45 protein-coding genes (2 of these 45 running past the window's edge) are annotated in these 50,920 nt (G+C 44.5%); 9 read left to right on the top strand and 36 right to left on the bottom strand.

The window, feature by feature from the left end; all coding sequences use genetic code 11:
* Together M0C34_RS02560 and M0C34_RS02555 are read right to left on the bottom strand one after the other, a co-directional pair.
* On the bottom strand, positions 1-555 hold the 5' portion of the coding sequence (locus M0C34_RS02560; protein WP_248714097.1) for a flavin reductase family protein. The gene continues 60 nt to the left of window position 1, outside the view; 555 of the gene's 615 nt are visible here — the first part of the coding sequence; it begins with the start codon at positions 553-555; the stop codon falls past the left edge of the window.
* 74 nt (positions 556-629) lie between these two features.
* Positions 630-1,754: a pyridoxal-phosphate-dependent aminotransferase family protein gene (locus tag M0C34_RS02555; protein ID WP_248714096.1), complete on the bottom strand. Its 1,125-nt coding sequence runs from the start codon at positions 1,752-1,754 to the stop codon at positions 630-632.
* Between the two features lie 783 nt (positions 1,755-2,537).
* On the opposite strand from M0C34_RS02555, the gene M0C34_RS02550 reads away from it, so the two are divergent.
* Both M0C34_RS02550 and miaA read left to right on the top strand, forming a co-directional pair.
* Entirely contained in the window at positions 2,538-2,747 is a 210-nt protein-coding gene (locus M0C34_RS02550; RefSeq protein WP_248714095.1) for a DUF1127 domain-containing protein, read from the top strand.
* Between the two features lie 120 nt (positions 2,748-2,867).
* Complete coding sequence (gene miaA / locus M0C34_RS02545; protein ID WP_248714094.1) at positions 2,868-3,800, top strand: tRNA (adenosine(37)-N6)-dimethylallyltransferase MiaA; 933 nt, start codon at positions 2,868-2,870, stop codon at positions 3,798-3,800.
* On the opposite strand, the gene M0C34_RS02540 is transcribed toward miaA, so the two are convergent.
* Positions 3,797-4,042: a DUF3624 family protein gene (locus M0C34_RS02540; RefSeq protein WP_248714093.1), complete on the bottom strand. Its 246-nt coding sequence runs from the start codon at positions 4,040-4,042 to the stop codon at positions 3,797-3,799. The genes miaA and M0C34_RS02540 overlap by 4 nt on opposite strands.
* Positions 4,043-4,074: 32 nt before the next feature.
* Entirely contained in the window at positions 4,075-5,466 is a 1,392-nt protein-coding gene (locus tag M0C34_RS02535) for a coniferyl aldehyde dehydrogenase (RefSeq protein WP_248714092.1), read from the bottom strand.
* A gap of 138 nt (positions 5,467-5,604) precedes the next feature.
* Between M0C34_RS02535 and M0C34_RS02530 the strand changes: the two genes are divergently transcribed.
* Genes M0C34_RS02530 through M0C34_RS02520 form a run of 3 tightly spaced genes read left to right on the top strand, consistent with a single transcriptional unit; the run spans position 5,605 to position 7,740 of the window.
* Positions 5,605-6,588 (top strand): hydrolase, encoded by a 984-nt coding sequence (locus M0C34_RS02530; protein WP_256469379.1) that lies wholly within the window; start codon positions 5,605-5,607, stop codon positions 6,586-6,588.
* Positions 6,585-6,833: a YheU family protein gene (locus M0C34_RS02525; RefSeq protein ID WP_248714090.1), complete on the top strand. Its 249-nt coding sequence runs from the start codon at positions 6,585-6,587 to the stop codon at positions 6,831-6,833. The genes M0C34_RS02530 and M0C34_RS02525 overlap by 4 nt, the downstream gene beginning before the upstream one ends.
* A gap of 37 nt (positions 6,834-6,870) precedes the next feature.
* Complete coding sequence (locus M0C34_RS02520) at positions 6,871-7,740, top strand: phosphoribulokinase (protein WP_248714089.1); 870 nt, start codon at positions 6,871-6,873, stop codon at positions 7,738-7,740.
* Here M0C34_RS02520 and M0C34_RS02515 read toward each other — a convergent pair.
* Complete coding sequence (locus M0C34_RS02515) at positions 7,737-8,144, bottom strand: OsmC family protein (protein ID WP_248714088.1); 408 nt, start codon at positions 8,142-8,144, stop codon at positions 7,737-7,739. The genes M0C34_RS02520 and M0C34_RS02515 overlap by 4 nt on opposite strands.
* Before the next feature lie 212 nt (positions 8,145-8,356).
* On the opposite strand from M0C34_RS02515, the gene crp reads away from it, so the two are divergent.
* A complete protein-coding gene (gene crp, locus M0C34_RS02510) occupies positions 8,357-8,995 on the top strand; it encodes a cAMP-activated global transcriptional regulator CRP (RefSeq protein WP_016403770.1) in 639 nt (212 codons plus the stop codon).
* A 60-nt stretch (positions 8,996-9,055) separates the two neighbouring features.
* On the opposite strand, the gene M0C34_RS02505 is transcribed toward crp, so the two are convergent.
* The 10 genes from M0C34_RS02505 to rpe all read right to left on the bottom strand — a co-directional run bounded on the left by M0C34_RS02505 (position 9,056) and on the right by rpe (position 19,743).
* Positions 9,056-9,850 carry a DUF1338 domain-containing protein gene (locus tag M0C34_RS02505; RefSeq protein ID WP_248714087.1) on the bottom strand — a complete coding sequence of 265 codons (795 nt, stop codon included), beginning with the start codon at positions 9,848-9,850 and terminating at the stop codon, positions 9,056-9,058.
* Positions 9,851-9,860: 10 nt separating this feature from the next.
* Positions 9,861-11,330, bottom strand: a complete 1,470-nt coding sequence (astD, locus tag M0C34_RS02500) for a succinylglutamate-semialdehyde dehydrogenase (protein ID WP_248714086.1) — start codon at positions 11,328-11,330, stop codon at positions 9,861-9,863.
* Between the two features lie 41 nt (positions 11,331-11,371).
* Positions 11,372-12,403 carry an arginine N-succinyltransferase gene (gene astA / locus M0C34_RS02495; protein WP_248714085.1) on the bottom strand — a complete coding sequence of 344 codons (1,032 nt, stop codon included), beginning with the start codon at positions 12,401-12,403 and terminating at the stop codon, positions 11,372-11,374.
* A gap of 114 nt (positions 12,404-12,517) precedes the next feature.
* A complete protein-coding gene (locus M0C34_RS02490) occupies positions 12,518-13,729 on the bottom strand; it encodes an aspartate aminotransferase family protein (protein WP_248714084.1) in 1,212 nt (403 codons plus the stop codon).
* Between the two features lie 290 nt (positions 13,730-14,019).
* The gene (locus M0C34_RS02485) at positions 14,020-14,604 is read right to left on the bottom strand and encodes an anthranilate synthase component II (RefSeq protein WP_248714083.1); all 585 of its coding nucleotides are present in this window, start codon (positions 14,602-14,604) and stop codon (positions 14,020-14,022) included.
* 107 nt (positions 14,605-14,711) lie between these two features.
* The gene (locus M0C34_RS02480; RefSeq protein WP_248714082.1) at positions 14,712-15,614 is read right to left on the bottom strand and encodes a cation efflux transmembrane domain-containing protein; all 903 of its coding nucleotides are present in this window, start codon (positions 15,612-15,614) and stop codon (positions 14,712-14,714) included.
* Between the two features lie 245 nt (positions 15,615-15,859).
* The gene (locus M0C34_RS02475; protein WP_248714081.1) at positions 15,860-17,080 is read right to left on the bottom strand and encodes a glycoside hydrolase family 88 protein; all 1,221 of its coding nucleotides are present in this window, start codon (positions 17,078-17,080) and stop codon (positions 15,860-15,862) included.
* Between the two features lie 245 nt (positions 17,081-17,325).
* A complete protein-coding gene (gene trpS / locus M0C34_RS02470; RefSeq protein WP_248714080.1) occupies positions 17,326-18,330 on the bottom strand; it encodes a tryptophan--tRNA ligase in 1,005 nt (334 codons plus the stop codon).
* A 28-nt stretch (positions 18,331-18,358) separates the two neighbouring features.
* Positions 18,359-19,054, bottom strand: coding sequence for a phosphoglycolate phosphatase (locus tag M0C34_RS02465; protein ID WP_248714079.1), 696 nt, complete (start codon positions 19,052-19,054; stop codon positions 18,359-18,361).
* 11 nt (positions 19,055-19,065) lie between these two features.
* Complete coding sequence (rpe, locus tag M0C34_RS02460; protein ID WP_248714078.1) at positions 19,066-19,743, bottom strand: ribulose-phosphate 3-epimerase; 678 nt, start codon at positions 19,741-19,743, stop codon at positions 19,066-19,068.
* A 119-nt stretch (positions 19,744-19,862) separates the two neighbouring features.
* Between rpe and M0C34_RS02455 the strand changes: the two genes are divergently transcribed.
* Positions 19,863-20,045 (top strand): DUF2970 domain-containing protein, encoded by a 183-nt coding sequence (locus tag M0C34_RS02455; RefSeq protein ID WP_248714077.1) that lies wholly within the window; start codon positions 19,863-19,865, stop codon positions 20,043-20,045.
* A 202-nt stretch (positions 20,046-20,247) separates the two neighbouring features.
* Here M0C34_RS02455 and M0C34_RS02450 read toward each other — a convergent pair whose 3' ends face one another.
* The 9 genes from M0C34_RS02450 to pilM all read right to left on the bottom strand — a co-directional run bounded on the left by M0C34_RS02450 (position 20,248) and on the right by pilM (position 29,192).
* Complete coding sequence (locus M0C34_RS02450; RefSeq protein ID WP_248714076.1) at positions 20,248-21,063, bottom strand: Dam family site-specific DNA-(adenine-N6)-methyltransferase; 816 nt, start codon at positions 21,061-21,063, stop codon at positions 20,248-20,250.
* A gap of 1 nt (position 21,064) precedes the next feature.
* The gene (locus M0C34_RS02445; RefSeq protein ID WP_248714075.1) at positions 21,065-22,552 is read right to left on the bottom strand and encodes an AAA family ATPase; all 1,488 of its coding nucleotides are present in this window, start codon (positions 22,550-22,552) and stop codon (positions 21,065-21,067) included.
* A 10-nt stretch (positions 22,553-22,562) separates the two neighbouring features.
* A complete protein-coding gene (gene aroB, locus M0C34_RS02440) occupies positions 22,563-23,639 on the bottom strand; it encodes a 3-dehydroquinate synthase (protein WP_248714074.1) in 1,077 nt (358 codons plus the stop codon).
* A gap of 7 nt (positions 23,640-23,646) precedes the next feature.
* Complete coding sequence (gene aroK / locus M0C34_RS02435; RefSeq protein WP_248714073.1) at positions 23,647-24,162, bottom strand: shikimate kinase AroK; 516 nt, start codon at positions 24,160-24,162, stop codon at positions 23,647-23,649.
* A gap of 176 nt (positions 24,163-24,338) precedes the next feature.
* Entirely contained in the window at positions 24,339-26,411 is a 2,073-nt protein-coding gene (locus tag M0C34_RS02430) for a type IV pilus secretin PilQ (RefSeq protein ID WP_248714072.1), read from the bottom strand.
* Positions 26,412-26,421: 10 nt separating this feature from the next.
* Positions 26,422-26,949 carry a pilus assembly protein PilP gene (locus tag M0C34_RS02425; protein WP_248714071.1) on the bottom strand — a complete coding sequence of 176 codons (528 nt, stop codon included), beginning with the start codon at positions 26,947-26,949 and terminating at the stop codon, positions 26,422-26,424.
* Positions 26,946-27,548 carry a type IV pilus inner membrane component PilO gene (locus tag M0C34_RS02420; RefSeq protein WP_248714070.1) on the bottom strand — a complete coding sequence of 201 codons (603 nt, stop codon included), beginning with the start codon at positions 27,546-27,548 and terminating at the stop codon, positions 26,946-26,948. The genes M0C34_RS02425 and M0C34_RS02420 overlap by 4 nt, the downstream gene beginning before the upstream one ends.
* Complete coding sequence (locus tag M0C34_RS02415; RefSeq protein WP_248714069.1) at positions 27,548-28,123, bottom strand: PilN domain-containing protein; 576 nt, start codon at positions 28,121-28,123, stop codon at positions 27,548-27,550. The genes M0C34_RS02420 and M0C34_RS02415 overlap by 1 nt, the downstream gene beginning before the upstream one ends.
* Positions 28,116-29,192: a type IV pilus assembly protein PilM gene (gene pilM / locus M0C34_RS02410; protein ID WP_248714068.1), complete on the bottom strand. Its 1,077-nt coding sequence runs from the start codon at positions 29,190-29,192 to the stop codon at positions 28,116-28,118. Before pilM ends, M0C34_RS02415 begins: the two co-directional genes overlap by 8 nt.
* Before the next feature lie 158 nt (positions 29,193-29,350).
* Between pilM and M0C34_RS02405 the strand changes: the two genes are divergently transcribed.
* Positions 29,351-31,978, top strand: coding sequence for a penicillin-binding protein 1A (locus M0C34_RS02405; RefSeq protein ID WP_248714067.1), 2,628 nt, complete (start codon positions 29,351-29,353; stop codon positions 31,976-31,978).
* Here the strand turns inward: M0C34_RS02405 and oxyR are convergent.
* The gene (gene oxyR / locus M0C34_RS02400; protein ID WP_248714066.1) at positions 31,975-32,865 is read right to left on the bottom strand and encodes a DNA-binding transcriptional regulator OxyR; all 891 of its coding nucleotides are present in this window, start codon (positions 32,863-32,865) and stop codon (positions 31,975-31,977) included. The genes M0C34_RS02405 and oxyR overlap by 4 nt on opposite strands.
* Before the next feature lie 215 nt (positions 32,866-33,080).
* Here oxyR and M0C34_RS02395 point away from each other — a divergent pair, with 215 nt between their 5' ends.
* A complete protein-coding gene (locus M0C34_RS02395; RefSeq protein ID WP_248714065.1) occupies positions 33,081-35,618 on the top strand; it encodes an Ig-like domain-containing protein in 2,538 nt (845 codons plus the stop codon).
* A 517-nt stretch (positions 35,619-36,135) separates the two neighbouring features.
* On the opposite strand, the gene tuf is transcribed toward M0C34_RS02395, so the two are convergent.
* The 11 genes from tuf to rplL all read right to left on the bottom strand — a co-directional run.
* On the bottom strand, positions 36,136-37,320 hold the full coding sequence (gene tuf / locus M0C34_RS02390) for an elongation factor Tu (RefSeq protein WP_248714050.1): 1,185 nt from the start codon (positions 37,318-37,320) through the stop codon (positions 36,136-36,138).
* 67 nt (positions 37,321-37,387) lie between these two features.
* On the bottom strand, positions 37,388-39,481 hold the full coding sequence (gene fusA, locus M0C34_RS02385) for an elongation factor G (RefSeq protein WP_248714064.1): 2,094 nt from the start codon (positions 39,479-39,481) through the stop codon (positions 37,388-37,390).
* Positions 39,482-39,559: 78 nt separating this feature from the next.
* On the bottom strand, positions 39,560-40,030 hold the full coding sequence (gene rpsG / locus M0C34_RS02380; RefSeq protein WP_163135253.1) for a 30S ribosomal protein S7: 471 nt from the start codon (positions 40,028-40,030) through the stop codon (positions 39,560-39,562).
* A 95-nt stretch (positions 40,031-40,125) separates the two neighbouring features.
* Complete coding sequence (rpsL, locus tag M0C34_RS02375; protein ID WP_248714063.1) at positions 40,126-40,500, bottom strand: 30S ribosomal protein S12; 375 nt, start codon at positions 40,498-40,500, stop codon at positions 40,126-40,128.
* 143 nt (positions 40,501-40,643) lie between these two features.
* Entirely contained in the window at positions 40,644-40,919 is a 276-nt protein-coding gene (tusB, locus tag M0C34_RS02370) for a sulfurtransferase complex subunit TusB (protein ID WP_248714062.1), read from the bottom strand.
* 1 nt (position 40,920) lies between these two features.
* Positions 40,921-41,280, bottom strand: a complete 360-nt coding sequence (tusC, locus tag M0C34_RS02365; RefSeq protein ID WP_248714061.1) for a sulfurtransferase complex subunit TusC — start codon at positions 41,278-41,280, stop codon at positions 40,921-40,923.
* Positions 41,277-41,669, bottom strand: coding sequence for a sulfurtransferase complex subunit TusD (gene tusD / locus M0C34_RS02360; RefSeq protein WP_248714060.1), 393 nt, complete (start codon positions 41,667-41,669; stop codon positions 41,277-41,279). The genes tusC and tusD overlap by 4 nt, the downstream gene beginning before the upstream one ends.
* A 5-nt stretch (positions 41,670-41,674) precedes the next feature.
* Entirely contained in the window at positions 41,675-42,058 is a 384-nt protein-coding gene (locus M0C34_RS02355) for a RidA family protein (protein ID WP_248714059.1), read from the bottom strand.
* Between the two features lie 141 nt (positions 42,059-42,199).
* A complete protein-coding gene (gene rpoC, locus M0C34_RS02350) occupies positions 42,200-46,405 on the bottom strand; it encodes a DNA-directed RNA polymerase subunit beta' (protein WP_248714058.1) in 4,206 nt (1,401 codons plus the stop codon).
* A gap of 82 nt (positions 46,406-46,487) precedes the next feature.
* A complete protein-coding gene (gene rpoB / locus M0C34_RS02345) occupies positions 46,488-50,522 on the bottom strand; it encodes a DNA-directed RNA polymerase subunit beta (RefSeq protein WP_248714057.1) in 4,035 nt (1,344 codons plus the stop codon).
* 226 nt (positions 50,523-50,748) lie between these two features.
* Positions 50,749-50,920 carry the end of a 50S ribosomal protein L7/L12 gene (gene rplL / locus M0C34_RS02340; RefSeq protein ID WP_248714056.1) on the bottom strand. Its footprint extends 194 nt past the window's final position, so 172 of the gene's 366 nt are visible here — the last part of the coding sequence; the start codon falls outside the window, past its right edge; the stop codon is at positions 50,749-50,751.

Below are 50,920 nucleotides of genomic sequence, written 5' to 3'. Positions count from 1 at the left end.
TCGGCCTAGTGGATTTAGGCCATTAGTATCAACACTTATACGCCCCTCAGACATCGCCACAAATTGTTCTTCTATATATAGGTGCAATACTTTAAGAATGATCATCGCCTGTGGGGTATTACCAATCGACTGAATGTCGAATAATTCACACGCCATAGCAATAGGCGCATCACTTAAGCGAGGCAAAGCAAAATCAGCAAATGGAGTTAAGCCTAATTGTTGAGCGAGAACTTCAGACTCTCCATGCGGCAGTGTTTTGGCTGACTCGGTCACTTGCTTAGCTTGCAAGGCACTCGCAATATGTACCACACAATGTTTGTGCCGCTGAATATTTACCTTAGTATCTTTATCGCTACCGTCTGGCTTTTTGCCTAGCGATAACATGATTAAGGGTGGATCTGAACTTAGCGCAGTGAAATAAGAGAAAGGCGCTAAGTTATAGGAATCAACAAACCCGTTATCACTGAGCACCCACGCTATAGGCCGAGGCACAATAGTTTGAGTCATACAGTGATAAATCTGGTTACTGCTTAAATCTGCAAAATTGATCTGCACTAAAGTCTCCCTAATGAGGATAAAACAATTAACCCGCTAACGCGGGTTTCTTCCATCAATATAGCGAGGTTCGGCTAGCCTTGCTCCAATACCTCACTAAGGGCCGCTAAACACAAACTGACATTTTCTTGCTTGGCTGCATAGCCCATTAACCCAATACGCCAAGCCTTACCGGCAAACTGACCAAGGCCAGCACCAATTTCAAGGTTGTAGTCATTGAGTAAACGACTGCGAATGGCTTGCTCATCGATACCCTCAGGAATAGCCACTAAATTTAGTTGCGGTAAACGACAACTTTCATCGACCATCAGCTCCAGACCAATTTTCTTTAAACCTGCCGCTAACGCAGCATGTTGTTTAGCATGGCGCTGCCAAGCTTGCTCCAAGCCCTCTTTATATAGCATTAGCAATGATTCGTGTAGCGCGTATAAAGCCGTCACTGGAGCAGTATGATGATATGAGCGTTTTTGTTCGCCAGACCAATAGCCCATGACTAAGGTTTGGTCGAGAAACCAGCTTTGAACTTTGGTTTTGCGGCTTGTTAACTTATCAATGGCAGCTTGGCTAAAACTCACTGGCGATAAACCGGGTACACATGACAAACACTTTTGGCTACCTGAATAGATAGCATCAATTCCCCATTCATCAACCTTAAGCGGAATACCGCCTAAGGACGTAACCGCATCAACGATGCTTAAGCTCCCATATTGTTTAGCCAGAGCACATAGCGCTTTAGCGTCGGAAGCGACACCGGTTGAGGTTTCAGCATGCACAAAGGCTAGCACTTTAGTGTCAGGGTTAAGCTCAAGAGCTTGGGCCACTTTGGAAACAGAAACGGGCTCTCCCCAGTTATCTTCGACAACCACCGCAATTGCACCACAACGCTCTACATTTTCCAGCATGCGTTGGCCAAATACACCGTTAATGCACACGATCACCTTGTCGCCAGGCTCAAGCAAATTAACAAAGCACGTTTCCATGCCTGCAGAACCCGGAGCAGAAACGGCAAAGGTATGTGGATTGCTTGTTTGAAATGCGTATTGCAGTAAAGCTTTAATCTCATCCATCATGTTTACGAACAGTGGATCTAAGTGGCCGATAATAGGGCGACTTTGCGCTTGCAACACTTGTGGCGAGATATCAGAAGGGCCGGGACCCATTAAGATCCGCCGCGGGGGATTAAAAGAACTCACGTTCATCCTAATGTCCTTATATTGTTATTTATTGTAATTATAGATGTTACGTAATTACTCTAACATCGCCTCAACAAAAGTTGAACATAAAGCATACAAACAGTACTTTAGTTTCTGGCCTATCTTAACGATGGCCTTTACAAATGGACATTGAGTTCAAGAAAAAAACTAAACCTCTAAATGCTACACACCGACCCAAAACCACCTCAATCAAAATAAATATAGCTAACCCAAAAAAAGAGGGATTAAGTTTTAAAAAACGGAGTCGTTCAGCCATGTGATTCAAAATAAATGAATAAGATCAAAACTCACCCTAAAAACACACTTAAAAACAACAAATTTAACAATTAACTCACCTCCATTCGTCTTCTACATAGTGAAATATCGGCAGTGAAAATTGATCTAAGTCAGGAAAAGCACCGACTTTAAATATCGCAAGAAAGCCTTTAAAATAAAGGAATAAACCCAAACATCGCCTAAGAAAAAGAGGCAGGAATAATTAGTCAAAAGTTAAATAACGAATAGTAACAAATGCCCGAACAACAAACTGGCTAAAAATCAGGCTTACAGACTCATTTTTCAGTAACATGAACTTATAGTTTGTTATACAACATACTAAAAATGCAATTATAAGAATAATTATTCACGGAATATTTGGCATTTAAATTTCATCGACAACAAACACTAACGCATTAGTTTTTCTAATTATAAATAGGTGTTTTATTTTGTTTGAGAAAGTCGATTAGAGGATCTAGTATGGCGCCATCAACTGAGATGAGGTCCTACATTATGAGCACTAACGTAAATACTATTAGCAACACCAAAAACACTTCTTTGTTCCAACACATCACTGAAGTTTACCAACTTTGTAATGTTTGGCTCTTACGTCAAAAAAGCCGCCGTCAATTAGCGCAGCTACCTGCTTACTTACTACGTGACATTGGTTTAAGCGAAGCTGATCGCTACCAAGAATCACGTAAGCATTTCTGGGAAAACTAGTCAGACAGATTGCTTTCAGCCAAGGATCTCAGGCTTTTTTAAACGGCATGCTGCTTTGCACATGCCGTTTTTGTTTTTTCTTGTTACCATTCCCTCCTTTCTATCGTTATGAATACCACCATGCAAACACACTCAGCTAATCTAATTGTTGTACTTGGACCTACTGCTTCTGGGAAAACCCAACTAGGCGTTGAGTTAGCACGGCATTATGCTGGTGAAGTGCTATCGGCTGATTCTCGTCAGGTATATCGAGGCCTCGATATTGGCTCGGGTAAAGATTTGGCCGAGTATCAAGAAGTCCCCTATCACCTCATTGATATCGTGGACCCCGATACGGAATACAGCGTGTTTCACTTCCAGCGAGATTTTTTCGCTGCTTTTACAGCAATCAAACAAGCGGGAAAGCTACCTATTATGGTGGGTGGAACAGGCCTCTATATTGATGCGGTGACCCAAAATTATCAGCTAAACGAAGCACCGGTAAATAAAGCCTTACGAGACGAGCTTGCTCTACTTGACCTAGAGCAGTTGCAACAACGACTACTGACATTAAAACCAGAGCAGCATAATAGTACTGACCTAACGGTTCGTCCGCGCTTAGTCCGAGCCATAGAGATTGCTGAAACAGACTGCAACATAGAGCCAACAAAAATTGTCGAGCATCCCCATATAAGCCCCCTATATATGGGCATTCGTTGGCCTCGTTCGGTACTGCGAGAGCGAATTACCCTAAGGCTTAAACAACGCTTAGAAGAGGGTTTAATAGAAGAGGTTCAAGGCCTACATGCCAAGGGTGTTAGCTATCAAAAGCTTGAATTTTATGGTTTAGAGTACCGTTTAGTTGCGCAGTACCTGCAAGATCAGCTTAGCTACAATGACATGTTCCAGAAACTCAATTCGCAAATTCATCAATTTGCCAAACGCCAAGACACTTGGTTTAGAAAAATGGAACGGCGTGGGGACACCATTCACTGGTTAGATCCCGAGCAAAACATACTACAGCAGGCTATCAGTATTATTGAGCCTAGTTTAGTTGAGCTGAAAACAAACTAGGTTTTCGGTGGCTTAGCGGTAAACCAGCGGTAATAAAAGAACATTAACCAATGAGCAAGGCTAAGCAAAAAAAAAGCTGTAAAGGCCAACCATAAGCTCAGCTGGTATACCGCTACATCGCCGCTGTTTAACACACTTAGCCCTAACATAATTAGCCAGCCGAGATTAGCCAGCCACATACACTGCTGGCAACGTCCCAACTTTTCAACAAACCAAGCTTTCTGGCAAAACTGACAATTCAAGATAATGACCTTATAAAACCCGAGCTCATGAATTATCCACGCGTCATTAGTTTGATCAATAGATCAGTCAACTTTGTGTAGGGTGGCCGCATCAAACTAATAGCCGCAAACCGGCTTTGCCTAAATATAGGCAGCATTTTGGAAAACTGTACAAACCCATCATAGCCATGGTAGTGGCCCATTCCGCTAGCGCCTACACCGCCAAACGGTAATTCGTGCTGCGCCACATGCAACAACACATCGTTAATACATACACCGCCCGCTTGAGTTTGCTGCACCACTTGTTGCTGAGTTTGTCGCTTATCGCTAAAAATATACAACGCAAGCGGGTGCTCTCGCTGGGTGACATAGTCTATTGCTTGTGACAGTTCATCGTACTCAATCACAGGCAACAATGGGCCAAATATTTCTTCTTGCATTAGCGCCATATCAGCTTTGGCGTTAAATACTAAAGTAGGCGCAATTTTGGCTGGGCTTTCTCCAGGGATCAGCGTGATGGCCTTGCCACCCAGCTCAATGGCTTCGGCCAACAGCTTATTGATGCGTGCTGCAAAGTCGCTAGAAATAATGGTAGAAATAGAACTGTCAGCCAAGGTTTCATAATGTTTTTTGCAGTAGTTTAAGCATGCATCAATAAAAGCTTGTCGCTGCGCTTTTGGTAGCAACACGTAATCGGGGGCGACACACGTTTGGCCAGCATTAAACAGTTTGCCCATCATGATCCGCTCAGCGGCTAGTTTTATCGAATAATCGTCCGCGATAATTACCGGAGATTTACCGCCCAACTCCAAAGTAACAGGCGTGAGGTTTTCAGCTGCCGCTTGCATCACTTTACGCCCCGTATTGGTTGAACCGGTAAACACCAAATGATCAAAGGCTAACGCAGAGAACACCGGCCCTAACTCGCCATCATCGGCATAAATGGAAATCAGATCCTCCGGTAAATATTGCGGTAATAAACGAATCAGCAGCTCAGCTAAACGAGGACTTAACTCTGACATTTTCACCATTGCTTTATTACCAGCAGCTAAAGCATCCGTTAGCGGGCCTATAGCAAGGTATAAAGGATAGTTCCAAGGCACGATTACACCAACCACACCAAGTGGCTGAGGCTCCACATGGTTACGGGCCCCTAAATGCCAAATGGCTGTACCTTTGCGTTGCGGCTTAAGCCACTTTTTAAGGTGCTTTAGCGTATAACGAATACCTTCAATCGAGGGAAATAATTCGATTAATTGGGTTTCATGAGAACTTCGATGACCAAAGTCTTGACTAATAGCCTGAATAATCGCGTTTTGGTTCTCCTGCAGCAGCTTTAGTAATTGCTTAAGGTTGTATTGGCGCTGTTGCAAGCTCGGGTAAGTTTGCAACTTAAATGCGCTTTGCATAGTTAACAATTGGTTTGATAAATGCTGCTGGGCCAAGGGATCACCTATTTGTGTATGATTACCAACTCAGGATATGTTACCCATGGTAACTTGTAAATATAAAAATCACAAAGCTTGAACATTTTGACGGCTAACCGCATAGTTTACTGGTAAGTTCGATCTAGGAGATAGCATATTACTTCAACACATTTTACCGCTCCTTGGTGGGCTAAAAATAGGCATGTGCAAACCTTACTGCCGACTTTTTTATTACGCAATAAGACGCAAAAACTTGAATGGCAAAAGTTAGATCTCGCCGATGGTGACTTTGTCGATTTAGCCTGGGTAGGTAGCGCTACCGCTGATTATGCACAGCAGCCTATAGTGGTGGTATTTCACGGTTTAGAAGGCAGTGTACACTCACCTTATGCCAAAGGCATTTTACACGCCTGTAATCAGCAAGGTTGGCGTGCGGTAGTGATGCATTTTCGCGGCTGCAGCGGCAAGCCGAATAAGTTATGGAGAGGTTATCACAGCGGGGAAATTGGCGATGCAACGGCCTGCCTAACATACCTGCAGCAGCAATACCCTGAAGCCCCTCTGCTTGCCTTAGGCTATTCATTAGGCGGTAATATGCTAGTGAACTATTTAGCTAAAACGCCAAGTTCCCCCTTAAAAGCCGCAGTGATAGTTTCGCCACCACTTAACTTAGCCGCATGTTCAGAGCAACTTCAACGTGGTTTCTCTAAGGTATATCAGCACCATTTGTTGTCTCGCATGAAAAACAATTTGTGTCAAAAAATCAGTCATACATCGCAAGCACCATTACAGGAAAAACAAGTGCAAACCTGGCGCAACTTCGTTGAATTTGATGATCATTACACCGCTAAAGCGCATGGTTTTAGCAGTGCAGCTGATTACTACCAACGCTGCAGCGGTTTACCCTTATTAAAAGATATACAATTGCCTACGCTAGTAATCCATGCTGCAGACGACCCCTTTATGGATCATCGTGTCATTCCCAACAAAGAGCAGCTTGGTCAGGCTGTTGAGTACCGTTTAAGTCGCACTGGTGGACATGTTGGCTTTGTAGGTGGTAGCCTGCTGCGCCCCAAATTTTGGTTGGAATCAACAATTCCACAATGGTTTAAACTGCAACTCGAGCAAACAACAAAATGATAATTCCTTGGCAACAACTTGAAGCTGACACTTTTAATGCTTTATTGGAAAGCTACGTGCTTCGAGAGGGTACCGATTATGGCGAGCAAGAACTTAGCCTAGCGGATAAACTCGAACAAATTAAACAACAAGTTATTAATGGTTCGGTTTTAATCGTATACTCAGAGCTTCATGAAACAGTAAACTTAATTGCCAAAGAGCAGTTTGATGCCTCTGCCATGGAAGGGCAGCAGGATGATGGGTAAACCATGTTTATAGTCATCACCAACGGAAAAGGCCACTATGTCAGCTAAGCATCCAGTTATTGCCGTTACCGGTTCTTCAGGCGCAGGTACATCAACCACCAGCGAAGTGTTCGCTCACTTATTTCGACAACACAAGCTAAACGCAGCATTTATTGAAGGAGACAGTTTCCACCGTTACACACGCCCCGAAATGGATGTTGCCATTCGTAAAGCTCGCGAGCATGGTAAGCACATTAGCTATTTTGGCCCGGAAGCTAACGACTTCAATCTGTTATATGATTTTTTCAAACAATACGGGGAGGACGGTACCGGTCAATATCGCCGCTATTTACATACTTTCGATGAAGCCGTTCCTTACAATCAAATGCCAGGAACCTTTACACCGTGGCAAGATTTACCCGAAGAAACCGAGGTACTGTTCTACGAAGGTTTACATGGTGGCGTGGTTTACGATGAAAAAAATGTAGCCTCAAAGGTCGACTTATTGATCGGCATGGTACCGATTGTTAACTTGGAGTGGATTCAAAAGTTAGTCAGAGATACCACAGAACGAGGCCACTCTAGAGAAGCAGTACAAGAATCGATTGTTCGTTCTATGGATGATTATATTAACTATATTACTCCGCAATTTTCGCGCACCCATATTAACTTCCAACGAGTCCCCACTGTTGATACCTCGAACCCATTTAGCGCAAAGAGCATTCCTTCGCTCGACGAGAGTATGTTAGTGATCCGCTTTAGAGGTTTAAAAAATGTCGACTTTCCCTATCTGTTACAAATGATAGATGGCGCCTACATGTCTAGACAAAACACCATTGTGGTACCTGGCGGTAAAATGGGTTTTGCTATGGAACTGATTTTGTCACCAATGATTCAGCAGTTATTAGAGACCGGTAAAATCCGTTAACTGGCATTTTCTATGCGGTAGCTGTGGCTTATGTCACAGCTTTTACCTAACATTAAAGACACTGAACAGTACTTTTCCATACTCAATTGCACAGCACGAGCGACGTGCTTTTCACTTAAGTCTACACCACTTACTACAAACTCTAGGTGAATTTTAGTAAATACGCGCGGTGTACCTTCAGCCCGTTCAGCATCAAGATTAACTTTACAATCAGTAACTTGCTGCCTAGCCTTGCTTAAAATAGAAATGATATCCACAGAACTACAGCCACCAGCTGCCATTAAAACATATTCCATTGGGCTTGCAGCAGCCTTGCCGCCGTCTCCATCCATCAAAATTTGGTGGCCTGAGCTACTATTACCGACAAACTGCAGTTCTTTGGACCAGTTTACTGTTGCTTTCATATTAGATTCCCCTGATAAACATTTCGTCGGCCAGCTTAATCTAGGTCAAGGTTCAACACCAGTATTTACCTCATACTAAAGGCGTATAAATGCCTTGCAGCAAAGTCCGAAGCCTTTTATGCTAGAGGCGGAATGGACGACTATTACAATAAAATACAATTTGTTAGTTATAAAGCTAATAAATAATTATAAAGACAGAGGATTTCTTTAATATGGTAATTGGCAAACCTCAAGCTGATCCGGTGATGGAGTGGTTTCTTTCTCACTGTCACATACATAAGTACCCATCAAAAAGTACTTTGATTCATGCTGGCGAAAAAGCAGAAACTCTTTACTACATCGTAAAAGGCTCGGTCGCAGTATTGATTAAAGATGAAGAAGGCAAGGAAATGATCTTGTCTTACTTGAATCAAGGCGACTTCATGGGTGAATTGGGTCTTTTCGAAGACACTGAGAATCCAATTCGTACCGCTTGGATCAGGGCTAAAAGTCCTTGTGAGGTAGCGGAAATTTCTTATAAGAAATTCCGTCAGCTAATCCAAGTTAACCCTGAAATTTTGATGCGCCTTTCAGGCCAAATGGCTAATCGTTTGCAAATCACCAGCCAAAAAGTCGGTGACTTAGCATTCTTAGACGTTACAGGTCGAATTGCACAAACTTTATTGAATCTAGCTAAGCAACCAGATGCGATGACTCATCCAGATGGTATGCAAATTAAGATTACCCGCCAAGAGATCGGCCAGATTGTTGGTTGTTCTCGTGAAACGGTAGGCCGTATTCTTAAGATGTTAGAAGAGCAAGAACTGATTACTGCACACGGTAAAACTATAGTGGTTTACGGAACGCGCTAGTATCAGCTGGTAAAAAAAGCCGCTTAAGCGGCTTTTTTTGTGCCTAAAGAAATGCTACAGCTATGATGTTCTGTCTGTGCTGCTAAAGATTTTATCCGCAGACGCCTCAACAAATCCCGAGTACAGCTCGCCATCCGGTTTGGGATAGCGCTGCGCAAACTCATAGAAACAACTGGGTATGTTTTGCTTACCATCGTCAAACACCACCTCTGCTTCGTCTGCCATGGTAGATGACTGCTCTAGCAATACCTCTGCTGACCCCTTAATCTCGCCGCCCACAGTATTTAATCTAAAGCCGGCATCTAACAAACATCGATTCACCTGCTGTAGGCTGTCAAACCCCGCTAATTGATTGACCGAAATAGTAAAATGATTAGCACGGTAACCATAGGCGGCTAACCACGCTGCGTACTCACTCTCTTTAAGCAAGGTTTGATAATCAGCATAAGTTAATTGCCAAGGCCTTCCAGAAAAGAATACCTCTGGGCGCTGGTATAACGCTAAACTCACTTGAGCCGCTAAGCGCTGAATAATGGCTTGCGACGCTGTAGACAAACTCTCAACTTGTAGTTCACTAATGAACACTTTGGGCACACTAGGGTCATCATGTTCATAATGGGCGGCATCTAAATGTTTATTAGCAAAATGGTAACTTCCGCCTTTACGGTAACCCATCGCTAACAGGTGCTTAGCAAAGGCTTCAAGCCCAGTTCCGGCCAAGTTAAAGGTTCGCACCGCTATGTGGTCATTAACGATGTGTGCGCCCTCACCCAGTAACTGACGAATAGAATCGGCACTGGGGGTAACGGCTACGTATTGCTGCCATAAACGGTCAAAAAATAAGTCTAGCGTCATTACCCTCTCCTTAGAAATGTAAGCCAGGGCTAAGAACCGTCGGCATTACACTGGCTTTCCCTTCCATTGATGCCACTGGATAAGCACAGTAATCGGCGGCATACTTAGCACTAGCTCGATGGTTACCTGAAGCCCCTACGCCACCAAATGGCGCTGCGCTGGATGCCCCAGTGATTGAACGATTCCAGTTAACAATGCCAGCACGAATGCGATGGCGAAAATTTTCCCACTTGGCTTCATCACAACTTAACAATCCAGCAGACAAGCCATAGCGCGTATTGTTGGCCTGAGCGATAGCCTCATCCCAGTCTGAGTAACGAAGCACTTGCAACAATGGACCGAAATATTCTTCGTCTGGTAAATCCGTAACGCCACTAATATCGATGATACCGGGTGTAACAAAACCTTTATGCTCTTCTAATTGGCTTAATACCACCAGAGATGTTGCGCCTAGGTCTTGAAGTTTTTGCTGTGCACTCACCATACCGGCCGCAGCTTTAGCGCTAATCATTGCCCCCATAAACGGCTGATGTTCTGCATCATAATCTCCGACTTCGATGGCTTTAGTCACGGCGATCAAGCGGGTCAAAATTTGCTCACCTTGCTCAGTATTTGGGATGAACAATCGGCGGGCACAGGTACAGCGTTGTCCGGCAGAGATAAAGGCCGACTGCACAATATCGTGCACCGCTGCATCAACATCCGCGACTTGGTCAATCACTAAAGGATTATTCCCCCCCATTTCAAGCGCCAATATTTTATCTGGCTGACTGGCAAACTGCTGGTGTAACACATGCCCGGTACTCGAACTTCCGGTGAAGAACAATCCATCGATACCAGCGTGAGAAGCCAGTGCTTTACCGGTATCGACCTCGCCTTGCACTAAATTGAGCACGCCCTCTGGCAAACCCGCTTGCTGCCACAATTTAACAATACTTTCAGAAGTATAAGGGGTTAATTCCGAAGGTTTTAACACTACCGTATTGCCAGCAATCAATGCCGGTACAATATGGCCATTAGGCAGATGCCCAGGAAAGTTATATGGGCCAAATACAGCGACAACGCCATGCGGCTTGTGCCGTAATACAGCGGTGGCAATGGGTAGCTCAGCAGACGACTCACCAGTCCGCTCAAAATAAGCTTTCTCTGAAATAGCCACTTTACCAATCATAGCTGCGATTTCGGTGCGCGTTTCCCACAGTGGCTTACCCGTTTCTTGAGCGATAACTAAGGCTAAAGACTCTTTATTTTCCTCGAGTAAGCCCGCGAATTGCTTAATAATGGTGACTCGGGCTTCCACTCCACTCATGTACCACGCAAACTGGCTCGCTCTAGCAGCACTGACTGCAGCGTCAACCTGACTCTCCACCGCCGCATGCCCCTGCCAAACACAATGGTTTTTAGCGGGATCGATAGACTTAAAAGAAGTACCTTTACCCGCTAACCATTGACCATTAATAAACTGATTTAAATGTTCCATTTACCACCTCACATCCATTATTGCTGCCCTAGGGCAAGGCATTATTGTTCGAAACGCAAGGCGCCTACTCGAATACTTGCGCCATTGGTCACTTCCAAAGCAGAAGCGGTCTCTTTCGATACCACTGCGGTATGTTGCTGAAGATCAATATCGATCACTGAAGCACAGGCGCGAAAATCTTTTAGGCGTGCATTTGTCAGCAACATTTGCTGTGCTGAAGCGCTAGGCTCACCGATAGCGACTGTTAATTTGAAAGAATGTTTAACACTCTCTATCAACTTTAGAGGGCACTCTACGGTTGGACCCGCATCAAAAATATCCACGTATCCGTGTTTACAAAAACCTTCATCCTCAAGCAAGCGCAAAGCCGGACGGGTTTTCTCATGTACTTCACCGATTACCGCTTGAGCGTCTTTACTGAGTAGGTTTACGTAGATAGGGTATTTAGGCATCAGCTCTGCGATAAATTCCTTTTTGCCCACCCCGGTCAAATAATCCGCGGTAGGAAAATCAACACTAAAGAAGTTGTCTTGTAGCCATTGCCAAAAAGGCGAACGCCCCTGCTCATCAGACACCCCGCGCATTTCGGCGATGACGGACTCATCAAAGCGCTCGGGATTCTCAGCCATCAACAAGAAACGACACTTAGACAACAAACGGCCATTTTGACCTTCACGATGCGATTCGTTTAAAAACAAGGTGCATAATTCAGTCACGCCAGTGTAGTCATTCGTGAGGGTTAGTGTCTCGACCACGTTGTATACATTAAGGCTGCGTGAAGCATGAACCACCTTTCCTAGGTGATAAGTATAAAAAGGGCTACTCATACCAACCGCGGCATCGATAGCACAAGTACCGACAACCTCTCCGCTTTCGGTATCCTCAGCCACCATTAAATAATGTTGGTCACCGGGTTTATCTGCTTCAGCAGCAAAAGAACGAATCGAATGTGCTAACTTTTCTCGCAACAAGGGCTCATCAACGGGTAAGGAGGTAAAGCCTATCCCAGACGCAACGGCCATTTGTAACAAAGCAGGGTAGTCCGCTTCCTTAATAGGACGGATAACTAACATGCCACATCTCCCTTTCATCAAGTAGCACCATACCGTAGCTAATAGTAGCCACTCAGTGTCATCGTAAAAAAAGTATTACTTGGCAGGTATTACAGCGAACACCTGCCGACGAAACTAAGCCTTAACGACGCTTGCTACGGCTTGCTCAAAACGTTGCATGCCTAACTCAACATCAGCTTGTGGGACAATTAAAGAAGGAGTAAAGCGAATCACGTTAGTCCCCGCTACTAATACCATTAGGCCTTCGGTCGCAGCCGCCACTAAAAAATCTCGTGCTCGCCCTTGGTATTGCTCGTTAAGCACAGCGCCTAACAACAAGCCCTTACCACGAACTTCTGAAAATATCTGATACTTGTCGTTAATCGCATTCAGCGCGTCTCTAAACCACTGTTCACGCTGTTTTACGCCACTGAGCACTTCTGCAGTATTAACAATATCAAAAGCGGTTTCTGCCACCGCACAAGCCAAGGGATTACCACCGTAAGTGCTACCATGAGTGCCTACCTTCATTGATGCAGCTATCTCAGTTGTGGTTAGCATTGCGCCAATCGGAAAACCGCCGCCAAGCGCCTTAGCAGAGGTGACAATGTCTGGTGTAATGCCTAAACCCATATAAGCGTATAACTCGCCGGTACGGCCCACTCCGGTTTGCACTTCATCAAAAATAAGTAAGGCATTGTGTTTATCACATAACTCACGCACTTTTTGAGCAAAGGCCAAGTCTGGGCTAATCACCCCGCCCTCACCTTGCAACGGCTCCATCATTACCGCACAGGTTTTATCATCAATGATCGCTTCTAGAGCAGCCAAATCGTTATAAGGTATGTGCTCTATATCGCCAGGCTTAGGACCAAAACCATCAGAGTAAGTTGATTGGCCGCCAACCGTCACGGTGAAGAAGGTGCGACCATGGAAACCTTGCTCGAAGGCTACAATTTTGGTTTTATCGCTTGCGCTATGTTCTATGGCAAAGCGACGCGCTAACTTGAGTGCGGCTTCGTTGGCTTCAGCGCCTGAGTTACAGAAGAACACTTTCTCAGCAAAGGTGTTATCAACTAGTTTTTTGGCTAAGCGTAAAGCAGGCTCGTTGGTAAGAACGTTACTTAAGTGCCACAAGGTTTGGCCCTGCTCGGTCAGGCTTCTGACAAGGGCAGGATGACAATGTCCTAAACAACTTACGGCAATACCACCCGCGAAGTCGATATACTCTTTGCCTTCTTGATCCCACAGGCGTGAGCCGTCTCCCTTCACCGGAATAATTGCGGAAGGAGCATAGTTAGGTACCATAACTTCATCAAATAGCGCTCGAGTAACAGCGTGTGACATGTAGCGTTCTCCTTTTAGCTTCTAGCCATTCCTTTAATCAAGGCCAGAAAAGTTAATAGTTTGTAAACAGTTCGGCGATTATGGCAAATATCGAGAGTGATGTCTGAGCATAAGGCCAATACGCCATATAAAATATGGTCATTTTTACGCAGATTCAGTGCATAGTTCTAACGCAAAAAACCAAGCAAATAACCTGAAGGGCTAATAGTTGATTTACATAAGCATAAGTATGCACATCTTATTCATTCAATATAATCATTAGATAATGACTATATATACTGGAAATAATTCTAAATTTTAGAATCAACAAAGTTAGCTAATAGCTGTAAACCTTGCTGAGTTAAGATGCTTTCAGGGTGGAATTGTACCGCATGAATGGGTAAAGACTTATGTTTTAAACCCATTATTTCGTGATTATCCCCCTTGTTATCATGACTCCAAGCCGTGACCTCTAAACAATCTGGTAAGCTATCAGTTTGTACCACCAAAGAGTGGTAACGCGTCACCATCATTGGGTTATTCAAGCCTATGAATACCGATTGTTGTTGATGATACACAGGACGCACCTTGCCATGCATTGGCTGTGCTGCCCGCACCACCTGCGCACCAAAGTGCTGCGCAATACACTGATGCCCCAGACATACACCTAAAATAGGCAACTTACCAGCAAACTCAGCAATCACTTCTAAAGAGATGCCCGCTTCATTCGGTGAGCATGGGCCAGGAGATATCACTAAATGACTAGGGGCCATTTGCTTGATTTGTTGAAGAGTAATGTGATCGTTACGACGAACTTCAACCTCTATATTTAGCTCAGAAAAGTACTGATAAAGGTTATAAGTAAATGAGTCGTAATTATCGATTATGAGTAACATATAGCCCTAATGTCTAGCAAAAGTGCGGCGCTGAGAAAGTCGCTATCTTAGCTGATTTTTAAGCGCCGACACAGCGACATTTATCCGACCGTTTAACTTTATTCAGGTTAGCTGGTGTGCCCTGTTCTGCAGGCTTCAATAAATACAATTTCGCTGTAATTGTTGTCGTAGTATTGGTTAGCTATAGCTCGTAGCTGCTTACGCTGCGCCACCATATCAGCCACGGCCAATTGCGGTTGTTGGCAAACCAGCTCTATTGTGACCCAAAAACGCCGGCCGGTTTTCATAACCAAGACTTCCCCTAAGCTAAATCCTGCGAGCAGAGGTTGCTGGCTTAAGGCTTTCTTAAAGGGCACTGTGTGTTCAGCATCAGGAGCACTAAGTAATAGTTCCTTGAAACCATTTCTCACCAGTAAGTAAGGGTCCTTTAAGAAAATGATGGAGAAAACTATTACCAGTATTTGGTCAACATAACGAGCCACCCAGCCAAAACTACTGTCTTGTATCAGCATAACTATCAGCAACGCGACGCCAATTGCGCCAGAAATCACTGAGTTAATTAACCAACCTTGCTGCTCGGCCAACAACAAATTTGAAGGCTGCCGCTGATTACTCAGAAAGCACAAGTACCAAGCCAGTAAACACCCCGCCACCGCTGGCACGACATATATCAACATCATACCAATCTGTGGTTCTCGACCTCCAGCTAATAGTGTTTGCAAATTGGCCGATAAAGCAAAAGCCACTAACACCAATATCGAGATCCCCTTGACCATGACCATTAAAGGTTCAAAAGCAAAATAGCCCAGCGGGAAACGGTCATTATAGTTTTGGCTAGTAAGGTAAGCGATACGGATCCCTATAAACGCCATAACAGCAGATAGCAGGTTGAATACACCATCGAGCATAATCGCCCCCGATTCCGTATAGACCCCCATACTTATTCCCCACATAGACAATACCAAGGCAATGATGGCTGAATACACCAAGGTTTTGCTTTCTAGTTCCATTTATATGCTCCTAGCAATGGCGAAGTACTTTAATCTTGTAATAAGTAGATAGATATTAGCAGCCCTGTGCTCTTCTCTCGAGGCTTAGAAAGATAGCAGGTTCTAACACACTTGAATCGCTTTCTTATTCTAAACCTGCCTCAAGGGCTTTCATAAAAAATTGCCATTCATCTATGATGAATGGCAATTCCCGCATGGTTTAATTTTAGCTGCGTAATATCAAGCACACATTTAAAAGCGTTACACTATAAACCAAAATGACTTGGCAACTTACGCGGCGACCATTGCTGCCAGCGATATAAAGCTTCTATAAAAAAGTAGTCTCCAAATATTGTACCGACTTCTTCTTCGCCCCACTTTTCAGAGCCTTTCAGTAAGATTGATTGATACTCAGGATCCATGGCTAAAAACTCAGGTGTCGCTAAAGAAGTAAGCATACTCTCTGCATCAACTAAGTACTTTTCTTCATTAGTAATCTTATATAGTTCTAACAATGCTGAAGCAACAATTGCTGTCGCTGAGCTATCTCTTGGGTTTTTATCATCAATAGGTGCGTCAAAATCAGCGTAAGGTATAAAATCTTGCGTTTGCAACTTAGTCGCTTCGATAAAATACTCATAAGACTTTATCGAACGTTCAAGCATTCTCTCTAAGCCAGTATACCGATAATACATAGCATAAGCATACACCGACCATGCCTGCCCTCTTGACCAGGTTGAGTCAGCTTTCCAGCCTTGGTGAGTTCTTTTATCAACAACTTTTCCGTCAAGGCCATAGCCAACCACATGGTAGGTGCTGGCGTTCTTTCTTAGGTTGTGCTCCCAAGTTTTATCAGCATGAGATATTGCCATTTCAGTATAATCGGGTTTATCGGCATTTTGGCCTACCCATAGAATCAACTCCATGTTCATGAGCTGATCAATGTTAACCTCAAAGGGTAAAATAGTGGGGTTTTTAGCACCTTGTCGCCATGATCTAAATGTTCCAATATTTTTGTTGTACCGCTGTTCAACCATGGTATTCGCACCACCAATTAACACCTTTTTATAGTCAGGGGTAGCATTGCCGCCAAGCGTATAGCCTAGGCCAAAGCTATCAAAAATTTGAAAACCGGTATCGTTGTCGGTGGCGTAAGCCCTAGACCTCACTCCGTCGGTCCAGAACTTGGCCCTTTGTTGCCATACCTCATCGTTTGTCAGGGCATTTAGGTACCAAAATATACCGGGAACAAAGCCACTACACCAATTGCGGTCAGGCTCAGTAATCCATTGACCATCACTATCGGTATAAGCAGTAAAGTTTTCTTTATTATCACTTAGTGCATTAATCGCTAAATTGGTCGACTTATGCTCGATCAACGCCATCACATCTGGATAGTTAATACCCTTGGCCAGTACGCTGCTAGATAAAATGATTGTACTAGCTATCGCTAGCTTAATTGTTTGATTGATGGTGAATAAAGACACGCATTAACTCCTTTAATAAGCACGTTAATCATTTCAACTTTCTGATTGTAAATAATTATCTATGCTTAGGTGAGCTAAAAGTCATACAAATAGATTTTAATATTAAAGCTTGGACTATATATCACAAATAAAGCTTCAATTAACGAAATGAGCCGCTGCTATATGTATATCAATACGTCAAGTTCGAAGTGAAAAGAAAGAAGAAGGCGCTAGCTAAGCCCGTCAGCTAGCGCAATTTGGGAGGGCTATTTTAGAGCAATAAAACCCAATACTTCATAGACCGAACGTAACGTTTTGCTGGCTTGCTCACTGGCGCGTTCCGCACCTTTAGCCATAACGGCTTGCAACGCAGCTTCATCTTCTCGTAAAGCCTTGTAGCGAGCCTGAATAGGCTCCATCATCGCCACGACGGCATCAGCAGTATCCACTTTTAAGTGTCCGTACATTTTACCTTCGTAACTCGCTACGAGTTCATCAATTGGCTTACCCGTCGCTACCGACTGCAAAGTCAGTAGGTTAGATACGCCGGGCTTTTCGTGGCGATCAAAATAAATACGTGCTTGTTCATCTGAGTCGGTTACAGAAGCCTTAATCTTTTTAGCTATTTGCTTAGGTGTATCATTGAGCAAAATAAAAGATTTTGGGTTGTCATCAGATTTAGACATCTTCTTCGTGGGCTCTTGCAGCGACATAACCCGCGCACCAAACTCTGGAATATAGGGCTCAGGAACAGCGAAGACATCGCCATATAAAGCATTAAAGCGATTGGCTACATCACGAGTTAGTTCGAGGTGTTGCTTTTGATCATCACCTACCGGTACAGCATTTGCCTGATACAACAAAATATCGGCGGCCATTAACGCAGGGTAAGTAAATAAACCAGCATTGATATTATTAGCATGGGTGGCAGACTTGTCTTTAAATTGAGTCATCCTATTTAACTCACCCATTTGCGTATAACAATTTAGCACCCAAGCAAGCTGTGCGTGCTCAGGTACTTGCGATTGAATAAAAATGGTACTTTTATCAGGGTCTAATCCGCACGCAAGGTAGGTCGCTAAACCATCTAAAACCTGTTTTTTAAATGCATCGGGCTGTTGACGTACGGTAATAGCATGCAAATCAACCAGCATAAAATAACAGTCATAGTCATCTTGCATACCAATCCATTGGTTTATTGCCCCAACATAGTTACCAATGGTTAATGAACCTGAAGGCTGAATGCCACTTAATACAATCGGTTTACTCATGTTCTTCCTATAAAAATAATATACGGGCTTAAGCCACTACCGAGCCGTTAAACAACTCAACCAAACTTACTAGGCTATCAGCCACAAAATCGGGGCCACTAAGAGCGATATCTTCACCGTAGTTATACCCGTAGGTCAAGCCCAGCGAACGACAACCGGCTGCTTTTGCAGCTTGAATATCGTTTTTTGAGTCACCCACCATCAGTAGTTGCTCAATATTAAGTTGGTAGTGTTCAACGAGATGCTGCAATGGCAGAGGATCAGGCTTCTTACGGGGTAAGCTATCGCCAGACAATACCACGCTAAAATATTGAGCCAAATTAAGTTGCTCCAACAAAGGCTGAGTAAATAAACCCGGCTTATTAGTCACTATCGCCATTTCAATATTGAGTTTAGCCAACTCGGCTAAACTGGCCGCGACACCAGCGTAGAGCTTGCTCGCTACACATAGCTTTTCAGCGTAGTGTTTAACAAATAATGGCTTGGCTTGCAGGTATAAGGCTTCGTCTAAATCACTAGCGATGGTCGACGAACCTGACAATGCACGCTTAATGAGTACTTCGGCACCATTACCCACCCAATGACGAATGGTATCCTCGGTAAATTCACTATGACCCATATCGACTAACATTGCGTTGATAGCAATAGCGAGATCGGGAGCACTATCTACCAGAGTGCCATCTAGATCAAAGGCGATTAACTTAATTTGCTTTAATTGACTCATTAGCTCTCAGTCTATTTTGAAACAGTGGCTAACTCAGCGCGCATCTGGTCGATGACGGCTTTGTAATCAGGCTTACTGAAAATAGCAGAGCCGGCAACAAACATATCAGCACCAGCCGCCGCAATGTCGGCAATATTATCAGGAGTGACACCACCGTCAATTTCCAAGCGAATATCGTAGCCACTCTCATCTATTTTTTTACGTACTGCACGCAATTTGTCTAAGGTGTTAGGAATAAACTTCTGGCCACCGAAGCCAGGGTTAACCGACATTAATAAAATCATGTCTAGTTTATCCATGACGTAGTCTAGACAATGGATCGGTGTGGCCGGATTGAGCACCAAGCCAGCTTGACAGCCGTGCTCTTTAATCAACTGCAGACTTCGGTCAATATGCTCTGAGGCTTCAGCATGAAATGTAATCATGGTGGCACCCGCTTTGGCAAATTCAGGAATAATAGCATCTACTGGCTTCACCATTAGATGTACATCGATAGGTGCTTCAATACCGTAATTACGTAGCGCCTGACATACCGTAGGACCAAAGGTTAAATTGGGTACATAGTGATTATCCATCACGTCAAAATGAACCACATCGGCACCAGCAGCCAATACGTTTTCAACTTCTTCACCCAAACGGGCAAAATCGGCAGCTAAGATGGAAGGGGCAATTAAAAAAGGTTTGCTCATTGGGTTAACCATTGGGATTGAAAGTGCGCAATTTTAGCGCAGCTTTCGCTATGATCCAATCTCTGTACAAAGATTGTTTTTGTGGCATGCTTAATTACGTGATTATCGAGGAGAAAAATATGGCTGGAAATACCCGCTCTTTGTTAAAAAGTGTGCTTGGGGCTTTGCTGGGAGTTCAGTCGGATAAACAACGTCAACACGACTTTACCCATGGTAAAGCCTGGAAATTTATCCTGTTGGGTATCGTGATGGTGATAGTTTTTGTGCTTAGTATTATTGCACTCGTAAAAGTGATTACTTAGTTAACTAATGCCACCAATAACAAAGGTAAACCGCAGTAAGCCTCAGTGCTAAGCTTTTAGAGACTTATTATGGCAAATCACGTGTGAAATGCTGATCTATGTTGGTGATGTGAACCAAGTTGCCGTTCTGGCAACGCACTAATTATTCGTTGAAGCGAGTTAAGCAAAGCAGCAATTATCTGGCGTTAAAGACGCTGCGCAGTTAGTTTGCCTGATAGTAAGCCAGCAACTCTGCAACTTTCATTCGCTGGTGGCCTTTGCGGCTAATGGTACGGCGAACACTGAGCTGACTTAATACACTGTGTTGATAAATGTCTCTTGTCAGTGGTAAATCATGATTACTGATTAGCACTGAGGCACCTCGCTGCTGTGCTTGTAAGGCTAATTCTCCCAAACGCTCTTGATCACAACGATTAAACCCTTTGCTCGCATAATTAGTAAAACTGGCAGTCGGGCTCAGTGGTGCATAAGGAGGATCGCAATAAACAATATCTCCAGCTTTTACTGCAGCGAAGGTGTCGACATAACTGCAACAACGAAACTCTGCGTATTGCGCTTTTTCGGCAAAAAACTCTAATTCATGCTCAGGGAAATAAGGGCGTTTGTAGGAGCCAAATGGCACGTTGAACCCACCACTACGATTATATCTACACAATCCGTTATACCCATGACGATTCATATAAAGAAACATTAATGAGCGCTGATAGGGGTCACTAGACGCATTGAACTGTGTTCTGATTGAATAGTAATATTCACTTTGATTGGTAGCTGGAATAAACAGCTTTTTAGCATCGTCAATAAATGACTGAGGCTGAGTTTGCAGCAGTTTATACATGTTGATCAAATCGGGGTTGATATCACTCAACACATAGCTGGAGTAGTTAGTATTGAGAAATACAGACGCAGCCCCAACAAAAGGCTCGATTAATATATCGCCCTCGGGTAACTGTTGCTGAATGTCTTCGATCAGACCGTATTTGCCGCCAGCCCACTTTAAAAAAGCTCTCGTTTTTTTCATGTTATTGAGTTAATTCAAACTGAACCTGTTTAAATTGCTTAATCAAAGAATCTAGATTTTGCTGCTTTAAACTATTTCGAGCGGTTTGGGCTTGTTCGCGAGTAGCAAAATCGCCGTAAATAATTTTGTAAGGCACATTAGGGTTAGCACTAGAGCGGTAAACCCAAACTTGATGACTCCACTGGCGCTCTGAAACGAATTTATGCGCTTTCTCTCGATTATTCAGGGCCATTAATTGCAGGGTATAATGTTGACTCGGCTTGGCTTCAAGTAAGCTTTTTACATCAGTTACCTTAATGGATACATCTGAGTTAGCTATTTCGGCACTGTCTTCACTAAGAGCTGCCGGCTCACTGTCAACCGTTTCCTCTGCCAACAAGTTACCGCTATCGCTAATTTCAATCGCCTTTTCGGCTGTGCTTGTTGCCTTACTTTGGTCAGCCAGTAGTTTATTCACCACCTCATCTTCAACCACGACGCGCAAGCCGTCGCTACTTTCTTGAGACGCTAATTTTAGCTCGTCGGCCAATTCCATTGAGGGTAACTCCGCGTCGTCTGCCTGACGCATCGACGCCTTTTCAGCGTCACTCAGCTCACTATCCGCTGCGATTGTTTGTTCTGACATTGAGCCCTTGGCTAGCTCAGGCTCTTCTAACAAAGCTAACGCAATCCGACTATCATTGGTATCGCTACTTTTTCCCCAATCATTAATCAGCTGTACTAACAAGCCAGCGACTGCGGCACACAGAATAACGGCGATAACAATATAAAGTTTATTTCGATTTGGAGCGGTTTCTTCCGACATTGGGATATCTCCGGTAACGATTTGATCGACAAACTGATAAATAAGACGAGGATTGCCTTTGGCAGAGGCAATGTGTTTTTCTATCGCTGACTGATTCTCAAAACCAGCGACATACTCAGCCCGGTTAAACAACAGCGAGGCTAATTCAAATGATTCATTCTCACTTAATGGCGAGATATCAAAACTAACAATATTACTGTCAAAGGTCGCTAGTTGGGCCTCGAAATCGCTTCTAGCTTGAGCAAACAACAATATCGACAAGGGGTGTTGATAAAGCTGGTTGTAATGATGAAAGAACTCAAATAACTCAGTTAACACATCTACCGGCAGAAGATGAGCTTCATCAATTACAATCACTAATGGGCTATTGGTTTCTTTGACGTTTCGCTGAAAACTATCAAACAAGGGATCATTTTGATTAAATAAGGGGTCTTTGATTAACTGCTGAAGTAAATCACGGCGTAACTGCCCACCATTACCGTCGGCAGGCATACGCACAAACGCATGATTGGCGAAATCTGCACGTTCAAGTACCGAGCTGGCCAATGAAGACTTACCAGAACCTGCCATGCCAGTAACACAAATAAATTTTGCACTAAAGCGTATTTGGGTGATCAGTCTCTCGCGCAAGCTTAGTTGACTTTGCAACTGGGCAAACTCGGCATCACGCCGCACTTCCACCATTCAAAATGCCTTATTGAAATCGACTAATAACTGTTTTTATATCACTTTCAGTAATTGAATCAACTACTTCTGCTGTACCAATAGAGCTAGGTAAAACTAAACGCAATTTTCCTGCTAATACTTTCTTGTCACGCATCATATGTGGAATGAACTGCTCAAAACCCATGTCTTTAGGTGGAGTAATTGGTAGCCCTGTCCGTTCAATCAAAGCACGTATTCTAGCCACTTGTTGCTGGTCAATCATTCCGGCTAATTCGGCGGTTTCAGCAGCCATAACCATACCAGCGCCAACAGCTTCGCCATGTAGCCAAACGCCGTAACCTTGCTCAGCTTCGATGGCATGTCCAAAGGTGTGGCCTAAGTTTAATAAGGCACGGATCCCTTGTTCTGTTTCATCTTTAGCGACCACTTCAGCTTTAATCTCACAACAACGAGCAATCGCTTTAATCATCAAACTTGGCTCAAGAGCCATTAAGCCATCAAGGTGAGTTTCAAGCCAGCTGAAAAAATCTGCATCATAAATGATGCCGTATTTGATCACTTCAGCCATACCTGCAGCCAATTCCCGTTTATCCAAGGTAGCTAGGCAGTTGATGTCAATGACAACCGCTTTAGGTTGATAGAAAGCACCAATCATGTTTTTGCCTAGGGGATGATTAACCGCTGTTTTGCCACCTACAGATGAATCTACCTGGGACAAAAGGGTCGTTGGCACCTGCACAAATGGTACAGCTCGCTGATAACATGCTGCTGCGAAGCCAGCCATATCACCGATAACGCCTCCCCCCAAAGCCACAATTGTTGTATCTCTACTATGTTGCTTGGCCAGTAGCTCAGAAAATATTTGATTCAGAGTATCCAAATTCTTGTATTGCTCACCATCAGGCAAGCTAACAACGTCGACCTGATAGTCATGCAAACAGCTCAACAGCTGTTCTAAGTAGAGCTCGGCCACCGTAGTATTTGTAACTACCATTACCTTGTTACTGGTAATAGCAGACGCAAATAAATCGGAATGATTTAGTAAATCGTTGCCGATTGTAATCGGGTAACTACGCTCATCTAGAGCAACGGTCAAACGTTCCATTGTTAGTTTAGAATCCTAATAACTCTATGATTTGATTAGCAACTGCTTTAGCGCTTTGATCATCTGTTTTCACAGTGTAATCGGCAACATCCGCGTACATTGGGTTACGCTCTTCAGCGAGATTTTCTAATACGTCTCTTGGCTCATCTGTTTGCAGCAACGGACGACGTTTGTCACGCTGTGTTCTCGCAAATTGCTTATCAATCGTTGTTTCTAAATAAACTACGATGCCGCGTGCAGAAAGATGATTGCGGTTTTCTTTGCTAATTACAGAGCCACCGCCTGTCGCAAGTACGATACCTTGAAGTAGTGAAAGATCATCAATTACTCCTTCTTCGCGTACTCGGAAACCAGCTTCGCCTTCTACGTCAAAAACCCAAGCGATATCCGCACCAGTACGGCGCTCTATTTCTTGGTCTGTATCGTAAAATTGCAAATGTAACTGCTGTGCTAAATGACGCCCAATTGTGCTTTTCCCAGCACCCATTGGTCCTACTAGGAAGATATTTCGTTTCTCAGCCATGCTTTTTCAAATTTGTCTTTGTCTTGGTCTATTTTCTCCCCGCGATGCGGGCACCTATTGTACCAACCTTACTAAAAAGATCAGGGCGGGATTATCTCAGTATGAAGGGGACTTTGGCAACTGCAAAATTGCTCCCAAAATAGATTGTCTCTATTTGGGAGCAATAAAGGCCTAATTTACAGCCCGTCGAGCAAGATTCGAGGGGTAACAAATATTAGTAGTTCGTTCTTTGTAACACTTTCAGAGGTTGTTCGGAAAAAGTAACCTAAACCAGGTATGTCACCTAAGATAGGAACCTTTTTGACTCGGTCGATATTTTGTTGTTGATAAATACCGCCAAGTACAACCGTTTCACCATTCTTAACTAACACTTGAGTACCGATTTCTTGCTTGTTAATCGCAACAGCCGGACCAGTAGGAGTCAGCACCGCTTCACCTTCTGAGTCTTGAGTTATCACTAAATCAAGAATCACATTACCATCTGGCGTGATCTGCGGGGTAACTCGCAAGCTCAGTACCGCTTTTTTGAAGGTGACTGAGGTGGCACCGCTTGAGGCACTTTCTACATAAGGAATTTCACGACCTTGCTCAATATAAGCCGCTTTCTGGTTAGCCGTTGTAATACGCGGGCTAGCGATCACCTCACCTTTATTTTCTTGTTCGAGTGCGGATAACTCAAGGTCCAAGATTTGACCGTTGGCTAGCTTAGCCACCTGAAATGCTATTGAACCCGCAGGATCGGCTACCGGTAAGTTAACATTTAAGCGGTCATCTAGGTCAGGGATAGCTCCGCCAAGCACACTGTCGGCGCCTTCTAGCGTCCCAGATGTAATACCGGTACTGCTACCTACAGAGCCAGAGTTTGTCACTCCCCAACGAATACCAAGCTCTTCACTGACATCGTCGGTTACTGTCACCATACGCGCTTCAATCACCACTTGCTTAACGGCAATATCAAGCCGTTCTACCATCGCCTTAATGTTAGCTAGCGATTCTTCGGTATCTTTAATCAGCAGTGTATTAGTCCGATCATCAACCGCCACTGAACCACGCTCAGATAGCATTGATGCCTGCTCATTTTTAAGTAAAGCGGATAAATCGGCAGCTTTGGCATAATTAACTTGAATATACTCTGAGTAAAGTGGTGCCAAGTCGGCGACCTGCTGAGCACTTTCTAGTTGTTGACGCTCTTGCTCAGCCAGCTCAGAAGCAGGCGCAATCAGCAATACATTATTGTCGAAACGTTTATCTAAACCTTTAACTTTTAGAATAATGTCTAATGCTTGCTCCCAAGGCACATCATCCATACGCAGTGTAATATTGCCGCGAACAGAATCGGTAGTCACCAAATTAAGCTTGTTAAAATCGGCTATCAACTGCAGTACCGTTCTAACAGGAATATCCTGAAAGTTAAGCGATATCGGCTTACCTTGATATTCTACTTTGGCACTTTCTTCAGCAAGCATGGGTTTAACTTCAACCATGAATAGTTCGCCTGACTGATCGTAGCGATAGTCAAAGTCACCTTCGATAGCTATTTTCAATTGCACCTTAGAGGCGTGTTTGAACACTTCGACACTTTCAACTGGCGTTGCAAAGTCGTTTACGTCCATGACATAAACATTTTCTTCTGCAATATCCGTATTATAAAAGTCTATCAGCAAGCTATTATCGCGACGCTTGATATCAGCGGCGATAGAGCTATTGTTCAAGTCAATCATCACTTGGCCTGAACCGCCTTTACCACGACGAAAATCTATCGCTTCAATAGTATTGATAGTGGCATGTTCTACTCGGCTAGCGCTTTCAAATGCATCATCAACTGATGAGTCGGCAGCCGCAGCAGCCACTGGCAATGCGCCCAGTTTAATCAATACCCGTTGCGCTTCTTTACTAACCTGATAAGGAACTAGGCGTTCTAAACCTAATACTAATTGCAGACCAGACTCAGTTTGAAGGCTTTGCACCTGCTTAACGCCACCACTTTCAATCGGTAGAGGGTTAATTTTTAGCGCTGAACTTGCATTCGCAACATCAATCACTAACTGATTAGGTGAATACTCTAAGTGGTCCATTACGTTTTCGATTGGAGAATCAAACAACAACTCAATCTCAACTGCACCCTTTACCATAGGATTAGTATTCAATTGAATTAATTGAGCGTTTGCCCATGCCTGTGTTATGCAACAAAACACACCAGCCACCAACAAGCCGCTTTTGTATACTCCTTGCAGCATCTTTCCCTTCATGCCATTTTCCCTATTGTTCAACTTTCGTAAGCGAAAGCTGAGTAGTCCTTTCGATCCAACAGCCTTCGCCATCAGAAACGACTTCTTTAATATCTAAACCTAGTGCGCTTACTTTCACGATGGTTCCGTGATGTAAGCCTAAGTAATAACCTTCTTTAACTCGATAAAGCTCGCCACCGGGGGCTTCAATTAACGCCCACAAACTTGGCCCGTCGCCCAAAATGCCACGCATCGTTAAGCTAGACAAAGAGTATTGCTCTAGAGGCTGTTTATCGCGGGCGCCATCTGGGGCGAGAGTACACTCTTTTTCGCTTTCCGTAGCGACAGTGGCCGCTTCGGGCACTGGGCTAATGAACGGATTACGACGTTCACTTGCTTGATAAGCTAAGTGTTCGAAAGGTGTAATCTCTGGAACATCTTCCTTAACAGGAACTTTACGCGCTTTTACCTGCATCACGTATTGCTGCAAATCATCTTTTGAGCCTTCACAGCCAACCAATGCAAGCAGGGTCAATCCAATTGCTAATGCTTTCATCATTTCCCCTCTGGCTCCGCTTTTTCTTTATAACGGTATGTTTTCGCTAACATCGCCATACTAAGAGAAGCGCCATCACCTTGTTTTTTCATAGAAATGTTATCTAAAATCACAATTCTTGGCAAAGCGGCAACGGCACTAACAAAAGCACCTAATTGATGATATTCCCCTGTCACTTCAAGCTTGATAGGCAATTCAATTGAAAACTCATGCTCAACTTCGGGTTCCCAATTAATTCGACGAAATACCAAACCATTATCAATGCCAATGAATGTTAACTCATCCAGCAGTCCTGGAATTTCATGCTTTTCAGGCAACTGTTTCAACAAAGAAGAAAACGCTTCGCGCATTTGTTCAATTTGTTCTTGGTAAGCCGGTAGGTTCCCCGCCAATGCCGCCTTAACTTCAAACTTAGCACGAAGATCTTGCTCCTTCGCTTCCAACGTGGTTAGTTTCGTTTGCTCATCCGAGATTATTTGATAGTAATACCCCACAGATATCAGTGCACAGACTACGACCACAAAAATTGTTTTTGCGATTTTAGGCCAAGTACCTATGGTTTCAAGGGTAAGTTCGTCGAGCTGTATATTTGCTAATGACATTATTCGACCTCCTTGTCTTCATTTTGGAGACCCAATTTAACACCAAATTTAAGCTGGAATTTGCTCAGTTCCAAATCAACATCGGCACTTGGTAGCGCCACGATTGAACTAATGCTAGGGCTTCCCAACCATACTTTTCGTTCGATATTTCTCATCAAGCTTGCCACGCGATAATTGGCTTCACTCTTACCATCCAAGCTAATCGCAGCATCTTTAAAGACCAAGCTATCCAGATATACCCCGGTTGGAGATATCAAGGGTAAATCGTTAAAGATTTTAGTGGGGATGTTGCGACTTTCTTGCAAGGTTTGAATCAGTGCAATCCGCTCTTTGAGGCTTTTCTTTTGTTCTTTAATTTTTCGGATTTCGCCTATCTGGTGATCCAAAATGGCAATTTCTTTTTCTAAAAATTGATTTCGAGCATGTTGGCTGTCTTGCAAGCCAGTATAGAAGTTTTGCACACCAAGCAGTGCCACCACGGTGACCAAAACAGCAACACCAAAGGCAATCCAAAAGTCACGCTGTTGTTTTGCTTTTAGGGCGTCTCTCCAAGGGAGTAAGTTAATGTTAGACATTATCAAAACTCCTTAGGGCTAAACCTAAAGCCACCATGTACTTGCCGCCTTGTTGACGTAGCTTGTCACGGTCCACAGACCGGTCAAACTGACAGTCATCAAAAGGCTCTGCTTTAATGACTGGCATTTCTAGATCATTTTGCATCTGACGGACTAACTCGTCAGACAAGGCACTGCCTCCACTCACAGCAACCGCGTCTAAAGACTTATAACCACTTGAGCTTAAGAACAATGAAACTTGGCGGCGAACGTTTTGAATCACACCACTGACAAATTGTGCAAACACGTCAATCTCGTAGTTTTCAGGTAAGCGGCCACTTACCTTCATTTCTTTAGCTTCATCTAAACTTAAGCTATAGAAACTGGCTATCTGCTGAGTGTATTGTGCTCCACCAAAGTTTTGTGCACGGTTATATACCACTTCACCTTTATCGAGAATGGCAAAATTAAGCGTGGTTTCACCAATGTCAACTAAGCCAATGATTTTGCTTTCATCAAACTCTTCATCGCGTTGATTGAGCAAATAATTCCACGCTCTTCCTAAGGCGTGGGATTCTACATCCACAACCTTTGCTTCAAAATCGGCATTCGCTAAAACTTCCGCACGAATACTCACCGCTTCGGTACGTGCAGCACTAAGCAACACGTTATTCCGATTAGGTTCGCTTTCATTGATGCCCAAAACTTCGAAATCAAGGCTGATTTCGTCGATGGGAAACGGAATGGAGTTTTCAGCTTCAAGCTCTACTTGAGTCTCTAACTCCAATTCAGACAAGCTACTATCCATGTAAATTACCTTGGTAATTACATGGCTACCCGCAACGGCGGTAGCTACCTGACGATTTCGTGAAGGAAGTTTCCTTTTCAATTCACGCAACGCTTCAGTAATTTCTTCTGGAGAAACAACTTGGTTATCGACTAGTGCGCCTGCAGGGGTATCAACTTCGGCAACCGACTCAACTTTAAATCCTTTGGAGGATTTTGAAAGTAATAGCCCTTTAATGGTTGCAGATCCAAAGTCAATTCCTAACAGCGCAGCCGATGATTTCTTACCTATCCCTAGTACCATCACTCGCCAACTATCTTTTGAAATTAAACAGTTACCTATTTTTCCAGAATACCCAGTTATTGATGCTCGCGCCAATAGTTCTTAAGAAAGTTGTCGAAACAGGTCACAATTTGACGATATAATCAGCCATTCTTTAGATACTGAGTGCAAATTTAGCGATGAAATGGCTTAAAAGACTGTTATTTTTGATTTTCTTGGGTTTTAGCCTTGGGCTAGCAGCAGTCACCGCACTATATTTCTATTTTGCACCGCAGCTGCCCGATGTCACTACTTTGAGAGATGTCCAATTACAGACTCCAATGCGAGTATTTAGTGCCGATGGCAAGTTAATCTCTCAATTCGGCGAAAAACGTCGTATTCCGCTACAAATCGAAGAAGTTCCAGAACAAATGTTACAAGCATTTCTGGCAACCGAAGATACGCGATTTTACTCACATCCAGGCATCGACCCTATTGGCATAACCCGCGCGGCGATAAATTTAATCGCCACCGGGGAGAAAAGCCAAGGTGCCAGTACCATTACCCAACAAGTTGCCAGAAACTTTTTCTTAACCCGAGAAAAAACCTATATTCGCAAGATTAAAGAGATTTTCTTAGCCATAAAGATCGAACAAGAACTGTCTAAAGACGAAATCCTTGCTTTGTATTTAAATAAAATTCCGCTGGGCTATCGCTCATTTGGTGTCGGGGCCGCAGCGCAAGTCTATTACGGTAAAACCGTAGACCAACTGACGCTTGCTCAAACAGCTGTAATCGCAGGATTACCTAAAGCACCGTCGGCCTTAAACCCTATTCGCTCACCGGAACGTGCCCGCGATCGCCGCAGAGTCGTACTAGGCAGGATGTTAGAAACAGGTTTTATCGACCAAGCCAGTTTTGACGAAGCTAATCAAGCTCCTATTACGGCGACTTATCACGGTGCAGAGATTGCCTTAGCTGCGCCTTATTTAGCAGAAATGGTTCGACAAGAAATCTTGAACACATATGGAGAAGAGGCTTATACATCCGGTATGGATGTATACACGACCATTAGTGCCAAGCGTCAAAACGCCGCGACCTTAGCATTGCGAGATAATTTGTTAAGTTACGATCAACGCCACGGGTTTCGTGGCGCAATTAGTCAACTGTGGAAAGCCGATACGCCTGCACTAGACCAAGCAGCGATTGTGGCAGAACTGGCTACATTACCAAACTATGGCGAATTACGAGCCGCGGCCGTATTATCAGTGGCTAATGAGCAAGCTGAGATCATTGTTAAAGGTGGTCAAGCAGGAATCATTGCTTGGGATGATATGAAATGGGCACGACGGTTTATTACCGATACCCGTCAGGGTCCAGCACCAAAATCGGCCCAAGAAGTCTTAAGTGCCGGCGACGTAATTTGGGTAAGCGCTCTACCAACCGAGGCCGAGACAACCACGCCAGCCAGCGACGCCCCGTCGACCCATACAGAGTTACCCAGTGATGAGCCAGCAGATGCGGTGTTAACAGTGTCGGGGGAACCACAAGCGGTAGTGCGCAATTGGCGCTTATCGCAATTGCCTGACGCGGGCGCCGCGCTAATTGCTATTTCTCCATTAGATGGAGCGATTGAAGCCTTAGTAGGCGGTTTCAGTTTTAACCAAAGTAAATTTAATCGAGTCACTCAAGCCAGCAGACAGGTCGGCTCTAACATTAAGCCTTTTCTCTATTCTGCCGCATTTGAACACGGCATGACCTTAGCTAGCCTTGAAAATGATGCACCAATCAATCGTTGGGACAAGGCTATGGGCGTAGCATGGCGCCCTAAGAACTCACCGCCAGTTTATGATGGTCCGATCCGCCTTAGGGTGGCATTAGCCCAATCTAAAAACGTGGTGTCAGTAAGATTAATGCGAGATCTAGGGGTAGATGCTGTCATTAAGCACCTCGCAAAATTCGGCTTTCCCGCAAATGAATTGCCGCGTAACGAATCACTCTCTCTTGGCTCAGCATCATTAACACCAATGCAAGTTGCCAGCGCCTATGGTTCATTTGCTAATGGTGGTTATCTAGTAAGTCCTTACTTTATCGACCGTATACAAGATGGTGAAGGCAATATTATTTTCCAACAGCTTCCTAAAGTGGCTTGTGATGCTTGCTTTGAAATAGCCAAAGACGCGCCAAGCCTTGAGCAGTTGCTTGATGAGACACCTAACGCCTTCAGCCAATGCGATATCTCATTTGCGCAATTGGATGACCTTGCCCCGCGAATTATCAGTGCTGAGAATGCCTTTTTGGTATCTCAAGCAATGAACAGCGCTATTTGGGGAGGAGGAAGCTGGGCCCACAAAACCGGCTGGAACGGAACTGGCTGGCGCGCAGCGAGAGAACTTAAGCGCCGTGATATAGCGGGTAAAACCGGTACCACTAACGACGCCAAAGATGCCTGGTTCTCAGGCTTTAGCCCCGATTTAGTCGTAACCTCATGGATTGGCTTCGATAATTTCAATCGTGAGTTAGGCGAAGCATCCTACAACCAAAACTTAGACAAAAACCAAATTACCGGTAAAGAGTTTGGTGCCCGCACAGCGCAGCCGGCTTGGATAGACTTTATGAAAGTAGGCTTAGAGGGCGTGCCAGAAAAACCGCTGCAACCACCTAAAAATGTAAATACTGTGCGTATCGACAGAGCTACCGGACAATTAAGTAACGCCAGTGACCACACCACTAGGTTTGAGTACTTTGAGAAAGGCACAGAGCCTACAGAGTATGTAAAACCTGCTGCGGGCTCTGTTTTTGGTTCAGAAGAAGATGAGTTGTTTTAGACTAAAGCAGAACTGCGCTTGATGAGTTCTGCTAGCTGATTGAAACATGGCCGTCGAACCGAATTGTTGCGATACAATAAACTAATTCGACGGCTAGGCTCAGGAGAGCGAAAATGACGATAACAAATACCATTTTGCTCTGGGGCGTCAGGAATGGCTAATTGTGGCAATAAGGTTATTCCCATGTCCGCGGCCACCATATGACGCAATGTTTCTAAACTGGTCGCCTTAAAGCTAGTATCTTCTTTGGCTCCTGCTGCAAAACAATACCCCATAGCTTGGTCTCGTAAGCAGTGACCGTCTTCCAACATTAATACATTTTCACCGCTAAGTGCTGACAGCTGGATATCGGCTTCAAGATGCCACTTGTGTTTAGTTGGCATGGCTAGGACGAGCGGCTCATCGTATAAATCAATAGCGCCAAAGCGCTCCATTTCGGGTAGATAGGCTAACAATAAACAATCAAGTTCACCCTCTTCTAAGCGCTGTAACAATACCTGGGTTTGCTCTTCATACAAAAACAACTCCATATCGCTAAATTCAGCGCGTATTTGCGGCACAATTTTCGGCAGTAGGTAAGGTGCTACAGTGGGAATTAACCCTACATGCAACGGCCCTGCCATCGGGGCTTGAAAGCTTTTAGCCATGTCTTTTAGCCCTTTAACTTCTAGCAGAATATTACGAGCCTTCGCAGCGAGCTCATCGCCAGCATGGGTAAATATCACCTTGCGAGAGGTTCGCTCTATTAGTAACAAGCCTAACTCTTCTTCCAATTTGGCGATTTGACCACTTAAGGTCGGTTGGCTAACAAAACATTTTTCAGCCGCTTTTCGAAAGTGTTTTAGCTCTTGCAGCGCCACTAAGTACTCTAAATCTCGTAGGTTCATCTATTTTCCTTTTTTGTTAAATAATACGCTGCTTACGGGTTGACAGCTAGATGAATCAATCAACGACTCTCCGCGAATCCCTACAAAAATAAAAAACTTTGCAATAAAGCTCGCATTCAGCGAATCGGTAATGCAACTACTCGCTAAGATATGATATATAAGTAAATTATCAGGAAACCCGCATACAAGGTCGTAGCGGTCACGGAGGAATAATCATGGTGTGGTTAAAACACTGCTTGTTAATTATATTGAGTTCTTTACTGTTTGCTTGTGGGGGAGACGGAAGCGTTGACCTTAGTGGTGGAGATGATGGTGGAGATGATGGTGGCGATAACGGCTCAAGCACTGCCGCGTCTTTAGGCATTGCGCTCTATAGCTGCGCCGACAGTATTGATGCAACTGTCATACCTACCGGCTGTGAACAAACCAACACTGTTCCTAGCGATACAGCTACTTACGTAGTGGTCACGCTCTCCAACACCAGCCCAATTGCAAATGAACTGGTCAACCTAAGCACTAGCAGCGCTGAGCTTGACGCACAGACCATTTTGATTGGCAGTAATGGCGTAGGCCATACAACAATGAAAGCGCGCACTGATGCAACGAATGCTGACTCAGTCGTGGCGACCTATAGCTACGAAAGTGGCGGCGAAACAACATCGGTTACCGCTGCAGAAAATTATCAAGTACAAATTAACTCCGGCGGAAACGGCGGCACAAATGACCTGCAACTCGCGCTGTATGATTGCAATGGCGTTGCTCGTGACCAAATCCCCGTTGGTTGTAGCTCTACCAATAGCCTCTCGATAGAAACACCAATCACTGCCGTTGCCAGCTTAAGTTATACAGGCGGAACCCCTGCGGCTAATGAACTGATATCTTTATCTACTACCAATGCAGATTTAAGCGCTGAAACTATTTTGACCGATGTGAATGGTTTAGCAATTGCCACCTTGTTTGCCCAGCTGGAAACCACGGGTGCGGATAGTATAGTAGCGAGCAATAGTCAGCTTGGTGTTAGCGCTAGCGCCAACTATCAAGTGGGCCAAGCCAACCTCATAATGACACTAACTTCTAGCCTAGCAGACGGCGAAACTTTAGGATCTGATGCAACAGCGAGTTTTACTGCCACTATTACCGATAGCGAAGGGGAGCTCTACGCGACACCTATCGCCATTAGTTTTGCTTCTAGTTGTAGCGCGCAAGATCTTGCCAACATCTCTGATAGCGTAACCACCGTAAATGGCGTGGCAACTGCTATCTATCAAGCTGACGGTTGTAGCGGCAGTGATACCATTACTGTCACACCGAGTATCAGCGTAATAGACCCACAAAACTATACTATCGATATTGCTACTACTAAAGCCAGTGGTATTACTTTTACTTCTGCATCTCCCCAAACAATTTACTTGAAAGAATCAGTAGGTGAAACCATCGCCGAACTGCTATACGTTGTTACCGATGCAACCGGTAGCCCTAAATCAGGCCAAGAGGTTACATTTACGCTTGATTCAAGCCTGCATGGAGTAACCATCAGCCCGCTTACAGCTCAGTCAAATGCTTCTGGTGAAGTGTTAACTCGGGTAACCAGCGGCAATATGTCCGGTTCGGTAGTGGTGAGCGCTAGCTTTAGTGACCCCGATACTGGCAATATCATTTCCGCCACCTCGAATGCTTTGGCTGTTCATACCGGAGTGCCTTCGCAGCAAAGCATGTCACTATCGGCCAGTACTTTAGCGTTAGAGGCTTGGGGCATTGATGGAGTGGATAGCACAGTTACCCTTAGGGTCAGTGACGAGAATAATAACCCTGTACCTAATGACACAACCATCGTGTTTGAAAGTGACGGCGGCCAAGTATCAGGTAATTGTAAAACTGATGGTCAAGATACGAACAGTGGTTGTTCAGTCAACTGGGTAAGCCAAAACCCGCGTCCTAAAGGCCACTTGTACGATCTGCCGGCAGGCTACTGTAATGCACCTGGATACATCCCTGGTGATGTTGTAAACACCCAAGGCAACAACCTCTATGGTGTCGGCCGCGCTTCAGTATTAGCTTCTACCGTAGGTCAAGAGTACTATTCTGATGTAAACGGTAACCGCATATACGACGCTGGTGAAACGTTCACCGCCCTTGGCGAAGCCTTTGTTGATAGCAATGAAAATGGCAGTTACGATGTGGGCGGCATCATTAACCATGACAGTGTCAACGTAGAAGAGCGATTCCGAGATTACAATGAAAATAATGAGTTCGACAATGCTACCGGCGTAAAGGACTCTTCGATTCCAGCCAACGCAATAACTGAACTATATAACGGCTTATCTTGTACGGTAGAAGCTGATGCCAGTGGTTTGTGTACTCGGAACTTGGTTGAAGTTCGCGATTCTGTAGTGTTAATCATGGGCACATCAGGTGCTAACATTTTGATTTCAGACACCACTAACAGTGCACCAGTAAGTAGCGTGGACCTAACCGCTGTTTCCTCACAAGGCTTAGTGGTTACAGTTCAAGATCTTAACGGTAACCAAATGCCTGCTGGTACCACCGTGTCTATCAGTACTAATAACGGTGAGCTTTCTGGGCAAACCTCTTTCACAGTGCCTGACGGTGTACGCTTATGCGATTTAATCGGCCTTAGCGTTATTCAAGAAAGTAGCCCTAACAACCGCAGTGAAGGTACTATGACAGTTACCGTGACCAGCCCAGGGGGAGTAGAAAGCTCACGTTCTATCACCATTATTGATGCGGGTTAAACATAGCTTGTTACTAAAAAGCTAGTTAATGACTGAATGCCGAACAGTAAACAAAAAATGTTCGGTTGACTGACTTTTTACAAGCGCCAAAATCCAGTGCCCCCCTTTAGCACTGGATTTTTTTATGAGCGCTGCTCAAGCTCTTAACATCATTAATTAATGCCAACACAAGCTGCTAAGACCTGCTAAGACCTGCTAAGACCTGCTAAGACCTGCTAAGACCTGCTAAGACCTGCTAAGACCTGCTAAGACCTGCTAAGACCTGCTAAGACCTGCTAAGACCTGCTAAGACCTGCTAAGACCTGCTAAGACCTGCTAAGACCTGCTAAGACCTGCTAAGACCTGCTAAGACCTGCTAAGACCTGCTAAGACCTGCTAAGACCTGCTAAGACCTGCTAAGACCTGCTAAGACCTGCTAAGACCTGCTAAGACCTGCTAAGCAGGATGATGTAGCCTACTTTTCTCTAGGCAATAAAAAAGGCCGCTAACGCGACCTTTTTTCTGCTGTGCTAACTTCTTATTCGAAGATTTTAGCTACAACACCCGCACCTACTGTACGGCCACCTTCACGGATTGCGAAGCGTAAACCTTCGTCCATCGCGATTGGGCAAATTAGCTCTACAACAAATTTCAAGTTGTCGCCAGGCATTACCATTTCAACACCTTCTGGAAGCTCTACAGCACCAGTTACGTCAGTTGTACGGAAGTAGAACTGTGGACGGTAACCTTTGAAGAATGGCGTGTGACGGCCACCTTCGTCTTTGCTTAGTACGTATACTTCAGCTTCGAACTTGGTGTGTGGAGTAATAGTTCCAGGAGCCGCCAATACTTGGCCACGTTGTACGTCATCACGCTTAGTACCACGTAAAAGAATACCACAGTTCTCACCAGCACGACCTTCGTCAAGAAGCTTGCGGAACATTTCAACACCTGTACAGGTAGTTTTAGTCGTTTCTTTAATACCAACGATTTCGATTTCTTCTGAAACCTTAACGATACCACGCTCTACACGACCTGTTACTACCGTACCACGACCTGAAATTGAGAATACATCTTCAATTGGTAGTAGGAATGGCTTGTCGATGTCACGCTCTGGCTCTGGGATGTAAGAATCTAGTGCTTCTGCAAGCTCAATGATTTTTGCTTCCCACTCTTCTTCGCCTTCTAGGGCTTTAAGCGCTGAACCTTGGATTACTGGAATGTCATCACCTGGGAATTCGTATTCAGATAGAAGTTCACGAACTTCCATTTCTACTAATTCTAGTAACTCTTCGTCATCTACCATGTCACATTTGTTCATGAACACGATGATGTAAGGTACGCCAACCTGACGAGAAAGCAGGATGTGCTCACGCGTTTGTGGCATTGGGCCATCTGTAGAAGCTACTACTAAGATTGCACCGTCCATTTGAGCAGCACCAGTAATCATGTTTTTAACATAATCGGCGTGTCCTGGACAATCTACGTGTGCGTAGTGACGTGAAGGAGTATCGTATTCAACGTGAGACGTTGAAATAGTAATACCACGCTCGCGCTCTTCTGGAGCGTTGTCGATAGCTGCAAAGTCTTTAGCTTCACCACCGTATACTTTTGCAAGTACGTTGGTGATGGCTGCTGTTAGAGTAGTTTTACCGTGGTCAACGTGGCCAATTGTACCAACGTTTACGTGCGGTTTATTACGTTCAAATTTTTCTTTAGACACGATATGTACCTTCTTTATCCATTCCAACCTGCCTCACTCGAGACAGATCAATCATAGTTGAATTAGTTTACTTTGCTTCAACAATAGTATCAGCAACGTTTTTCGGCGCCTCATTATACTCTAGGAATTCCATCGAGTAGGAGGCTCGCCCCTGAGTTGCCGAACGTAGATCTGTAGCATAGCCGAACATTGCAGACAGTGGGACCTTAGACTTAATAATCTTTAAGCCCGCTGCTCCATCATCCATGCCTTCAATTATGCCACGACGACGATTCAAGTCACCCACTACATCTCCCATCCAATCTTCAGGAGTTGTAACTTCTACTTTCATCATCGGCTCGAGCAGTACTGGATCAGCTTCTAATGCGCCTTTTCTAAAGCCCATTGCACCGGCAATTTTAAACGCCATTTCGTTAGAGTCAACATCGTGGTACGAACCATCGAATAATGTCACTTTAACGTCAAGCATTGGGTAGCCTGCCAGTACACCCTGATCCATTTGCTCTTTACAGCCTTTGTCTACCGCAGAGATGTATTCCTTAGGAACAGCACCTCCCACCGTTTCATTGACAAATTCGTAACCAGCGCCTGGCTCTAGAGGTTCCATACGCAACCAGACATGACCGTATTGACCACGACCACCCGATTGACGTACAAACTTTCCTTCCACTTCAACTTGCTTGCGAATTGCTTCGCGATAAGCAACTTGAGGCTTACCTACATTACAGTTCACGCTAAATTCGCGCTTCATGCGATCTACGATGATATCTAAGTGTAACTCACCCATACCAGAGATAAGGGTTTGTCCAGATTCTTCGTTAGTTTCTACGCGGAACGAGGGATCCTCAGCGGCCAATTTACCTAACGCTACGCCCATTTTTTCTTGGTCGGCTTTAGTTCGAGGCTCAACGGCAATCTGAATTACCGGCTCAGGAAACTCCATTCGCTCAAGGACCACTTTATTGTTCATATCACATAAAGTGTCACCCGTTGTGACGTCTTTGAGACCAATCGCAGCGGCGATATCACCGGCACGAACTTCTTTAATCTCTTTGCGGTCGTTTGAATGCATTTGCACCATACGACCAAGACGCTCACGTTTTTGCTTAACCGAGTTATACACCGCAGTGCCGGTTTCAACCGTTCCCGAATAAACACGCATAAAGGTCAACGTTCCCACGAATGGGTCAGTCGCAATTTTAAACGCCAAAGCAGCAAAAGGTGCATCGTCGTCTGCTGGACAGTCAACTTCGTTGTCTTTATCGTCCAAACCTTTAATAGCGGCAACGTGATTTGGCGCTGGCAAGTATTCCACAACGGCGTCAAGCACAGCTTGCACTCCCTTGTTTTTAAATGCCGAGCCACATGTCGCTAGCACAATCTCATTGTTTAGGGTGCGCTTACGCAAACCAAACTTGATTTCGGCTTCAGTTAACTCGCCTTCTTCTAAGTATTTATCCATTAACTCATCAGTCGCTTCGGCTGCAGCTTCCACCAAATTTTCGTGGAGTTCGCTTGCGTGCGTAGCTAAATGTGCAGGAATATCTTCATAGTTGAAGGTGATGCCTTGATCGGCTTCGCTCCAGTTAATTGCCTTCATTTTAATCAGGTCAATTACCCCAACGAATTCGTCTTCGGCGCCAATGTTAAGTTGAATAGGCACACAATTAGCACCTAAGCGATCACGGATTTGTTCAATTACTCGTTCAAAATCGGCACCAGCTCTATCCATTTTGTTCACGAATACCATTCGTGGAACAGAATATTTATCAGCTTGACGCCACACTGTTTCTGATTGGGGTTCAACACCAGATGAACCACAAAAAACGACTACTGCACCATCTAACACTCGTAACGAACGTTCTACTTCAATAGTGAAGTCGACGTGCCCAGGTGTATCAATGATGTTTATACGGTGATCATCAAACTGTGCATTCATCCCACGCCAAAAGGTAGTGGTGGCTGCAGAAGTAATAGTGATACCGCGCTCTTGTTCTTGTTCCATCCAATCCATGGTGGCTGCGCCATCATGTACCTCACCAATTTTGTGAGATAGACCGGTATAAAAAAGGACACGCTCTGTAGTTGTTGTTTTGCCAGCGTCAACATGAGCAACAATACCGATATTACGGTAGCGCTCAATTGGAGTTGTACGAGCCATTGTTATCCTCTTGCTAAGGAAAGTTCCTTAGTCTCACATAGAAAGCAGCACAGCTGCGTTATGCAGCTGTGCAACCAATTACCAGCGGTAATGTGCAAACGCTTTGTTTGCATCGGCCATACGGTGAACGTCTTCACGTTTCTTAACCGCAGAACCTTTGTTTTCGGCAGCGTCTAGGATTTCACCCGCTAGACGTAAAGCCATAGATTTTTCACCACGTTTACGTGCTGCATCTACCATCCAACGCATACCTAGGGTGTTACGACGTACAGGACGAACTTCCACAGGTACTTGGTAAGTAGAACCACCAACACGGCGAGATTTAACCTCTACCGATGGGCGCACGTTTTCAAGAGCAATTTCGAAAACTTCTTGGTGAGACTTGCCTGATTTCTCAGCTGCAGCGTCTAATGCACCATATACAATTTTCTCAGAAATTGATTTCTTACCATCAACCATTACTACGTTGATGAACTTAGCCAGAAGTTCTGATCCGAACTTAGGATCTGGCAAGATTTTGCGTTGACCGATCACTCGACGTCTAGGCATTTGAATATCTCCGGTTTGCTTCAGGTTTCCCCAAAACGAATTTTAAAAAAAATTTCGCTATAACTAAATGTTTGGCCTTACTTAACGGAGAGCCGTTATGACTTAGGACGTTTAGCGCCGTATTTTGAACGTCCTTGACGACGATCACTTACGCCAGCACAATCTAATGCGCCGCGTACGGTGTGATAACGCACACCTGGTAAATCTTTAACACGACCACCGCGAATAAGAATTACGCTGTGTTCTTGTAAGTTATGGCCTTCACCACCAATGTACGAAGTTACTTCGAAGCCGTTAGTTAAACGAACACGAGCTACTTTACGTAATGCTGAGTTAGGTTTTTTCGGAGTGGTAGTATATACACGAGTACATACACCACGGCGTTGAGGACACGCAGCGAGTGCAGGTACATTGCTTTTTACAGCTTTGCTTGCACGTGGCTTGCGAACCAACTGGTTAATCGTTGCCATTTTAAATAGCTCCTGAAATTACTTTTAAACATGTGAAAAATCTATCCCCAATTTTGGGGAGGCGAAATTTTATGCGCTTGAGAGAAAAGAGTCAACACTTGCTAATGACTAAGCGGGATTATTTTTGATCATTGCGGCTAGGGCTACCAAGTGAAACTAGGGCAGTGAAGGCCGGTAAGCTTAACGAAACCGGAGTAATCCACCTGCCAACTGTTATCGGTGTTTAGTCCTCTAGCAACGAGATCACTCGCCAGTACCGATACTCGCCCTTGAGTTTTAAGTTCTGCTAAACGCGGCTCGAGTTTAACCACGGCATATACCGCGTCTTCAATAAGTAGTAAGTGGCTACTATCATCGATACTCTCTAAACAATTATCAAACACCGTAGATGAAGGAGAGTGGCGTAAAATATGAAGCATGTTAGAACCTTATGATGGCATGCGCATGACCATACTTTGCAAAGAAATCATCACGACTTAGCGGGTTCACTGATATCGCTAGTTGGTCAGCCGTTAACCCGCGCTCAATCAGCGATTGTGGATCAACATAAAGCTCCTCAACGTCATACAGTTCCAATAAACCATAAGTGGGTAAAACATGGCGCTGTAAGATATCAGCAGGCTGTTGGTTATCAAGCAACTGCAAAACCCCATCGCCGTAAAAATAAATCACGATGTCATCCGATACCGCAGAAGCCGCTAACGCTGCATCTAAAGATTCTCGTGCACTCGCGCTAGAGTGCGGTGCAGCACTAAATACGAATACCAATTGCTTGATCACAGATGCACTACCCTATCACTGCCCAACATAGCCGCTGACATTTCTGCTAACCCCGACATCGTGAAGTGTTGACTCATCGACCACGCCCCTAAAGCGTTAAGGTCAGCGTCTTGCTGGGTTATCACACCCCGACGATAAGCTGCCGCGCTGCAGACCAGCAATTCACAAGCTGAAGACTGTTTGAGCTTCAACCAAAGTGCATGAATGTTCACCTCATCACTCGCTGGTAAACCGGTTTGCATCGCATTAGACACGCCATCCAAGTAAAAGAACACTGTTTTGATTTGATGCCCTTGCGCCACTAGGGCATTGGCAAAATTGAGCGCCGTGGCACTTCCCTGCCTGCCGTAGAGCGGACTGGTTACCACTAAGGTGTAAGAAAGGCTCATATGGCTTATTTAATGTGGGCTATAGCTTCAACTTCTACTAACACATCTTTAGGTAAACGCGCCACTTCTACGCATGAGCGCGCCGGTGCGCTTTCAGGGAAGTAACTGGCATAAACCTGATTAAATGCAACGAAGTTATTCATGTCACTAAGAAAGCATGTGGTCTTGAATACGGTAGATGCATCCGCACCGGCTGCAGCCAATACCGCCATTAAGTTTTCCATTACTTGCTTAGTTTGCTCGCTAATGCCTCCCGCGACGACTTCCATAGACTCTGGGTGTAAAGGTATTTGCCCAGAAGTAAATACTAACTCATCGATTTTTGTCGCTTGTGAATAAGGCCCAATAGCGGCTGGAGCCTGGTCCGTAGATACGATTTGTTTACTCATAATATGCTCGTTAAATTATTCTTATTGATTAGCGAAGTCTGTGACTAAGCAAAAGCATTGTCAAATAATTTGCTTATCTCACAACAAATTACAGGCAAAAAAAAAGGTGGCCTAAGCCACCTTTTCACTCACTATTGGGTCTTACTCTGAATCACTAGTCGGTGCAGCGTTTAACAAAGCAGCTAAGTTATCAGCAGCTTCATCAGCAGTGATCGGAGCCGGAGCTTCTGATCTCGCACGACGTTTTTCGTGATACGCATAACCTGTACCAGCTGGAATCAATCGACCAACAATCACGTTCTCTTTAAGACCGCGAAGTTCGTCTTGTTTTCCGCCTACTGCTGCTTCTGTAAGCACACGAGTAGTTTCCTGGAACGAAGCTGCAGAGATAAATGACTCTGTAGACAGCGATGCTTTGGTAATACCTAGCAATTCACGACGGTATACAGCAGGGCGCTTGCCATCGGCAACTAACTGACGGTTTTCAATATTAACGCGAGCAACTTCGGCTTGTTCACCTAGCAAGAAGCTAGAATCACCAGCATCAAGAATCAAACACTTACGAAGCATTTGACGCACGATTGTCTCAATGTGCTTATCGTTAATTTTCACACCTTGTAAGCGATATACGTCTTGTACTTCATTTACAATGTAGTTAGCAACAGGGCTGATACCACGTAAGCGTAGAATGTCATGTGGAGACTCTGGTCCATCGGCGATAACTTCACCTTTTTGAACTTTCTCACCTTCAAATACATTCAAGTTACGCCACTTAGGAATCATTTCCTCGTATGCATCGGCATCACTAGGAGTAATAACAAGACGACGCTTACCTTTAGTTTCTTTACCGAAACTAATAGTACCGCTCACTTCAGCTAAGATAGCAGGCTCTTTAGGTTGACGCGCTTCGAACAAGTCAGCTACGCGTGGCAGACCACCGGTAATATCTTTGGTACCGCTTGATTCTTGAGGTATACGAGCAATCGCATCACCAACACCCACTTCAGCATTATCTTCCAAGTTAACAATCGCTTTACTTGGCAGGAAGTACTGTGCAGGAATATCAGTACCAGCAATTAATACGTCATTACCTTTATCATCAACCAGCTTCACCATTGGACGCATTTCTTTACCAGCACCAGGGCGCTCGTTAGGATCCAATACGTGAATACTTGATAGGCCGGTTAGTTCATCTGTTTGACGGCTAATCGTTACGCCTTCAACCATATCAACAAACTTAATACGACCAGGTACTTCAGTAATAATTGGGTGCGTATGCGGGTCCCAGTTAGCAACAATATCGCCAGATTTAACAGCGCCACCATCAACCACATCTAAAATACTACCGTATTGAAGTTTGTGGCTTTCTTTGGTTTGGCCCATCTCATCGATGATCGTCAATTCGGTTGAACGAGACGTTACAACCAATTTGCCTTCGTTGTTGGTAACAACTTTCGCGTTATGCAGTTTAATGGTACCCACGTTTTTAACTTGGATACTGTTTTCTGCAGCCGCACGCGATGCCGCACCACCAATGTGGAAGGTACGCATGGTAAGCTGAGTACCCGGCTCACCAATTGACTGAGCAGCGACAACGCCAACCGCTTCACCGCGACCCACTAAGTGGCCTCGCGCTAAGTCACGACCGTAACAAAGTGCACAAACACCAAAATCGTTAGCACAGCTAATCACCGAGCGAACTTTAACCGTATCCACTGAGTTCTCTTCAAGAAGGTCACACAGTTTTTCGTCAAGTAAGGTCTTAGACTTAAGCAATACTTCGTTTTCAGTACCTGGCTTAATTACATCGCCAACTAATACACGGCCTAGAACACGCTCACGTAATGGCTCAACAACATCACCACCCTCAATATGAGGCGTCATCAAGATACCTTCTTCGGTACCACAATCAGTGTCGGTAACGACCAAATCTTGAGCAACATCCACCAAACGACGAGTTAGGTAACCCGAGTTTGCTGTTTTAAGTGCTGTATCGGCCAAACCTTTACGCGCACCGTGCGTTGAGATGAAGTACTGAAGTACGTTCAAGCCTTCGCGGAAGTTGGCTACAATCGGTGTTTCGATAATCGAACCATCCGGTTTTGCCATCAAGCCACGCATACCCGCCAACTGACGAATCTGAGCAGCACTACCACGAGCCCCCGAATCGGCCATCATAAAGATGCTGTTGAAAGAGTCTTGAGTCTCTTCTTCGCCATCTCGATTCATAACCACTTCGGTAGACAAGTTGTCCATCATCGCTTTCGATACTTTTTCGTTAGCCGAAGCCCAAATATCGATTACTTTGTTGTAACGCTCGCCTGCGGTTACGAGGCCCGCTAGGAATTGCTCCTGAATTTCACTTACTTCATCACTGGCTTCTTCCACGATGTCTTTCTTAGCATCAGGAATAACCATGTCATTGATACCTACAGAGGCACCTGACAGCGTTGCGTAATGGAAACCGGTATACATTAATTGGTCAGCGAAAATAACTGAATGCTTAAGACCTAGTTTACGGTAACAGGTGTTTAGCAAACCTGAGATTTGCTTCTTACCCATTGCTTGGTTAACTAAATCAAACGGCAGGCCTTTTGGTACGATTAACCATAAAATAGCACGGCCGATAGTGGTCTTTTTGATTTCAGTTTTTTCTATTTTTGATCCGTCTTCCGCTACAACTACTTCGGTAATACGTACGTTTACTCGAGCATGTATGCTAGCTTGCTGAGACCGATAAAGCTTCTCAGCTTCCTTCGGACCTGACAGATACATTCCTTCTGCTTGCGCATTCACACGTTCACGAGTCATGTAGTACAGACCCAATACAACGTCTTGAGAAGGAACAATAATTGGTTCACCATTAGCTGGCGATAATACGTTGTTGGTAGACATCATCAACGAACGTGCTTCTAACTGCGCTTCAATAGTCAACGGTACGTGTACCGCCATTTGGTCGCCATCGAAGTCGGCGTTATAAGCCGCACAAACTAGCGGGTGTAATTGAATCGCTTTACCTTCAATTAACACTGGCTCAAAGGCTTGAATACCCAAGCGGTGCAAAGTAGGTGCACGGTTAAGTAATACAGGGTGTTCACGGATAACTTCTTCAAGAATATCCCACACTTCGCCGCCTTCGCGTTCAACCATTTTCTTAGCAGCTTTAATCGTAGTCGCTAAACCACGAAGTTCTAGCTTGCCATAAATGAATGGTTTGAATAGCTCAAGTGCCATTTTCTTAGGTAAACCACACTGGTGCAAACGCAGTGTAGGACCAACGGTAATTACCGAACGGCCTGAATAATCTACTCGCTTACCTAGCAAGTTCTGACGGAAACGACCTTGCTTACCTTTGATCATATCAGCCAAAGATTTAAGCGGACGCTTGTTAGAACCAGTAATAGCACGACCACGACGACCATTGTCTAACAAGGCATCAACTGCTTCTTGCAGCATACGCTTTTCGTTACGCACGATGATATCTGGGGCGGCTAGGTCTAGTAAACGCTTCAAACGGTTGTTACGGTTGATTACACGGCGGTACAAATCGTTCAAATCAGAAGTCGCAAAACGGCCGCCATCTAGTGGTACTAGAGGACGTAAATCTGGTGGAAGAACCGGTAAAACGGTCATAATCATCCACTCAGGTTTATTACCTGAATCACGGAACGCTTCCATAAGCTTAAGACGCTTAGTGGTCTTCTTACGCTTAGTTTCAGAGTTAGTTGTTTGCAACTCTTCGCGCATTACTTCGATTTCTTGATCAAGCTCTAAATGACGCAATAAAGCCAATACAGCTTCTGCACCCATCTTAGCTTCGAATTCGTCACCGTATTCTTCTAGAGAATCTAAGTAAGTTTCTTCGGTTAACATTTGACCGCGTTCTAAGCTGGTCATGCCAGGCTCAGTAACTACAAATGATTCGAAGTACAGAACGCGTTCAATGTCACGCAGTGTCATATCAAGCAATAAGCCAATACGCGATGGTAAAGACTTAAGGAACCAGATGTGAGCCACTGGCGATGCAAGTTCGATGTGTCCCATACGGTCACGGCGAACTTTTGATTGAGTAACTTCTACGCCACACTTCTCACAGATAACACCACGGTGCTTCAGACGCTTGTATTTACCACACAAACATTCGAAATCTTTTACTGGGCCGAAAATACGGGCACAGAAAAGTCCATCGCGCTCTGGCTTAAAGGTACGATAGTTAATCGTTTCTGGTTTTTTAACTTCACCAAACGACCAACTACGGATCTGATCAGGTGAAGCTAGGCCAATTTTAATGCCTTCAAACTCTTCGGTCTTGCTTTGTTGCTTAAGAAACTTAAGTAAATCTTTCACGTTTCTCTCCAAGTCGGAGTTAAACCTGGGGCGTTTCTAATGAAACGCCCGCCTTGCTTTTATGTCAGGTGAAGTCCTGTGCTTACAGCTCGTCCAACTCAATGTTGATACCAAGAGAGCGGATCTCTTTAAGCAACACGTTGAACGACTCAGGCATGCCTGGCTCCATCTGGTGGTTACCATCAACGATATTTTTGTACATTTTAGTACGACCGTTAACGTCATCAGATTTAACCGTTAGCATTTCCTGCAAGGTGTAAGCTGCACCGTATGCTTCCAGTGCCCACACTTCCATCTCACCGAAGCGCTGGCCACCGAATTGTGCTTTACCACCAAGCGGCTGCTGAGTAACCAAACTATAAGAACCGGTAGAACGCGCGTGCATCTTGTCATCAACCAAGTGGTTAAGTTTCAACATGTACATGTAACCAACGGTTACAGGGCGCTCAAATTCTTGACCGGTACGGCCATCACATAACACGATTTGTCCTGATTCAGGTAAATCGGCTAAACGTAATAGCTCCTTAATTTCGGCTTCTTTTGCACCATCAAAAGCCGGTGTAGCCATTGGCACACCGCCACGAAGGTTTTTAGCCAGTGTCATTACTTCTTCATCAGTGAAGCTAGCAACGTCAACTTTAAGCTTATCATCACCTACGTTGTATACTTTTTGGATAAAGTCACGCAGTTTGTCCATTTCGATTTCACGCTGAACTTTCAGCATTTCATCAATTTTCTCACCCACACCTTTAGCCGCTAAGCCTAAGTGGGTTTCTAGGACCTGACCGATGTTCATCCGCGATGGTACACCTAGTGGGTTCAAGCAGATATCTACTGGGCGACCCGTTTCGTCATAAGGCATATCTTCACGAGGAACAATGGTAGAAATAACACCTTTGTTACCGTGACGACCGGCCATCTTGTCACCAGGTTGAATGCGACGTTTAACCGCTAAGTAAACTTTAACAATTTTTAGTACACCAGGCGCCAAGTCATCACCTTGGGTGATCTTGCGACGCTTAATGTCGAACTGTTTATCAAATTCAGCTTTGATTTCGTCGTATTGCTCAGCAATCTGTTCCAACTGAGTTTGCGCACCTTCATCGCTTAATGCGGCTTCTAGCCAATCAGCTTTCGGCATGCGGTCTAAGTCAGACTCTAACTTACCGGCTGCAATCAATACTGATTTAGCACGAGCAAAGATACCTTCTTCAAGAATCTTGAATTCTTCGGTTAAATCTTTTTTCGCTTCTTTAAGCTGCATGGTCTCAATTTCTTGAGCGCGCTTGTCTTTTTCTACGCCATCGCGAGTAAAGACTTGAACGTCTATCACTGTACCAAATACTGAATTAGGTACTCGTAGGGATGTATCTTTAACATCCGACGCTTTCTCACCGAAGATAGCTCGTAAAAGTTTCTCCTCAGGCGTTAACTGTGTTTCACCCTTAGGCGTCACCTTACCTACAAGGATATCGCCAGGCTTAACTTCAGCACCAACGTAAACAATACCTGACTCATCAAGCTTGCTTAGTGCTGATTCACCTACGTTTGGAATATCCGCTGAGATTTCTTCAGTACCTAGCTTAGTATCACGTGCGATACAGCTCAGTTCTTGAATGTGAATCGTAGTAAAGCGATCTTCTTTAACTACGTTCTCAGAGATACCAATTGAATCCTCGAAGTTGTAACCATTCCAAGGCATAAAGGCTACGCGCATGTTTTGACCTAACGCCAACTCACCTAAGTCAGTTGATGGGCCGTCAGCCAATACGTCACCTTTAGAAACTGGTTCGCCTGCTTTAACCACTGGACGTTGGTTAATACAGGTGTTTTGGTTAGAACGGGTGTACTTGGTTAAGGTGTATATGTCGATACCCGCTTCGCCAGGAAGCATCTCATCGTCATTTACTTTAACTACGATGCGGCTTGCATCTGCGTAGTCAACCATACCGCCACGTTTAGACACAACAGTAACACCAGAATCAACGGCAACAGCACGCTCAATACCGGTACCTACTAAGGGCTTATCAGCACGTAAAGTAGGAACAGCCTGACGTTGCATGTTAGAACCCATCAATGCACGGTTAGCATCATCGTGTTCCAAGAATGGAATTAACGACGCCGCCACAGAAATAATCTGCTGCGGTGATACATCCATGTACTGAATTTGATCAGTAGGCATGTAGGTTGATTCGCCTTTGTGGCGACAAGGAATAAGGTCAGCTTCAACCAGTTTACCGTCAGCGTCAGTCTCAGCATTCGCCTGGGCGATTACGTAAGTACCTTCATCAATAGCCGATAAGTAATCAACTTCGTCAGTGATAACACCGTTAATCACTTTACGGTAAGGAGTTTCTAAGAAGCCAAACTCATTAGTGCGAGAATAAACCGCCAATGAGTTAATCAAACCAATGTTTGGACCTTCCGGTGTTTCAATAGGACATAAACGACCGTAGTGAGTTTGGTGTACATCTCGAACTTCAAAGCCGGCACGTTCACGCGTCAAACCACCAGGACCTAATGCAGATACACGACGTTTGTGTGTAACTTCAGAAAGCGGGTTGTTTTGATCCATGAATTGAGACAATTGACTTGAACCAAAGAACTCTTTAACCGCAGCCGAGATAGGCTTAGCGTTAATAAGGTCTTGTGGCATCAAGGCATCAAGGTCACCAAGGCTTAAACGCTCTTTAACTGCGCGTTCAACACGAACTAAACCTACACGGAATTGGTTTTCAGCCATCTCGCCAACACTACGAATGCGTCGGTTACCTAGGTGATCGATATCATCGACTTCACCACGACCGTTGCGGATCTCGATAAGCATTTGCATCACTTTGATGATGTCATCTTTATCAAGTACGCCAGCAACACTGCCATCTTCGCGACCAACACGACTGTTGAACTTCATACGACCAACAGTTGATAAGTCATAGCGATCACCATTAAAGAACAAGTTCTCAAATAATGCTTCTGCTGCGTCTTTTGTTGGTGGCTCACCAGGACGCATCATACGGTAGATTTCAACTAGCGCTTCTAGGCGATTAGTTGAAGAATCAACACGTAAAGTATCCGAGATGAAAGAACCTTGGTCTAGGTCGTTAGTGTAAATTGTTTTAAGTACCGTATGACCCGCTAGTGACAAGGCAGCAATTAGCTCTAAATTGAGCTCACTGTTGGCCTCAGCGATCACTTCACCGGTAGTTTCGTCAACGTACTCTTCAGCCAATACTTTGTCTGCTAGATACTCAACTGGCACTTCAATTTGAGTAATGCCTGATTTTTCTAACTGACGAATATGGCGAGCAGTTACACGTCGACCTGTTTCAATTAATACTTCGCCGTCTAATTTAACGTCGAAAGAAACAGTATCACCACGTAAACGTGCAGGTACCAACTCCATCATTACTTTGCCATCTTTCAATTCGAAAGAGGTAGTATCGAAGAAAGTAGCCAAGATCTCTTGCGTAGTCATTTCTAACGCGCGCAACATGATCGAAGCGGGCAGCTTACGACGACGGTCAATACGTACAAACAGGTTATCTTTAGGATCGAATTCGAAATCTAACCACGAACCACGGTAAGGAATAACACGTGCATTGTATAACACCTTGCCAGATGAGTGTGTTTTACCACGATCGTGATCGTAGAACACACCTGGGCTACGGTGTAATTGAGATACAATAACACGCTCAGTACCATTAATTACGAACGTACCGTTACCTGTCATCAATGGGATTTCGCCCATATAAACTTCTTGCTCTTTTATGTCTTTAACCGTGCCAGCCGGAGCTTCACGATCAAACAACACTAAACGCAATTTAACGCGTAAGGGAGCAGAGTAGGTGACTCCACGAATTTGACATTCTTTAACGTCAAAAACCGGCTCGCCAAGACGATAGCTAACATATTGTAGCTCTGAATATCCTGAATAACTGGCAATCGGGAATACACTGCGGAATGCAGCTTCCAGCCCATACTCGCCTTCAGGATCGATTTCGATGAATTTCTCAAAGGAATCAAGCTGTATTGAAAGCAGGTAAGGCGTGTCCACTACTTGAGGACGTTTTCCAAAGTCCTTACGAATGCGTTTTTTCTCTGTATAAGAGTAAACCATATGGTTCCTCAGCTCGCTGATAAGTGACCCACTCTGTCCTCAAAATCTGGGACAGTTCTTACGTACCGTTTGTCAGTGTCTTTAAGTGTATTGCACCTAAAGTTTTTTGCTAGACGCACCATCTAAAACGGTGATAAAAAAGACGACGTCCTACAGCGCAAAAAGGCCGGTGGTTAAATAACCACCAGCCATAGCCTATAAAGGCTGCAATCTACTTATAGGTAGATTACTTAAGCTCAACAGAAGCACCAGCTTCTTCAAGAGCAGCTTTAAGCGTTTCAGCTTCTTCTTTAGATACTGCTTCTTTAACAGCAGCAGGAACTGAATCAACTAAACCTTTAGCTTCTTTCAGGCCAAGACCTGTAGCAGCACGTACCGCTTTAATAGCTGATACTTTG

The sequence above is a fragment of the Agarivorans sp. TSD2052 genome, assembly GCF_023238625.1.
In the GTDB taxonomy this organism is placed as follows: domain Bacteria; phylum Pseudomonadota; class Gammaproteobacteria; order Enterobacterales; family Celerinatantimonadaceae; genus Agarivorans.
The sequence above is the reverse complement of the archived record's forward strand: the minus strand, read 5'-3'. Positions and strand labels throughout refer to the sequence as shown.

What these genes read in the sequence shown, in the direction of transcription:
- M0C34_RS02555 (WP_248714096.1), bottom strand. Translation starts at nt 1,754, where the DNA reads ATGAACGTGAGTTCTTTTAATCCCCCGCGGCGGATCTTAATGGGTCCC.
- M0C34_RS02550 (WP_248714095.1), top strand. Translation starts at nt 2,538, where the DNA reads ATGAGCACTAACGTAAATACTATTAGCAACACCAAAAACACTTCTTTG.
- miaA (WP_248714094.1), top strand. Translation starts at nt 2,868, where the DNA reads ATGCAAACACACTCAGCTAATCTAATTGTTGTACTTGGACCTACTGCT.
- M0C34_RS02525 (WP_248714090.1), top strand. Translation starts at nt 6,585, where the DNA reads ATGATAATTCCTTGGCAACAACTTGAAGCTGACACTTTTAATGCTTTA.
- M0C34_RS02520 (WP_248714089.1), top strand. Translation starts at nt 6,871, where the DNA reads ATGTCAGCTAAGCATCCAGTTATTGCCGTTACCGGTTCTTCAGGCGCA.
- M0C34_RS02515 (WP_248714088.1), bottom strand. Translation starts at nt 8,144, where the DNA reads ATGAAAGCAACAGTAAACTGGTCCAAAGAACTGCAGTTTGTCGGTAAT.
- crp (WP_016403770.1), top strand. Translation starts at nt 8,357, where the DNA reads ATGGTAATTGGCAAACCTCAAGCTGATCCGGTGATGGAGTGGTTTCTT.
- M0C34_RS02505 (WP_248714087.1), bottom strand. Translation starts at nt 9,850, where the DNA reads ATGACGCTAGACTTATTTTTTGACCGTTTATGGCAGCAATACGTAGCC.
- astD (WP_248714086.1), bottom strand. Translation starts at nt 11,330, where the DNA reads ATGGAACATTTAAATCAGTTTATTAATGGTCAATGGTTAGCGGGTAAA.
- astA (WP_248714085.1), bottom strand. Translation starts at nt 12,403, where the DNA reads ATGTTAGTTATCCGTCCTATTAAGGAAGCGGACTACCCTGCTTTGTTA.
- M0C34_RS02490 (WP_248714084.1), bottom strand. Translation starts at nt 13,729, where the DNA reads ATGTCACACGCTGTTACTCGAGCGCTATTTGATGAAGTTATGGTACCT.
- M0C34_RS02485 (WP_248714083.1), bottom strand. Translation starts at nt 14,604, where the DNA reads ATGTTACTCATAATCGATAATTACGACTCATTTACTTATAACCTTTAT.
- M0C34_RS02480 (WP_248714082.1), bottom strand. Translation starts at nt 15,614, where the DNA reads ATGGAACTAGAAAGCAAAACCTTGGTGTATTCAGCCATCATTGCCTTG.
- trpS (WP_248714080.1), bottom strand. Translation starts at nt 18,330, where the DNA reads ATGAGTAAACCGATTGTATTAAGTGGCATTCAGCCTTCAGGTTCATTA.
- M0C34_RS02465 (WP_248714079.1), bottom strand. Translation starts at nt 19,054, where the DNA reads ATGAGTCAATTAAAGCAAATTAAGTTAATCGCCTTTGATCTAGATGGC.
- rpe (WP_248714078.1), bottom strand. Translation starts at nt 19,743, where the DNA reads ATGAGCAAACCTTTTTTAATTGCCCCTTCCATCTTAGCTGCCGATTTT.
- M0C34_RS02455 (WP_248714077.1), top strand. Translation starts at nt 19,863, where the DNA reads ATGGCTGGAAATACCCGCTCTTTGTTAAAAAGTGTGCTTGGGGCTTTG.
- M0C34_RS02450 (WP_248714076.1), bottom strand. Translation starts at nt 21,063, where the DNA reads ATGAAAAAAACGAGAGCTTTTTTAAAGTGGGCTGGCGGCAAATACGGT.
- M0C34_RS02445 (WP_248714075.1), bottom strand. Translation starts at nt 22,552, where the DNA reads ATGGTGGAAGTGCGGCGTGATGCCGAGTTTGCCCAGTTGCAAAGTCAA.
- aroB (WP_248714074.1), bottom strand. Translation starts at nt 23,639, where the DNA reads ATGGAACGTTTGACCGTTGCTCTAGATGAGCGTAGTTACCCGATTACA.
- aroK (WP_248714073.1), bottom strand. Translation starts at nt 24,162, where the DNA reads ATGGCTGAGAAACGAAATATCTTCCTAGTAGGACCAATGGGTGCTGGG.
- M0C34_RS02430 (WP_248714072.1), bottom strand. Translation starts at nt 26,411, where the DNA reads ATGAAGGGAAAGATGCTGCAAGGAGTATACAAAAGCGGCTTGTTGGTG.
- M0C34_RS02425 (WP_248714071.1), bottom strand. Translation starts at nt 26,949, where the DNA reads ATGATGAAAGCATTAGCAATTGGATTGACCCTGCTTGCATTGGTTGGC.
- M0C34_RS02420 (WP_248714070.1), bottom strand. Translation starts at nt 27,548, where the DNA reads ATGTCATTAGCAAATATACAGCTCGACGAACTTACCCTTGAAACCATA.
- M0C34_RS02415 (WP_248714069.1), bottom strand. Translation starts at nt 28,123, where the DNA reads ATGTCTAACATTAACTTACTCCCTTGGAGAGACGCCCTAAAAGCAAAA.
- pilM (WP_248714068.1), bottom strand. Translation starts at nt 29,192, where the DNA reads ATGGTACTAGGGATAGGTAAGAAATCATCGGCTGCGCTGTTAGGAATT.
- M0C34_RS02405 (WP_248714067.1), top strand. Translation starts at nt 29,351, where the DNA reads ATGAAATGGCTTAAAAGACTGTTATTTTTGATTTTCTTGGGTTTTAGC.
- oxyR (WP_248714066.1), bottom strand. Translation starts at nt 32,865, where the DNA reads ATGAACCTACGAGATTTAGAGTACTTAGTGGCGCTGCAAGAGCTAAAA.
- M0C34_RS02395 (WP_248714065.1), top strand. Translation starts at nt 33,081, where the DNA reads ATGGTGTGGTTAAAACACTGCTTGTTAATTATATTGAGTTCTTTACTG.
- fusA (WP_248714064.1), bottom strand. Translation starts at nt 39,481, where the DNA reads ATGGCTCGTACAACTCCAATTGAGCGCTACCGTAATATCGGTATTGTT.
- rpsG (WP_163135253.1), bottom strand. Translation starts at nt 40,030, where the DNA reads ATGCCTAGACGTCGAGTGATCGGTCAACGCAAAATCTTGCCAGATCCT.
- rpsL (WP_248714063.1), bottom strand. Translation starts at nt 40,500, where the DNA reads ATGGCAACGATTAACCAGTTGGTTCGCAAGCCACGTGCAAGCAAAGCT.
- tusB (WP_248714062.1), bottom strand. Translation starts at nt 40,919, where the DNA reads ATGCTTCATATTTTACGCCACTCTCCTTCATCTACGGTGTTTGATAAT.
- tusD (WP_248714060.1), bottom strand. Translation starts at nt 41,669, where the DNA reads ATGAGCCTTTCTTACACCTTAGTGGTAACCAGTCCGCTCTACGGCAGG.
- M0C34_RS02355 (WP_248714059.1), bottom strand. Translation starts at nt 42,058, where the DNA reads ATGAGTAAACAAATCGTATCTACGGACCAGGCTCCAGCCGCTATTGGG.
- rpoB (WP_248714057.1), bottom strand. Translation starts at nt 50,522, where the DNA reads ATGGTTTACTCTTATACAGAGAAAAAACGCATTCGTAAGGACTTTGGA.